Origin of the sequence: Campylobacter sp. CNRCH_2015_0814 (genome assembly GCF_025772765.1) — a bacterium.
Classification (GTDB): Bacteria; Campylobacterota; Campylobacteria; order Campylobacterales; family Campylobacteraceae; genus Campylobacter_D.
In genome coordinates this window covers 57,672-115,342 of sequence record NZ_JAKMSR010000002.1, presented here as the reverse complement: position 1 = coordinate 115,342, position 57,671 = coordinate 57,672, and the positions used below count along the sequence as shown (strand labels likewise).

At 29.5% G+C, this 57,671-nt stretch carries 60 protein-coding genes and 1 other RNA gene (2 of these 61 cut by a window edge); 22 read left to right on the top strand and 39 right to left on the bottom strand.

What is annotated here, in order from left to right:
* Positions 1–390 carry the final stretch of an undecaprenyldiphospho-muramoylpentapeptide beta-N-acetylglucosaminyltransferase gene (gene murG / locus L8X24_RS01690; RefSeq protein WP_263663323.1) on the top strand. It extends 642 nt beyond the left edge of the window, so the window shows 390 of its 1,032 coding nt (coding positions 643–1,032); the start codon falls outside the window, past its left edge; its stop codon occupies positions 388–390.
* Here murG and L8X24_RS01685 read toward each other — a convergent pair.
* The 5 genes from L8X24_RS01685 to L8X24_RS01665 are packed head-to-tail and all read right to left on the bottom strand — an operon-like array spanning position 383 to position 3,624.
* The gene (locus L8X24_RS01685) at positions 383–1,000 is read right to left on the bottom strand and encodes a YggS family pyridoxal phosphate-dependent enzyme (RefSeq protein ID WP_263663322.1); all 618 of its coding nucleotides are present in this window, start codon (positions 998–1,000) and stop codon (positions 383–385) included. The two genes, murG and L8X24_RS01685, sit on opposite strands and share 8 nt — an antisense overlap.
* A gap of 6 nt (positions 1,001–1,006) precedes the next feature.
* Entirely contained in the window at positions 1,007–2,254 is a 1,248-nt protein-coding gene (locus L8X24_RS01680) for an RNA polymerase factor sigma-54 (RefSeq protein WP_039641436.1), read from the bottom strand.
* Positions 2,254–2,979, bottom strand: coding sequence for an LPS export ABC transporter ATP-binding protein (lptB, locus tag L8X24_RS01675; RefSeq protein ID WP_039618272.1), 726 nt, complete (start codon positions 2,977–2,979; stop codon positions 2,254–2,256). Before lptB ends, L8X24_RS01680 begins: the two co-directional genes overlap by 1 nt.
* Entirely contained in the window at positions 2,972–3,379 is a 408-nt protein-coding gene (gene tsaE / locus L8X24_RS01670; RefSeq protein WP_263663321.1) for a tRNA (adenosine(37)-N6)-threonylcarbamoyltransferase complex ATPase subunit type 1 TsaE, read from the bottom strand. Before tsaE ends, lptB begins: the two co-directional genes overlap by 8 nt.
* Positions 3,376–3,624: an RNA-binding S4 domain-containing protein gene (locus tag L8X24_RS01665; RefSeq protein WP_263663320.1), complete on the bottom strand. Its 249-nt coding sequence runs from the start codon at positions 3,622–3,624 to the stop codon at positions 3,376–3,378. The genes tsaE and L8X24_RS01665 overlap by 4 nt, the downstream gene beginning before the upstream one ends.
* A 113-nt stretch (positions 3,625–3,737) precedes the next feature.
* Here L8X24_RS01665 and L8X24_RS01660 point away from each other — a divergent pair, with 113 nt between their 5' ends.
* The 8 genes from L8X24_RS01660 to rnpB all read left to right on the top strand — a co-directional run bounded on the left by L8X24_RS01660 (position 3,738) and on the right by rnpB (position 9,994).
* Positions 3,738–4,958: an argininosuccinate synthase gene (locus L8X24_RS01660; protein WP_263663319.1), complete on the top strand. Its 1,221-nt coding sequence runs from the start codon at positions 3,738–3,740 to the stop codon at positions 4,956–4,958.
* 12 nt (positions 4,959–4,970) lie between these two features.
* Positions 4,971–5,414, top strand: coding sequence for a 50S ribosomal protein L9 (rplI, locus tag L8X24_RS01655; protein WP_114640308.1), 444 nt, complete (start codon positions 4,971–4,973; stop codon positions 5,412–5,414).
* Positions 5,414–5,956, top strand: a complete 543-nt coding sequence (gene hslV / locus L8X24_RS01650; protein ID WP_263663318.1) for an ATP-dependent protease subunit HslV — start codon at positions 5,414–5,416, stop codon at positions 5,954–5,956. The genes rplI and hslV overlap by 1 nt, the downstream gene beginning before the upstream one ends.
* On the top strand, positions 5,953–7,272 hold the full coding sequence (gene hslU / locus L8X24_RS01645) for an ATP-dependent protease ATPase subunit HslU (RefSeq protein ID WP_263663317.1): 1,320 nt from the start codon (positions 5,953–5,955) through the stop codon (positions 7,270–7,272). The genes hslV and hslU overlap by 4 nt, the downstream gene beginning before the upstream one ends.
* The gene (gene era, locus L8X24_RS01640) at positions 7,269–8,141 is read left to right on the top strand and encodes a GTPase Era (RefSeq protein ID WP_263663316.1); all 873 of its coding nucleotides are present in this window, start codon (positions 7,269–7,271) and stop codon (positions 8,139–8,141) included. Before hslU ends, era begins: the two co-directional genes overlap by 4 nt.
* Positions 8,131–9,141 (top strand): hypothetical protein, encoded by a 1,011-nt coding sequence (locus L8X24_RS01635; protein ID WP_263663315.1) that lies wholly within the window; start codon positions 8,131–8,133, stop codon positions 9,139–9,141. The genes era and L8X24_RS01635 overlap by 11 nt, the downstream gene beginning before the upstream one ends.
* Complete coding sequence (locus L8X24_RS01630; protein WP_263663314.1) at positions 9,104–9,643, top strand: hypothetical protein; 540 nt, start codon at positions 9,104–9,106, stop codon at positions 9,641–9,643. Before L8X24_RS01635 ends, L8X24_RS01630 begins: the two co-directional genes overlap by 38 nt.
* A 26-nt stretch (positions 9,644–9,669) precedes the next feature.
* Positions 9,670–9,994: RNase P RNA component class A (rnpB, locus tag L8X24_RS01625), an RNA gene on the top strand.
* Here the strand turns inward: rnpB and L8X24_RS01620 are convergent.
* The 17 genes from L8X24_RS01620 to L8X24_RS01540 all read right to left on the bottom strand — a co-directional run bounded on the left by L8X24_RS01620 (position 9,989) and on the right by L8X24_RS01540 (position 24,960).
* Positions 9,989–10,204, bottom strand: a complete 216-nt coding sequence (locus L8X24_RS01620) for a hypothetical protein (protein ID WP_257941661.1) — start codon at positions 10,202–10,204, stop codon at positions 9,989–9,991. The two genes, rnpB and L8X24_RS01620, sit on opposite strands and share 6 nt — an antisense overlap.
* The gene (gene fliS / locus L8X24_RS01615) at positions 10,201–10,572 is read right to left on the bottom strand and encodes a flagellar export chaperone FliS (protein ID WP_263663313.1); all 372 of its coding nucleotides are present in this window, start codon (positions 10,570–10,572) and stop codon (positions 10,201–10,203) included. Before fliS ends, L8X24_RS01620 begins: the two co-directional genes overlap by 4 nt.
* A gap of 18 nt (positions 10,573–10,590) precedes the next feature.
* Positions 10,591–12,891 (bottom strand): flagellar filament capping protein FliD, encoded by a 2,301-nt coding sequence (fliD, locus tag L8X24_RS01610; RefSeq protein WP_263663312.1) that lies wholly within the window; start codon positions 12,889–12,891, stop codon positions 10,591–10,593.
* 2 nt (positions 12,892–12,893) lie between these two features.
* Entirely contained in the window at positions 12,894–13,235 is a 342-nt protein-coding gene (locus tag L8X24_RS01605; protein ID WP_263663311.1) for a FlaG family protein, read from the bottom strand.
* Between the two features lie 121 nt (positions 13,236–13,356).
* Positions 13,357–15,150, bottom strand: coding sequence for a menaquinone biosynthesis decarboxylase (locus L8X24_RS01600; RefSeq protein WP_263663310.1), 1,794 nt, complete (start codon positions 15,148–15,150; stop codon positions 13,357–13,359).
* Positions 15,151–16,077 (bottom strand): hydroxymethylbilane synthase, encoded by a 927-nt coding sequence (gene hemC, locus L8X24_RS01595; RefSeq protein ID WP_263663309.1) that lies wholly within the window; start codon positions 16,075–16,077, stop codon positions 15,151–15,153.
* Positions 16,068–16,463: an FxsA family protein gene (locus L8X24_RS01590; RefSeq protein WP_263663308.1), complete on the bottom strand. Its 396-nt coding sequence runs from the start codon at positions 16,461–16,463 to the stop codon at positions 16,068–16,070. Before L8X24_RS01590 ends, hemC begins: the two co-directional genes overlap by 10 nt.
* Positions 16,460–18,160 (bottom strand): proline--tRNA ligase, encoded by a 1,701-nt coding sequence (locus tag L8X24_RS01585; protein ID WP_263663372.1) that lies wholly within the window; start codon positions 18,158–18,160, stop codon positions 16,460–16,462. The genes L8X24_RS01590 and L8X24_RS01585 overlap by 4 nt, the downstream gene beginning before the upstream one ends.
* Positions 18,147–19,454, bottom strand: a complete 1,308-nt coding sequence (gene hemA, locus L8X24_RS01580) for a glutamyl-tRNA reductase (protein ID WP_263663307.1) — start codon at positions 19,452–19,454, stop codon at positions 18,147–18,149. Before hemA ends, L8X24_RS01585 begins: the two co-directional genes overlap by 14 nt.
* A complete protein-coding gene (locus L8X24_RS01575; protein WP_263663306.1) occupies positions 19,454–20,347 on the bottom strand; it encodes a polyprenyl synthetase family protein in 894 nt (297 codons plus the stop codon). The genes hemA and L8X24_RS01575 overlap by 1 nt, the downstream gene beginning before the upstream one ends.
* A 47-nt stretch (positions 20,348–20,394) precedes the next feature.
* Positions 20,395–20,802, bottom strand: coding sequence for an exporting protein (locus L8X24_RS01570; protein WP_263663371.1), 408 nt, complete (start codon positions 20,800–20,802; stop codon positions 20,395–20,397).
* 29 nt (positions 20,803–20,831) lie between these two features.
* Positions 20,832–21,095, bottom strand: coding sequence for a DUF2018 family protein (locus L8X24_RS01565; protein WP_039618310.1), 264 nt, complete (start codon positions 21,093–21,095; stop codon positions 20,832–20,834).
* A gap of 3 nt (positions 21,096–21,098) precedes the next feature.
* A complete protein-coding gene (locus L8X24_RS01560) occupies positions 21,099–21,725 on the bottom strand; it encodes an HAD family hydrolase (RefSeq protein WP_263663305.1) in 627 nt (208 codons plus the stop codon).
* Positions 21,722–22,054: a hypothetical protein gene (locus tag L8X24_RS01555; RefSeq protein WP_263663304.1), complete on the bottom strand. Its 333-nt coding sequence runs from the start codon at positions 22,052–22,054 to the stop codon at positions 21,722–21,724. The genes L8X24_RS01560 and L8X24_RS01555 overlap by 4 nt, the downstream gene beginning before the upstream one ends.
* On the bottom strand, positions 22,051–23,676 hold the full coding sequence (locus L8X24_RS01550; RefSeq protein WP_263663303.1) for a cation:proton antiporter: 1,626 nt from the start codon (positions 23,674–23,676) through the stop codon (positions 22,051–22,053). The genes L8X24_RS01555 and L8X24_RS01550 overlap by 4 nt, the downstream gene beginning before the upstream one ends.
* Positions 23,677–23,700: 24 nt before the next feature.
* A complete protein-coding gene (locus L8X24_RS01545; RefSeq protein WP_039668403.1) occupies positions 23,701–24,075 on the bottom strand; it encodes a heat shock protein transcriptional repressor HspR in 375 nt (124 codons plus the stop codon).
* A 12-nt stretch (positions 24,076–24,087) separates the two neighbouring features.
* Positions 24,088–24,960: a co-chaperone-curved DNA binding protein A gene (locus L8X24_RS01540; RefSeq protein WP_039628332.1), complete on the bottom strand. Its 873-nt coding sequence runs from the start codon at positions 24,958–24,960 to the stop codon at positions 24,088–24,090.
* Positions 24,961–25,108: 148 nt separating this feature from the next.
* On the opposite strand from L8X24_RS01540, the gene L8X24_RS01535 reads away from it, so the two are divergent.
* Genes L8X24_RS01535 through L8X24_RS01505 form a run of 7 tightly spaced genes read left to right on the top strand, consistent with a single transcriptional unit; the run spans position 25,109 to position 31,969 of the window.
* Positions 25,109–26,527: a DegQ family serine endoprotease gene (locus L8X24_RS01535; protein WP_263663302.1), complete on the top strand. Its 1,419-nt coding sequence runs from the start codon at positions 25,109–25,111 to the stop codon at positions 26,525–26,527.
* Positions 26,528–26,539: 12 nt separating this feature from the next.
* Positions 26,540–27,214, top strand: a complete 675-nt coding sequence (locus L8X24_RS01530; protein ID WP_039626094.1) for a response regulator transcription factor — start codon at positions 26,540–26,542, stop codon at positions 27,212–27,214.
* A complete protein-coding gene (locus L8X24_RS01525) occupies positions 27,211–28,452 on the top strand; it encodes an ArsS family sensor histidine kinase (protein ID WP_087700579.1) in 1,242 nt (413 codons plus the stop codon). Before L8X24_RS01530 ends, L8X24_RS01525 begins: the two co-directional genes overlap by 4 nt.
* 7 nt (positions 28,453–28,459) lie before the next feature.
* Positions 28,460–30,487, top strand: a complete 2,028-nt coding sequence (locus tag L8X24_RS01520) for an ATP-dependent helicase (RefSeq protein WP_263663301.1) — start codon at positions 28,460–28,462, stop codon at positions 30,485–30,487.
* A 54-nt stretch (positions 30,488–30,541) separates the two neighbouring features.
* On the top strand, positions 30,542–31,066 hold the full coding sequence (gene tpx, locus L8X24_RS01515; protein ID WP_012661493.1) for a thiol peroxidase: 525 nt from the start codon (positions 30,542–30,544) through the stop codon (positions 31,064–31,066).
* Between the two features lie 39 nt (positions 31,067–31,105).
* Positions 31,106–31,711: a Crp/Fnr family transcriptional regulator gene (locus tag L8X24_RS01510; protein ID WP_263663300.1), complete on the top strand. Its 606-nt coding sequence runs from the start codon at positions 31,106–31,108 to the stop codon at positions 31,709–31,711.
* 57 nt (positions 31,712–31,768) lie between these two features.
* Positions 31,769–31,969: a DUF2892 domain-containing protein gene (locus L8X24_RS01505; RefSeq protein ID WP_012661495.1), complete on the top strand. Its 201-nt coding sequence runs from the start codon at positions 31,769–31,771 to the stop codon at positions 31,967–31,969.
* Here the strand turns inward: L8X24_RS01505 and msrA are convergent.
* The 15 genes from msrA to L8X24_RS01430 all read right to left on the bottom strand — a co-directional run bounded on the left by msrA (position 31,966) and on the right by L8X24_RS01430 (position 46,510).
* Entirely contained in the window at positions 31,966–32,472 is a 507-nt protein-coding gene (msrA, locus tag L8X24_RS01500; RefSeq protein ID WP_263663299.1) for a peptide-methionine (S)-S-oxide reductase MsrA, read from the bottom strand. The two genes, L8X24_RS01505 and msrA, sit on opposite strands and share 4 nt — an antisense overlap.
* Positions 32,462–32,827 carry a hydrogenase maturation nickel metallochaperone HypA gene (locus L8X24_RS01495; RefSeq protein WP_039641489.1) on the bottom strand — a complete coding sequence of 122 codons (366 nt, stop codon included), beginning with the start codon at positions 32,825–32,827 and terminating at the stop codon, positions 32,462–32,464. The genes msrA and L8X24_RS01495 overlap by 11 nt, the downstream gene beginning before the upstream one ends.
* Positions 32,827–33,798, bottom strand: coding sequence for a hydrogenase expression/formation protein HypE (gene hypE, locus L8X24_RS01490; RefSeq protein ID WP_263663298.1), 972 nt, complete (start codon positions 33,796–33,798; stop codon positions 32,827–32,829). The genes L8X24_RS01495 and hypE overlap by 1 nt, the downstream gene beginning before the upstream one ends.
* A gap of 1 nt (position 33,799) precedes the next feature.
* Entirely contained in the window at positions 33,800–34,891 is a 1,092-nt protein-coding gene (gene hypD / locus L8X24_RS01485) for a hydrogenase formation protein HypD (protein WP_263663297.1), read from the bottom strand.
* Positions 34,878–35,159 (bottom strand): HypC/HybG/HupF family hydrogenase formation chaperone, encoded by a 282-nt coding sequence (locus L8X24_RS01480; protein ID WP_257935574.1) that lies wholly within the window; start codon positions 35,157–35,159, stop codon positions 34,878–34,880. The genes hypD and L8X24_RS01480 overlap by 14 nt, the downstream gene beginning before the upstream one ends.
* On the bottom strand, positions 35,159–35,893 hold the full coding sequence (gene hypB, locus L8X24_RS01475) for a hydrogenase nickel incorporation protein HypB (protein ID WP_039628341.1): 735 nt from the start codon (positions 35,891–35,893) through the stop codon (positions 35,159–35,161). Before hypB ends, L8X24_RS01480 begins: the two co-directional genes overlap by 1 nt.
* 63 nt (positions 35,894–35,956) lie before the next feature.
* Positions 35,957–38,155, bottom strand: a complete 2,199-nt coding sequence (hypF, locus tag L8X24_RS01470) for a carbamoyltransferase HypF (RefSeq protein ID WP_263663296.1) — start codon at positions 38,153–38,155, stop codon at positions 35,957–35,959.
* Positions 38,136–39,650, bottom strand: a complete 1,515-nt coding sequence (locus L8X24_RS01465; RefSeq protein ID WP_263663295.1) for a hypothetical protein — start codon at positions 39,648–39,650, stop codon at positions 38,136–38,138. The genes hypF and L8X24_RS01465 overlap by 20 nt, the downstream gene beginning before the upstream one ends.
* Before the next feature lie 100 nt (positions 39,651–39,750).
* Positions 39,751–40,578, bottom strand: a complete 828-nt coding sequence (gene pepE, locus L8X24_RS01460) for a dipeptidase PepE (RefSeq protein WP_263663294.1) — start codon at positions 40,576–40,578, stop codon at positions 39,751–39,753.
* 73 nt (positions 40,579–40,651) lie between these two features.
* Positions 40,652–41,317, bottom strand: coding sequence for a M48 family metallopeptidase (locus L8X24_RS01455; protein ID WP_263663293.1), 666 nt, complete (start codon positions 41,315–41,317; stop codon positions 40,652–40,654).
* The gene (locus tag L8X24_RS01450) at positions 41,293–42,609 is read right to left on the bottom strand and encodes an MATE family efflux transporter (protein ID WP_263663292.1); all 1,317 of its coding nucleotides are present in this window, start codon (positions 42,607–42,609) and stop codon (positions 41,293–41,295) included. The genes L8X24_RS01455 and L8X24_RS01450 overlap by 25 nt, the downstream gene beginning before the upstream one ends.
* A 166-nt stretch (positions 42,610–42,775) precedes the next feature.
* Positions 42,776–43,516: a phosphate ABC transporter ATP-binding protein PstB gene (gene pstB / locus L8X24_RS01445; RefSeq protein ID WP_263663291.1), complete on the bottom strand. Its 741-nt coding sequence runs from the start codon at positions 43,514–43,516 to the stop codon at positions 42,776–42,778.
* Positions 43,513–44,601: a phosphate ABC transporter permease PstA gene (gene pstA, locus L8X24_RS01440; RefSeq protein WP_263663290.1), complete on the bottom strand. Its 1,089-nt coding sequence runs from the start codon at positions 44,599–44,601 to the stop codon at positions 43,513–43,515. Before pstA ends, pstB begins: the two co-directional genes overlap by 4 nt.
* The gene (gene pstC / locus L8X24_RS01435) at positions 44,598–45,512 is read right to left on the bottom strand and encodes a phosphate ABC transporter permease subunit PstC (RefSeq protein ID WP_263663289.1); all 915 of its coding nucleotides are present in this window, start codon (positions 45,510–45,512) and stop codon (positions 44,598–44,600) included. The genes pstA and pstC overlap by 4 nt, the downstream gene beginning before the upstream one ends.
* 14 nt (positions 45,513–45,526) lie before the next feature.
* Complete coding sequence (locus L8X24_RS01430) at positions 45,527–46,510, bottom strand: substrate-binding domain-containing protein (protein ID WP_263663288.1); 984 nt, start codon at positions 46,508–46,510, stop codon at positions 45,527–45,529.
* Between the two features lie 84 nt (positions 46,511–46,594).
* On the opposite strand from L8X24_RS01430, the gene L8X24_RS01425 reads away from it, so the two are divergent.
* Together L8X24_RS01425 and L8X24_RS01420 are read left to right on the top strand one after the other, a co-directional pair.
* Positions 46,595–47,254, top strand: a complete 660-nt coding sequence (locus L8X24_RS01425) for a response regulator transcription factor (RefSeq protein ID WP_263663287.1) — start codon at positions 46,595–46,597, stop codon at positions 47,252–47,254.
* Entirely contained in the window at positions 47,248–48,546 is a 1,299-nt protein-coding gene (locus L8X24_RS01420) for a sensor histidine kinase (protein WP_263663286.1), read from the top strand. Before L8X24_RS01425 ends, L8X24_RS01420 begins: the two co-directional genes overlap by 7 nt.
* Here the strand turns inward: L8X24_RS01420 and L8X24_RS01415 are convergent.
* Together L8X24_RS01415 and L8X24_RS01410 are read right to left on the bottom strand one after the other, a co-directional pair.
* A complete protein-coding gene (locus L8X24_RS01415; protein ID WP_263663285.1) occupies positions 48,535–50,970 on the bottom strand; it encodes a hypothetical protein in 2,436 nt (811 codons plus the stop codon). The genes L8X24_RS01420 and L8X24_RS01415 overlap by 12 nt on opposite strands.
* Positions 50,971–51,029: 59 nt before the next feature.
* Positions 51,030–53,102, bottom strand: a complete 2,073-nt coding sequence (locus tag L8X24_RS01410; protein WP_263663284.1) for a KAP family NTPase — start codon at positions 53,100–53,102, stop codon at positions 51,030–51,032.
* Positions 53,103–53,208: 106 nt separating this feature from the next.
* Here L8X24_RS01410 and ftnA point away from each other — a divergent pair, with 106 nt between their 5' ends.
* The 4 genes from ftnA to L8X24_RS01390 form a co-directional block, all read left to right on the top strand.
* Entirely contained in the window at positions 53,209–53,703 is a 495-nt protein-coding gene (ftnA, locus tag L8X24_RS01405; protein WP_012661514.1) for a non-heme ferritin, read from the top strand.
* A gap of 106 nt (positions 53,704–53,809) precedes the next feature.
* Positions 53,810–54,445 (top strand): helix-turn-helix transcriptional regulator, encoded by a 636-nt coding sequence (locus L8X24_RS01400; protein ID WP_039668429.1) that lies wholly within the window; start codon positions 53,810–53,812, stop codon positions 54,443–54,445.
* A gap of 184 nt (positions 54,446–54,629) precedes the next feature.
* The gene (locus tag L8X24_RS01395) at positions 54,630–56,567 is read left to right on the top strand and encodes a cytochrome c family protein (RefSeq protein ID WP_263663283.1); all 1,938 of its coding nucleotides are present in this window, start codon (positions 54,630–54,632) and stop codon (positions 56,565–56,567) included.
* Between the two features lie 95 nt (positions 56,568–56,662).
* Positions 56,663–57,671 carry the 5' portion of a rhodanese-like domain-containing protein gene (locus L8X24_RS01390; RefSeq protein ID WP_412175321.1) on the top strand. The gene runs 1,010 nt beyond the window's last position, so 1,009 of the gene's 2,019 nt are visible here — the first part of the coding sequence; it begins with the start codon at positions 56,663–56,665; the stop codon falls past the right edge of the window.

The window sequence follows — 57,671 nt, the reverse complement described above, 5'->3', positions numbered from 1 at the left end:
GATTATGAAAGATGTAAAAAAGCTTATGAGGATTTAAATGTTAATGTAGAGCTTTTTGACTTTGATAAAAACATTATAGATAAAATTTCTAAAGCAGATTTAGCCATATCAAGATCAGGTGCAAGTAGTCTTTTTGAGCTTAGTGCAAATTTACTTCCTTGTATTTTTATTCCTTATCCATATGCGGCTAAAAATCATCAGTATTTTAATGCATTGTATTTAAAAGAGCGTAATTTATGTGAAATTTTAACCCAAGAAGAAAAACATCAATTTTTAAATTTGGTAGAAAATTTCTCACTAGAAGAAAAATCTTTAGCCTTGCAAGAGTTAAAAAGTGAAAATGGTGCAGATTTTATGATAGAAAAAGCAAAACAAATGGGGTTTATTTAAATAAAATACTCCCCAAACGCACCATATTTGAACCACATTTTATAGCTAGTTCAAAATCCCCACTCATACCCATAGAGCAAATTTTTGCCCCGTGTTTTTGTAAATTTTCATAGATTTTAAAAGTTTGCTCAAAACTTTCTTGAACTTTTTCCTCATCCATAGAACCTATACACATAATACCTATAAGGTTTAAATTTTTACACTCTTCTTGTATTTGCAAATACTCTTCTATGGCCTTATTTTGCTCTATGCCACTTTTAGAACTTTCATTGGCAGTATTTATTTCTAATAAAGTATCTAATTTATAATCAAGTCTTTTATCTACAGCTTTAGCGCTTTTTAAGCCATTACAAGATTGCCAAAGTAATGGGTTTTGTTTGATTAAAAGGTTGATTTTATTACTTTGAAGATTGCCTATAAAATGCCACTTGATTTCTAAATCTTGAAGTTTTTCTTTTTTTAAAGCTAAAGCTTGGACTTGATTTTCTCCAAACTCTACAACACCTTGCTTAAAAAGCTCTCGAATTTGCTCATCTTGAACATACTTGCTAGCTGCTATTAAACGCACATTTTGTTTTATGGTTTTTTCAAAAATACTTTCTAAATTCATCTTTTCCTACATTAATTCATATAATTTTTTACGCTCACTTGAGCTTCCTATACCAAGTTGCATACGATATTTAGTGATAGTTCTGCGCCCTAGTTGCACACTTGGGAATTCTTTTTGAGTGAGTTCAAGAATTTTCAAATCACTCAAAGGTTTTTTAGGATTTTCTTTTTTAATTAAATTACTAAGAAAATCTTTAATAGTTGCATTAGAAGTTTCACCATCATCAACTGCGGTGGTAAAGAAAGATTTTAAAGGTATTAAACCTCTATCACAACTTAAGTATTTATTTGCAATTGCTCTTGAGATGGTAGAAGCATTTCTTTCAAGATCTTGTGCTAAGTCTTTAAGCTGCATAGGTTTAATATCCCCGCCCATGAAAAAATCATATTGATATTCTATAATCATAAGCCCTAGTTTATAAAGGGTAGCTTTACGCATAGCTAATGCGTCGATTAAATTTTTAGCATCTTTTAAATAAGCACTTAAAAACTCATGATCTAAACCATCTGCTTCAAAAGCAATTTCAGGGTAATAATCATCATTAATTTTAATTTTAATTTCACCATTTTCTTGATAAATAAATATATCAGGAATAATTTCCATACTCTCTTCAAAATACTCTAAAAAAGGCGGAATAGAGATTTTTTTAATTATCGCTATAGCCTTTTTATATAAAGGATCTTTAATAAAATCTTTTGCATTTTCTAAATTTAAAATTAGCATTTTGCAAAACTCATAAAGCTCATCATCTAAGTCAAAATGCTCTAATGCAAAAATAAAAGCTTCTTGATTGTCTTTTGCCCCTACTCCAACGGGATCAAGGTATTTAAATCTTTGCCTGATTTTTTCTACTTCTAAAGGATCAAATTCACCTAAAATTTCCTCATCATACTCAAAATAACCTTCATGATTTAAACATTCTATGATTTTTTCAGCAATGGTTTGGGATTTTTTAGTAGGAAAAAATGGTGGTATGATTTGCTCGCTTAAAAGTTCATACACATTTTTTACTTCCAAGCTTTTTGCATCAATCATTTGCGTGGTGGTATTTTTACTAAAATATTCTTGATAATACTTGTTTTGATTGTTTGTAATACTTGAGTTTTCTTTGATCTCTATAAAAGGATTTTCTTTAGCAAATTCATCTAAGCTTTCTTTTAGATCTTCAATGTTAGCTTGCAATATAGGAAGCCAAGATCTTAAGGTTTGTGATAGTTTTGCTTTTTGTGTTATAGAGGTTTTTTGTTTAAGCATTATTCAAGTCTAAACTCACTTCCAAGATAGTATTTTTTAACATCTTCATTATGCGCAATTTCATTAGCATTGCCACTAGCTAGTAACCTTCCACTTCTAATCACATAAGCTCTATCGCAAATTGCTAGAGTTTCTCTTACATTATGATCGGTGATTAAAACACCTATATTCATAGCTTTTAAGTCATTAATCAAGCTTTGAATTTCACTCACTGCGATAGGATCAACCCCAGCAAATGGTTCATCAAGAAGTAAAAATTTAGGATCACACATAAGTGATCTTGCGATTTCACAACGCCTTCTTTCACCCCCACTTAAACTCATACCTTTTCTATGCCTAATAGGCTCTATGCTAAGTAATTCTAGCATTTGCTCTATCTTTTGTTCTAATAAATTTTTATCCTTATATATTACTTGGGCGGCTAAAAGTAAATTTTCTTCTACGCTTAAGTCTTTGAAAACACTACTTTCTTGAGGTAAATACCCAATGCCAAGCTTTGCTCTTTTATTAAGCGGTTCTTTTGTGATATCTTGTGAGTCTAAAAACACCTGCCCACTTGTTGGTAAAATAAGCCCACATATCATATAAAAACTTGTAGTTTTTCCTGCTCCATTAGGCCCTAAAAGCCCTACAACTTCCCCACTTTGTACTTCTAGTGAAACATCGTGTATGATTTTAGTTTTTTTAATGATTTTTTCTAAATTTCTAGCTTCTAGCTTACTCATGTATTATATACTTTCTTTTATTTTCATAAGGAATGATTTGTAAAATTATATTCAAAATTTGATATTTGTCTAAGTATTTTTTTAATTTTTCATCACCCCACTCTACCAAATGTAAACCCTCTTCAAAAAAATTTTCAATCAAACCATTTTTTAAAAGTCCATCAAAACCTTCTTGATAAATATCATAATGATATATTTTACCTTGTTGAAAATCATACTCTTGCATGATAGAAAATGTAGGAGAATTAAGCGTTTTTTCTACTCCAAGAAATTGAGCATAATTTTGCACCAAAGTAGTTTTACCGCTTGCTAAATCCCCTTGAAGTAAAATAACTCCATTTTTAGGTAAAATTTCACAAAGCTTATAAAGCTCATTTTGACTTAAAATCATTTCTTTCATTGAATTTTTACCACATATTTTTCTTGCATAGCTTTTGGTATGCTTTTGGTTGTTGGTATGTCTAAAACTTTATAGATATTAGTATATTCTATAAATTTAATGCTTATTTCATCGCCAATTTTTACTTCTTTACTAGCTTTAACCACTTGATTGTTTATACTTACTACGCCACTTTTGCACATATCCTCTGAAACAGCACGACGCTTAGTAATATTAACTACATTTAAAAACTTATCTATTCTCATAAAAATATTTTATCAAAAAATACAAGAAAATGTTATAAAATGTCTAAATATTTTACATTATATTAAGCTAAATTCGTTAAATTTTAAAATTATTTTTACAAAGAGGAAAGACAATGAAAAAAGATATCAAAAAAGTGGTTTTAGCATATTCTGGTGGACTTGATACAAGTATAATTTTAAAATGGTTACAAGATGAGTATAAATGTGAAGTGGTAACTTTTACAGCAGATATTGGACAAGGTGAAGAGCTTGAGCCTGCTAGAAAAAAAGCACTTTCTTTGGGTGTAAAAGAAGAAAATATTTTTATTCAAGATTTAAAAGATGAATTTGTAAAAGATTATGTATTTCCTATGTTTAGAGCAAATGCTATTTATGAGGGAGAATATTTACTAGGTACAAGTATAGCAAGACCTTTGATAGCAAAAGCTTTAGTAGAAATAGCAAATAAAACAAAAGCAGATGCTATTAGCCATGGGGCAACAGGTAAAGGAAATGATCAAGTGCGTTTTGAATTAGGTGCTTTGGCGCTAAATCCAAATTTAGCCATCATTGCTCCTTGGAGAGAATGGGATTTAAATAGCCGTGAAAAACTCTTAGCTTATGCACAAAAACATGGTATTGATATAGCTAAAAAGCCAGGTAAGTCACCTTATTCTATGGATGCAAATTTATTGCATATTTCTTATGAGGGTTTAGTGCTTGAAGATCCTGCGGCTAAACCTGAAGCAGATATGTGGCGCTGGGTGAAAGATTTAAAAGAAACTCCAAATGAAAGTGAAGTGATAGAGCTTGAGTTTAGTAAAGGTGATTTGTGTGCTATTAATGGAGAAAAAATGACTCCTGCGCAGCTTTTAGCAAAACTTAACGAGCTTGGTGCAAAACATGGTATAGGTCGTCTTGATATTGTCGAAAATCGCTATGTGGGTATGAAAAGTAGAGGTTGCTATGAAACTCCAGGTGGAAGCATACTTTTAAAAGCACACCGAGCTATTGAAAGTATCACTCTTGATAGAGAAGCAGCGCATTTAAAAGATGAATTGATGCCAAAATATGCAAGTTTGATTTATAATGGTTATTGGTTCTCGCCTGAAAGATTAATGCTTCAAGCCTTAATTGATGAGTCACAAAAATACGTTAATGGTAAAGTTAAACTTGAATTATACAAAGGTAATGTAATGGTAATAGGCAGAGAAAGTGCGAATGATAGCTTATTTAGTGAGGCTTATTGTACTTTTGAAGAAGATGCTGTGTATGATCAAAAAGATGCAGCAGGTTTTATAAGATTAAATGCTTTAAGATTTATCATCGCAGGTAAAAATGGAAGAAAATTTTAAAAAAGGAAAACAATGAAAGTATTATTGATTAAAGATGTAAAAAGCTTAGGAAAAGCAGGAGAAGTTAAAGAAGTAAAAGATGGATATGGACAAAATTTTTTAATTGCCAAAGGTTTTGCTAAGGCTGCTACACATGAAGTTTTAAAACAATATGAAGCAGAGCAAAAGAAAAAGGCAGAAAATTTAAGATTTGAGCTTGCAAATTTGGAAAAATTAAAAGAAGAATTATCTAAAATCACTATTTGCATAGCTAAGCCTGTAGGAGCTAATGGAAGCTTGTTTGGTGGGGTTACTAAAGATGAAATCGCTCATGCACTAAAAGAGCAAAAAGGCATAGAGCTTGATAAAAAAAGCTTAGAATGTGATACTATAAAAGAACTTGGCGTGCATGAAATTTCAGCAAAATTAGGCCATGCGATTCATGCTGTATTTAAGCTGGAAGTTAAAGGAGAATAATGTTTCACGCAACTACAATTTTAGCTTATAAAGGTAAAAATAAGTCTGTAATTGGCGGAGATGGACAAGTAAGTTTTGGAAATACTGTTTTAAAAAACAATGCAGTTAAAATTAGAAAATTAAACAATGGAAAAGTATTAGCAGGATTTGCAGGAAGCACTGCTGATGCTTTTAATCTTTTTGATATGTTTGAGAAGTTACTTTCTAGTTCTAAGGGTGATTTATTAAAAGCTGCAATAGATTTTTCAAAAGAATGGCGTAAGGATAAATACCTAAGAAAACTTGAAGCAATGATGCTAGTATTAGATAGAAATCATATATTTTTACTTTCAGGAACTGGAGATGTAGTAGAGCCTGAAGATGGCGCTATAGCAGCTATTGGTAGTGGGGGTAATTATGCACTTTCTGCTGCAAAAGCTTTAGCTAAACACTCAAGTTTAGATGAAGAAGAATTAGTCAAAGAAAGCTTGCAAATAGCTGGTGAAATTTGCATTTATACTAATACAAATATTAAAACTTATGTAATTGAGGATGATAAATGAATTTAACTCCAAAAGAGATTGTGAAATTTTTAGATGATTATGTAATTGGACAAAAAAATGCTAAAAAAATCATAGCAATTGCTTTAAGAAATCGTTATAGAAGAATGCAGCTTAGTCCTGAACTTCAAGATGATATCATGCCAAAAAATATTTTAATGATAGGATCAACTGGAGTTGGTAAAACAGAGATTGCAAGACGCCTTGCTAAGATGATGGGACTTCCTTTTGTAAAAGTTGAAGCAAGTAAATATACTGAAGTTGGTTTTGTTGGGCGTGATGTAGAAAGCATGGTTAGAGATTTAGCTAATGCTGCTTTAAATTTGGTAAAAAATGAAGAAAAAGAAAAAAATAAAGAAAAGATTAATGAATTTATAGAAAATAAGATTTTAGAAAAACTTTTACCGCCTTTACCAAAGGGTGTTAGCGAAGAAAAACAAGAAGAGTATCAAAATTCTTTAGAAAAAATGCGCGTGAAATTAAAAGCTGGTGATTTAGATGATAGTACAATAGAAGTTGAAATTTCACAAAGCGTGTTTGATGCTAATCCAAATTTACCACCTGAAATGGGTGCTATGCAAGATATAGTAAAAGTTATTGGTGTGGGTAATAAAAAAGTTAAAAAAGAAATGAAAGTAAAAGATGCAAGAATAGCTCTAGCTCAAGAAGCAAGTGAGAAAATTCTTGATATGGAAAGTATTAAAGGTGAGGCTTTAAGAAGAGCAGAAAATGAAGGGATTATTTTTATCGATGAGATAGATAAAGTAGCAGTTTCAAGCTCAAATTCAAACCGCCAAGATCCAAGCAAAGAAGGGGTGCAAAGAGATTTGCTTCCTATAGTTGAAGGTAGTACTATACAAACTAAATTTGGACCTTTAAAAACTGATCATATTTTATTTATCGCTGCAGGTGCTTTTCATTTAAGTAAGCCAAGTGATTTAATCCCTGAACTTCAAGGGCGTTTTCCTTTAAGAGTTGAGCTTGATTCGCTAGATGAGGATGCTTTATATGCTATTTTAACAAGACCTAAAAATTCATTACTAACACAATATATTGAGCTTTTAAAAACTGAAAATGTAGAGCTTGTTTTTGAAGATGAGGCTATTAGAGAAATAGCAAAAATAGCAAGCAAGGCTAATGAAGAAATGCAAGATATTGGCGCAAGACGCTTGCACACGGTGGTGGAAAAACTTTTGGAAGATATTAGTTTTGAAGCAGATGAATATGCAGGTAAAGTATATAAAATAGATGATTTTAAAGTGCAAGTTAAGCTTGGAGATATCATAGAAAATAAAGATTTAGCTAGGTATATCTTGTGAAAAGTGGCTTTATAAGCATAGTGGGTAGAACTAATGCAGGAAAAAGTTCTATCCTAAATTCTTTATTAGAAGAAAAAGTTGCTATGGTTTCTCATAAGCAAAACGCTACAAGAAGAAAGATTAATGCGATTATAATGCATGAAAATCATCAGCTTATTTTTATAGATACGCCAGGTTTGCATGCAAGCTCTAAGGCTATGAATCAGCTTATGATTGATTTGGCGATTAAAAGCATTGCTGATTGTGATGTGATTTTATTTGTAGCTAGTATTTATGATGATATTAAAGATTATGAAAATTTTTTAAGTTTAAACCCTAAAGTGCCACATATTGTATTAATCAATAAGGTTGATTTAGTAAAAAAAGAGGTTTTGCTTAAAAAATTAAGTGAGTATTCTCAGTTTAGCTCACATTTTAGTGCTATTATCCCCTATTCTGCAAAGCAAAAATTTTATAAAAAAATTTTTTTAGATGAGATGGTTAAGTATTTGCCTGAACATCCGTATTATTTTGATCCTGAGTTTATTACTACAACAAACGAAAAGGATATTTATAGAGATTTTATCTTAGAAGCTATATATGAAAATTTAAGTGATGAAATTCCTTATAGCACTGAAATAAAAATAGAAAAAATCAAAGAATTAGAGCAAATTTATTATATCAATGCCACTATCATTACAGATAGTAATTCTCACAAAGGAATGATATTAGGTAAAGATGGTGCTACAATTAAGCGTATAGGTAAAGAAGCTAGGGTTAAAATAGAAAAATTGGCACAAAAAAAGGTAATGTTAAAATTATTCGTTCAACTTGAGAAAAATTGGCACAAAAACGAGCAAAACCTTAAGAAAATACTTTATGATGAGTAAGAAAACTATTCTAAAAGATTTTCTTGCTTATGAAAAGCTTTTATATATTAAATTTGCAAATCCTATTAGCGAGGATGAAATTTTAAAAAAGAGCTTTGAAGAGCTTGGTCTTAAAGATGATTTTTCTTATAAGTTAAAGTATTTTCAAGATAAATCTTTTACTCATGTATTCTTGTGCAAGTACGAAGATATTTTAGATATTGATTATATAATACCAGAACCCCTGCTTTTTGAAGTGTATTTTAAGAACGATGTAAATAGTGAAAATCTTGCATTATTGTTTAAGAAAAAATACATAGTTTTAGTGGAGTATTTGGGGTGTGATTTTCAAAATTGTAAAGTTATACCATTAAATGTTTATGATAAAATATATAATGAAAAATTAAAGAATACTTATAAGCACATTATAAGCATAGATGATACTCAAAATCTTAGTAGTTTTGATAAATTTAATAGTAATATTTTTTATCAAAAATTGTTAAAAAATTGCGATCAAGTCAAGATTAATTTTACCAACAAAGAAAAAATAAATCATTTAAAATCTTTTAGTTTTAAGATTTTATTGGCTTTTGTTTGTGGAGTTTTACTAGCTTTAGCTTATCCTTTGTATTTGTATACACAAAAATCATTTTATGAAAATGAGAAAACAAAATATGAAAATTTAATAAAAAAGCAAGATGATATTTTAGAACAGGTAAAAATTAATCAAAAGCAAAATCAAGAGTTTAAAAAACTACAAGAAGAAAATGAGTTAAAGGTTGATTTGTTACAAAAATTTTATGCAAATGCACTTTGTTATAAAGATTTTTATGATTTTTTAAAAGTTTTAAATTCTCATCAAGCTTATATAGAGGCTTTGTATGTTAAAAATAATGATTTTATTATAGAGCTTAAAAATGACTATGAATTTTATGAAGATTTTAAAAAGCATCATTTTGTATTAAAAAATAAAGAAGTTAATAATGGAAAAATCACTCTTGTTTTTGAAAAATCTTTATAAAAATTTAGAAAATATCTTTGCTAAGTTATCTGAGCGTGAATTTATATTGTCTTTGATAGTTGTTTTTGTTTTTGGTTTTTTCATCGTTTATATGGGTGTTTTTGATTATTTTGAAAAACAAATGAAGTTGTCAAAAGATGAACTATATAATTTACAAACAAAATACGAGCAAAAACAAGAAGTGATTTCTGATTTAAAAGAAGATGAAAATATATCTTATAATGATCACTCATTTTTAAGCATAAATAAAGATTATCAAGGTATTTTAAAGGATATAGAAAAGAATCTTAATGGAGTTCAATATTTGCAAATTCAAAGTTACAAAAGTCAAGATGAATATTTTGCTTATTATGAATTAAGATTAAGTTTTGTTGGCGATTTTATTTTTTTAACGCAGTTTTTGCAAAAATTAGATCCTTATATAAAAGTTAAAAATTTAGAACTTGTAAAATATGAAAATAAATTAAAAATTACATTAAATCTTGTTTTTGCTCTGGTATAAAAATAATTTTTTTGGTAGAATTTGTCTAAACATGGCAAGCGATCGCTTCTTTTTGAAGAGGAAAGTCCGAGCTGCAATAAGACAAAGATTCCATCTAATGGATGGCTAGGGCAACCTAAGGGAAAGTGCAACAGAAAGAAAACTACCATATTTTATATGGAAAAGGTGAAACGGTAGAGTAAGAGCCTACCAGTAGCTTTGGTAACAAAGCTAGCTATGTAAACCCAATCTGCAGCAAGAAGGGGTGGTTTTTGTCTTATAATATAACCCTTCGCTTGAACTTGTTTGTAAAAACAAGTCTAGATAAATGATCGTTCTTGACAGAACTCGGCTTATAGCCATGTTTTACTTTATATAAGCAGAAGCTTTTTTGAGTTTTTGTAAATTAACAGCTATTTCATCTTGCTTTTTTTTCATAAAAGCTATCGCTTCATTAGTTAGCGCTAAAGCCTCATTGGGACAATCTTTATAATCCGGTTTTTCCATAAGTTTAACTATTTTTTCTACATCTTCAGTATAAACAGCTAGTTTAAACTCATCAATCCATTTTTTTTCACTCATTTTTGGTGTACTTCTCTCCAAGCTTCTAATAAGCCTTTTACTACATTTATTACTTCATCTACTCTTGCTTCACTGTTTTCTATGTTTGCTAAAGAAAGAAGTTGTAATTCTCTAGTGTATAAGCCACTTAAATAATGTGCTACTTCACCGCCCTTGTCATAATCAAGACAATTTAACAATTCAATAAAAATAGCACTAGCTCTTTTTACATAATACACTCTTTCTTCTATATTTTCATTTTGTATAGCTATTTTTATCCTACTTGAAAAGCGTAAAATTCCACTATATAGCATTTCTATAAGTTTTTCTTGGGATTCTACACCAGTTTGATTTTGTGAATATGCACTATAAACTGCACTATTTAGCATTTAAACCCTTTCTTTATTTTAAGAATTTTGATTATTTGCTGCATTGATCATATTTGCAATAACACTTGCTTGGTTATTTAGTTTTGCAATGATACCATCATATGCTGCCCATCTTGACCACATTGTATCATATCTACTTTCTATGGAAGCTTTGGTGCTTTCTATGGTTTCATTTAGATTTTTTGATTCTTTTGTTAAAGATGCTTTATAACCTCCAAATGAACCTTCAGAACTCATTATTTCACCCATGGTATTTTTTAGCATACCAAAAGTTCCAGTTTCTTCTTTATAAACTGAATATAAGGTTCTAGAACTTAAACCAAATTTTTTCAAAAATTCATTATCACCTTGAATTTCTAAGTTACTACCTGAAGTTCCTTTGATTTTAAATTGAATTTGTTGATTTTGATTGCCTTGGTTAATGATTTCAAAGCTAGCCTCTAAACCTTCTAAGCCAAAACTATTTATATGATCAACCAAATTTTTAGCTTTTTCAATATCATCTTTACCTGTTAATACAAAAGGATCTCCATTTGGAGTTTTGCTTAAATCTATGGTTGTATCATTATAAGTGATAGTAAAACTACCTTCTTTAAATGTTATATCATCTTTGCCAAGATTACTTACTCTATCACCAGCTAAATCAATATCTTCAAAACCATTACTTCCTACGAAAAATTTTTCAGCTAATTCAGGATCTTCGTTAAATTTAGAGTTAAATTTTCCTGAATCAAAAGATAAAACACCATCGTTTAACGTTAAGCCATAATCTGCCAAAGATAAACTTACTTTAGAGGAAACTTCAATCCCTTCTGAACTTTCACTATCACCAACCGTAACAGTTCCATCTACTGTTATAGTTTGAAGTAAAATATTGTTTATCTCAGATTTTATATTATAAATTTCGCTAACACCTACAAAATTCCCTTGTACTCCTGCTTCTGGATCATATTTTGTTGCTGCGTTAAGATTTATCATTAAATCATTATAAGCAGTAACTAAACTTTCTAAAGATTGCGCAAGTGCTTCAGTGTCTTGAGAAACGTTAAAAGTTATTTCTCCTTTTTGTTTTAATTCTAAGGTAACATCTGGAGCTATATCAGTGATAGTATTAGTTGGTCTTGTCATTTTAACACCATCTACACTAAAGATAGCATCCATACCTTTTTGGATATGATTTTCATTGTTTGAAGCTACATTGTAGCCTTGTGGAGTGCTAGTATCTAGAGTAATGCCAAATTTACTACTTAATAATGAAGTAGCTTTTTCATCTCTAGCATAATTTGCTTGGTCAATATTTCCTTCAGCATCAGTTGCATAACCACCATCAAAAAGACTTAATTGTCCACCATTGGTAGCTCTAAAAGTAAACGATTTTCCAGTTTCATCAAGGTTTAATTCAACTTTTCCATTGGTTTGTTTTTTTAAATCTTCTGCTAAACTTTTATAAGTAGTGTTCTCGTCTATGTCTATGGTAAATCTATCATATCTTTCACCATTTTTAATAACAAAAGTAAAAGAGGTTTTTTCACCAGGACCAAGTAGTTTCTCGTTAAGATTTCCACTAAAATTTCCACTTATTTTATCTTTATCAGTATCTCCAGCACCTATTGGTCTAAAACCATACAAACCACCAGCGCTAATGCTATTTTTATCAAGTCCCCAACCCATAGCATTTAATAACTTTTCATCACCTGAAAAAGAAATATTATTTTTAGTTCCTGTTTCAGTACTTTGTACTACTAAGCGGTATGGATTATCTCTATCTCCTGTATTGACTATTTTAGCTTCTACTTTTCCACCTGTTGCAGCATTTATTTTTTCTGCAAGCTGAGATACAGTAGTACTTTCATCAATATCGATTTTATAATCTTTTCCATCTTGGGTAATAGTAAAAGAAGTTTTGCCATCTACACCTTCTATACCCAAACTACCCATTACAGTGGCAGTTTTATCTTTAAATCCATTACTTTGATATACGTCTTTTTGTGCAAGTTGATCAACAATAACTTTCATGTTTGTAAGGTTAGATAAAGATCCTACTACTAAGCTTGCAGCAGCACTATCTCCACTTACACTAGGTGATACTTTTTTCTTGTTAAATTGTGAAGCATCACCTAAGCTATTTACGGCTGTTTGAAACGCAAGTAGCTTAGCTTCAAGTTCTGCTAGGTCTTTTTGTCTTGAAGTATTGGTTTCAAGCTGTGAGTTATAAAGACCTAAATGCGCATTCATTTCTGCTTCTTTTAGCTTGTTTAATGTATCGCTTGTTAAAACTCCTGAACCTATTCCTAAACTTCCTAAACTACCTACTGCCATAATTAACTCTCCTTATCAAAAATAGTGCCAATAACACCTTGAAAATGTTCTATTAGCTTCATAACTTCCTCGCTAGGAATTTTGCGTATTAATCTACCAGTATCTTTTTCGGTTACACTAACATACATTTCATTGATTTTATCATTATATGCAAAACGTACGTTTGTTTCTAGTGTTTCCATTTGATTATTAAGTTTTTCTGTTGCATTTTTCAATTTTTCATTTAAATTCTCATCTTGATTATTTAAATCAGTTTGCTGTTGATTTTCTTGAGATACTTTTCCAGTACTTTTTGTATTAAATTGTGCTGTGTTTGCATCCCTTTGAATATTACCAATGTCCATTTTAAACTCCTTTTTAAAAGACTTTAAAATACTCTATCGACATAATTTTAAAAAACTTAATATTTAGATTAAAAATCTCTATATTATTAATAAGCAAAAAGTGTTCTCAAAAAGCTTAAAATTAAAAAATTTCAAACTTTTTGAATAATTTTTCATCATTTGGAAGTAAATTTCTTGTAATAAGTCTATCTATAACTTCTTTAGAACAATTTGTCATTAAAGGCCATTCTTTATGATAATATTCTAATGATCCTTTATTTGTTGCATCAATCGCAACGCAATCTTTTTTGATAAATATATCTCTTTTTGCATCTATATTATTTACCACACGCCAAATTAGCATATAAGGATTTTCTAAAATAGCATCTGAATCTAAGAAAACTAAAATTCTAAAATGTTTTTTATAAGTTTGTAATTTTTCAAAAACTTGAGTTATTTTTTCTTTTTTATCTATCAAAATCACGCAAACTGGAGCAAAGGTTTGAGTGTAAAATTGCTTTAATTTTAAAATACTTTGATCTTTTTCTTTAAAAAGTGAAAGTAAAGCCTCATCGCTTAGAATTTCAAGTTCAACTTTTTTCTCATCACCACATGCATCAAGCCCTGCTTTGCCACCATAACAATAAGCGCTTGAAGCATGGTCGAGTTGATCGCAAATTCCTTCACTAATAAGTAATTTTTCTTCATCAAAGCGATTGAGTATATAAGGTATGAGTTTGTCATAATCTTTCAAACAAGGCGCATTTTCATCAACAAAAATAGCATGTTTTACAAAACTCATTTGCCCTACTCCCCAAAAAGTATGCATGACTTGTTTTGCATGAGCTGGGTATTTTGCTTCTATTTTAGCCAAGATTAGATTATGAAAAACCCCATTTTCAGGCATGTTATAATCTATCAAATCAGGAGCATTTGTCTGAAGTAAAGGCAAAAAAACTCTTTCTGTTCCAAGTCCCATGTATTTATCTTCTAAGGGTGGTTTTCCTACAACAGTAGCTTGATAAATCGCATTTTTTTTAGCAAAGATTTTTTCTACTTTTAAAATAGGACAAAGCTCAACCGGAGTGTAAAAACCTGTATGGTCTCCAAAAGGTCCCTCAGGTGCGAATTCATTTGGATCTACAAAGCCCTCAATTACAAAGTCACTATCATAAGGTACATAAAGATGGTTACTTTTGCATTTTGCCAAAATGGCAGGTTTTTTCTTGATAAAACCATAAAGTAAAAGTTCAAAAATTCCTTTTGGCAAAGGCGCTTGAGCACACCAAATATATAAAGGATCTCCACCTATGGCTATGCTTACTGGCATTTTTTGATTTGCTTTTTTATACTCATGGAAAAAATGGCTCGCATCTTTGTGAATTTGCCAATGCATAAGCAAGGTTTTTTCATCAACTACTTGCAAACGATACATTCCAAGATTATTTTGCTTTCCATCTATACTTTGAGTATAAACTTGTCCCATAGTGATAAAAGGCGCAGCGTCTTTTTCCCAAGTTTTTAAAATAGGCATATCATATAATGAATTTAAGCTTTTATAGTTGAATTCTCCATCTTTTTTAATGCGTTTTGGTGGGATATTTTTTAAATCAAGTAAGGTTTTGAAAAAATTTAATTTTGCACCAAAGCTTTGTGGTATATGCATTTTAAGTAAAGAGCTAATTTCTTTAGCTATATCTTCATAGTCTTTCCCAAATGCTAATTTTAAAGCTTTTTCATTACAAAAAGTATTTAAAAGAACAGGATAATCGTATTTTTTACCATTTTTTACTGCATTAGTAAAAAGTAAGGCTTTTGAGTCTTCTTTTTTAACTTCTATATAAGCTAAATGTGCCATTTCAAGATCAACATCAATGGGCTCATGAATGGTTTTTAATAAATTATTTTTTTCTAAAAGCTCTACGAATTTTTGCATTTATATCATACTCTCTGCTTCTTTTAAAATTTCTTTTGCACCTTTTGCTATCATTTCTTTAGCTAAAAGCTCGCCTGCTTTTGCGTAATCTTGTTTATCAATCATTCTTTTTTCTTTGAGAATTTTACTTGCATCAGGTAAGCCTACTATGGCGCGAATTTCTATTTTTTCATCAATGATTTTTGCATTAATACCTATAGGTACTTGGCAGCCACCTTCTAGAGTTTTTATAAAATCTCTTTCTATATTGGTTTCTATAAAGGCATTTTCATCATTTAAACATTCAAGGTATTTTAAAATTTGTTTATCATTAATGCTTTCTATACCTAAAGCTCCTTGGGAAGCTGCGGGTATCATCTCATCAAGCTCAAAAGCTCTAATGTATTTTATTTCTTTATCTAAACCTAAGCGTTTAATACCAGCTAAAGCCAAAATAATAGCGTCAAATTCTTTAGCTTTAAGTTTTTCTAAGCGCGAGTTGATATTACCTCTTAGAGAAATGATGTTTAAATCAGGCCTTAACGCTAAAAGTTGCATTCTTCTTCTAAGGCTTGTAGTGCCTACTTTTGCACCTTTTGGAAGAGCATTTAAGCTCTCATAATACTCACTTAAAAAAGCATCATTTACCACTTCTCTTTTTGAAATAGCAGCTAAAACTAAGCCATCAGGAAAGAAGCTCGGCACATCTTTTAAGCTATGCACAGCTAAATGCGAATCGCCTCTTAACATACTTTCTTCAAGTTCTTTTGTAAAAAGTCCTTTTCCGCCTATTTTAGCCAAAGGTGAATCAAGTAAAACATCACCTTTAGTTTTAAAACCCTCTAAAGAAATTTCTAATTCAGGATGTGTTTGGGATAATTTGTTTTTTATATATTCGCTTTGCCATAATGCAAGTTGGCTTTTTCTTGTTGCGATGATTAATTGCATTTTTTATGCTCCTGTATGATTTCTACATCTATGATTTCTTCTTCGTTGTTCGTTTGATGATATTTTCTTTTTTGTTTTGTAAATAATTTTAATATCATCATGAAAAATAAGAGTAAAATTCCTAAAAATGTACTTAAAATTCCTGGTATTAAAAGCAAAATTCCTACTATAGTTAAAGAAAATAATTTAATCATACCAAATAAATTCGTGTTGGTATTTTGCATAGTGATGAGATTTGTCCAAGTCTTTGCTAAAAACATTGCTCCTAAAAACATACTTGCAAAAACTATCATAAAAAAATTTAAAAAACCAAAAAAAGTTATAAATAAAATACTAGCGATTAATTCTAAAATCAAAAATGCACTTAAATTTGTTTTTACCATCATAGAATTTTCTCTAAGTGTGAAATTGCTTCTTGAGTTTTCAAAACTTGTTTTTCTAAGGTATTTCTATGGATTAATTCTACTTCATCATTTTCTAAGCCCTTACCTATAACTAAAGCATAAGGAAAGCCCATTAATTCAAAATCATTAATCTTTACACCAAAACGCTCATTTCTATCATCAAATAAAATCTCTTTATCACTAAAATGAGTGTAAATTTGTTCAGCAAATTCCATAGCTTTTGTGTCTTTTATATTAGAAACGATGATATCTAAAACAAAAGGAGCTAGAGTTTTATTCCAAATACAACCTTTTTCATCATGGCTTGCTTCTATAGCAACAGCTACTAAACGGCTCACTCCCATACCATAACAACCCATAGTGAAAAATTGAGCTTTACCATTTTCATCTAAATAGCTTGCATTCATTGCTTTTGAGTATTTATTTCCAAGTTTAAAAATATGGCCTACTTCAATACCCTTGCTTTGCTTAAGCTTGTGCTGACATCTTGGACAAAGATCATGTTCTTTAACTGCCGCAAGATCTTTAAAGCGTTCTTTATTTAAATTTACAACATTGATTCCGACTAAATGATAATCTTTTTTATTTGCTCCAATAATCATATTTGTTTCATTTTCAAGCTCATGATCAATATAAAAATCAACGCCATTTAATCCTACAAAGCCGATAAATCCTGGTACCAAACCTGCTTTTTCTAATTCTTCTTCACTTACATCGGCCAATTCTAGTGCATTTGCTGCATTTAGTGCTTTAACTTCTTGTAATTCATCATCACCGCGTATAAAAAATACTACAATTTTTTCTTCATTTTCATAAATAGCTTTTTTAGCAATAGCTTTAATAGTATAGTAAGGGTTAATTTTAAAAAATTCCGCTAATTCTTCTATAGTTTTTACATTTGGAGTGTGAAATTGTGTAGCAAAGTCAGCTTCTGGCCTTTCATCTTCACAACTTTTTTTAGCTCTTTTTGCTGCTTCAATATTTGCAGCATAATCACAATGCTCACATAATAATATATCATCCTCGCCATTTTTAGCCAAAACCATAAATTCTTTTGAACCACTGCCACCAATAGCCCCACTATCAGCTTCAACAGCTCTAAATTCAAGTCCTAATCTTGTAAGAATTTTACTATAAGTTTCATGCATAAGATTAAATTCTTTATCTAAATCAGCTTCGCTAGCATGAAAGCTATAGCCATCTTTCATTAAAAATTCCCTACATCTTAAAAGTCCAAATCTAGGTCTAGCTTCATCTCTAAATTTAAGTCCTATTTGATACAAATGCAAAGGAAGTTGTTTGTAAGAATTTATTTTATTTCTTACTAAAGCTACCATAGCTTCTTCATGGGTTGGCCCTAAAACAAAATCATTTTCTTTTCTATCTTTAAAGCGTAAAAGCTCTTTACCAAAAACATTAAATCTCCCACTTTCTTTCCAAAGTTCAGCTGGGGTATTAAAACTTAAATTTACTTCTAAAGCCCCTGCTTTATCCATTTCTTCTTTGATGATATTTTTAATCTTATCTAAAACTCTTTTTCCTAAAGGTAAAAAATTATACAAACCACTTCCAATTTGTTCTACAAAGGCACCTTTAACTAAAAATATATGACTTGGTAAAGTAGCATCTTTTGGATTTTCTTTTGTGCTTATGGCATAAAATTTACTAAATTTCATGATTATTCTCCAAATTAAATTCACATTTATAAAGGTTTAAACCTTCCATATTTTCATTTTTTAAATCAAACACATAACGCATAGCATTAATTACTGAATCATTTTGCATAGTTCCGCTTAGTTTTTTTAAATTTACGCTAGGATGATGTAAAAATGCATTCATTACTTGTCTTATAAGCTTTCTTGCTTCTTCATGGTTTGAGTGCTTTAAATATCCTTTATCTATAGCCTTTTGTAATTGTTCTTTAGCGATTTCATCAGCTTGTAAGCGTAATTGCTTAACTAAAGGCAAGGTTGCTAGTTTGCTTAGATGTTGAAAAAACTCATTTGTCATAGTACCTACTATGGAATAAGCAATTTGGGCTTGGTGTTCTCTTAGAGTTAAATTTTTTCTTACAACTTCTTCTAAATCATCAACAGCATAAACTATATTTTTTTCATTTGCTTTTACATCAATATCCCTAGGCACTGCTATATCAAAAAAATATCTTTTATAATCTTTTTCTTCTAATAAATCATTGGTTATGATAGCATGCGGAGCGTTTGTGGCGCTAAAAAATATCTCATATTGATTTAGTACTTCTTTTAAATTTGCAATACTTTCATAGCTTGCATTTTCACCTAAATCCTCGCAAAGCTTTTGGGCATTTTGTATATCTCTATTTAATATCAATACTTTAGCCTTGGCATTTAATAAATGCTTACAGGCTAGTTCGCTCATTTCCCCTGCACCTACTACAACAGCAGTTTTATTTTCTAAATTTACAAGTTCTTTAGCTTTTGCCACCGCCACTGAAGCAACTGAAATAGGATTTTTAGAAATTTCAGTTTGATTTCTAACATTTGCCGCACATTTAAAAGCATAATGAACTGCTCTAGTTATATGCACACCACATCTTTGCTCTTGCAGGGCAAATTTATAAGCATCTTTTAATTGTCCAGCAATTTGTGTTTCACCAATAACCAAGCTATCAAGCGAACTTGCCACAGAAAATAAATGATGGATGGCTCCGCTATCTTCGTAAAAATCAGCCTTGGTGCTTAAATTTTCTCTATCAACCCCACAAAGCAAACTAAGTGTTTTTAAAATATGCTCATTAATGCTTTCAACATCCCCAACAAAAAGAAAAATTTCAACCCTATTGCAAGTACTAAGCACTAAGCTTTCTAAAATTTTATTATTAGTATGGATTAGCTTTAGTAATTCTCTTTTTTTGTCTTCATTAGAAAAGGAAAGTTTTTCTCTAGTAGCAATATCTGTATTTTTATGTGTAAAACTGATGCAGTAATAATGCATTAAAATTCCCTTTCTATCATGCTTTTAATAATATCTTCTAAATCTTTTATATTGTATTTTTTTATAGCTTTTAGTGCATTATTTGCATAAGTGTTTAGTTCTTGGCCAACTTGATTAAAAATTTCATGCTCTTGCATTTTATTTTTAATCCAAGCAAGCTCATTTACACTTAAATCTTTCTTGTAATAAGACTTAAGTATTTCTTGATCTTGTGGATTTAATTTTTCGTGTAAATACATATAAGCAAGAGTGGTTTTACCTTCTTTAAAATCATTCATAGCAGGTTTACCTAAAATTTGCTCATCACCTTTGATATCTAAAATATCATCTACAATTTGAAAAGCTAAACCTAAATTTTTACCATATTCTGCAAAATCATCTTCATTTAAATTAGCAAGTATTGCCCCACACCTTGCGCTAGCTTCGATTAAAATGGCTGTTTTGTTATATATCATTTGTAAATAAGCATTTTTATCAGTATTGAAAGTTTCGCTTAAATTTACATCCATTAATTCCCCAACAGAAAGCATAACAACAGCATTAGAAATGATTTTTGCTAATTTTAAATCAATCAAAGAAAGTTCATAGAAGGCTTTTGAGTATAAAATATCTCCAAGCATGATAGCATTTTTAGCTCCAAATTGTGCATTGATAGACTTTACACCTCTTCTTAATTTTGCTTCATCAATCACATCATCGTGCAATAAGCTTGCAGCATGAATTAACTCTATAATAGCACAGATTTTATAGCTAATATCACTTTCCCCAGCTATTTTTAAAAGTAGTTTTGAGCGTAATTTTTTACCACCTTGAAGTTTTGAACTCATGGTTAAAATAGGCTCATAATTTAATTCAGATAAAAATTCATGCATATACTGATCGATCTTTTGCACTATGCTTTCCTTAGTTTTCTTATAATTATATTTTATTAAATTTTACTTTAGTTTTGATTAAGAGTGGCTTTTCTAGGGTCTAAAAATTCTACTTCTAATTTCTTATCTCTATCTTCTATATACACAGTAAAAATAGCCTTACCTTTTTTAAAATCACTAAATTCAAGTATCAATCTTGCTCTATCTATATAAGGATTTTTATAATCAGGCACTAAGGTTTGATCAACCCAGTTTAAATTTCTTCTTAAAGACATCACAAATTGTCTAGGGTATCTTTTATACTTTGAATGAACGATGATATTAGTTTGATCAAATAAAGTCCATGAGAAGTCAAAATAATAAATCTCATCAGGATAGTCAATTTCTTTTATTTTTACACTTGCTTTTTCATCTTTACTCAGGGTAAATTTATAAGTATAATCAAAAAATACTTCAGCCTTTAAAAAATTAAACATCAAAAATAAAGATAAAAGTAAACGCAAAATCAACCCTCATGCCCTAAAATTTCAGCACTTAAGCCTATGTAAAAATCATTTTTTCTCTCATCTATTAAGAGTGAATTTTCCATTTGAAATTGCGCTACATCGCTTTCATTTAAATTATTTTTTTCTAAAAGCTCTATCATAGCGATATGATCGGCTAATAATTTTTCTAAAACATTTTCCAATGCACCTAAATTTGCATATTTTATTGTTTCAATAAATTTTTCTTTAGGGCTTTTTGCAAACATTTCATCAAAAATATCCATTTTTTAACCTTTCATGTGAGTTTGAATTTTTTCTATTAAAGTAGTTTTATCGTTAACTTCATCTAAGTCTTTAGTTTCTTTTTGCCAAGAAATATGTATATAATCCATCTTAGCATTTTTAGCACAAAGTCTGTCTTTTAAACTATCGCCTATAAAAATACTTTTTTCATATTTTGCTTCATCTGCGATTAATCTTAGCATCATAGGATCAGGCTTAGCTTCTATACCATAACTAACACCTAGTATTTTATCAAAATATGAAAGAATGTTTTGTTTTTTTAAAATAGGCACCAAGCTTTCTTGAGGTGCATTAGTAGCTATAGCCAGATAACAATCGTTTTTTTTACAAAATTCCAAAACCTCAAGCACACCATCAAAAAGCACCACACTTTGATCATAATGCTTAATAAAATATTTTTCATAACCTTCTTTAAAACTAGTATGTGAGTAAGTATCAACCCCATAAAAAATCTTAGCATAATTTTGCCCAGGAGTATTGATAGTATCTAAAATAAACTCTCTTTTTAAAGGTTCTAAATTTAAATCCGATCTTATTTCATTTACCGCACATACTATGGCATTAGCACTATCTATAAGCGTGCCATCCATATCAAAAATTACATTTATCAATATTCATCCTTAAATTTAATTTTATGTTTGTCTTTTTTATAACTTTGATTATTTTTTAGCTTATACAAAGCATTAGCTTTTGAAGCTAAGGTTTTTTGGTCTAAACTTTCATCTAAACACTCATTTACAAAAAGCTCTAAAGCTTTAGTATAAGTAGAATCCAAAAACACCGCTTGAACTTTTTCAAAGATTTTAGCATTTTTTTGCATTCTTTCTCTAAAAAGTGTTAAATCAAAATCTTCCCTTTTTAAAGCATTCACAGCAGAGTTGGTAAATTTTTCCAAAGCTCTTACATATTTAACTCTTAAAGCTTTTTCATCATTTTTCATTCTGCTGCACTTGTATTGATTCTACATTGTAATGCTTCTTGTACTAAATTTCTAGCTATTGAAGCTTCAGCATCTACAATGTGTAAATGTTTATCAGTGTGTGGGAAAATGATCTTAGCACCTGTACCACTTGTTTTTAAAACCGTTTGTATGGGTTTATTGAAATTAGAAAGCACTTGATAGAGCATATCAAGTTTAGCTTCATTGCTTATAGTTATAATAGCAACTGAACATTCTTCTATATTAGCTACCTTTAGTGTTTCTACTTGCGCTACACTAGCAAAAAAAACATTCTCATTTCTGCTACGCCCAAGTTCAACTAAATTTAAATCACTTTCTAAAACTAGATATGGAATACCTGTTTTTTTGATCTTTTGCACCACTTCTTGACCTAATCTTGTATAACCAAAAATGATAAAATGATCTTTCATTTTTTGATCACATAGATAAAATTTAGCCATATCATTTTGCTCACCTTCGGCTGCGTTGGCTATTTTTCTAAGATTATTTAAAATAAAAGGTGTTGCAACCATAGTGATGATAGAAACTATAATAAAAATTTGTGCTGTTTTTTCATCTATAAGCGAATTTACTTGCATTAGTGAAAACACCGCTAGAGCAAATTCTCCAATTTGAGAAATACTCAAAGCAGTTTTTAAAGCTACTCTTTTTCTCGTATAAAGGATTAAAAGACCATAAATTACTACAAATTTTATCAATAACACCAAGCTTACAAAAACAAAAATCAAAAACCAATTTTCAAAAACTATATGAAAATCAATTTGCAAGCCAACACTGATAAAGAAAAACCCTAAAAGTAAATCCCTAAAAGGAACCAAATCTGCTTCTATTTTATGTTTATATTTAGTTTCAGCTATCAAAGCTCCAGCTATGAATGCTCCAAGCGAGTAAGAAAAACCAAAAGAATGCGCTAAAAAGCTTGCTCCTATTACGGTAAAAAGTATAGTAGCGATGAAAATTTCATTTGCATTGGTCTTAATGATAAATTTTAAAACATAAGTAAAAAGGTATTTGCCTATAAAATAAAGCAAAACAAGTAAAATCACAGCACTGACTAAGGTTGTAAATAAAAGCTTTGAAATATCAGCATTTTGAGAGCTAAATATATCAATCATTAACAGCAGTGGTATCACAGCAATATCTTGAAAAAGCAAAATTCCCAAAGCTTTTCGGCCATATTCTTCATTGATATCGCCACTATCATTAAGTATTTTTAAAACTATAGCTGTAGAAGATAAAGCTAGAGCAAAACCTGCTATCATTGCTATATGGTTTGCTATACCTAAAATATAAGTTACAAGCAAAGTACAAACCAAGCCACAAGTTAGCATTTGCAAACTTCCATTTAAAAACACTTCTTTTTTCATTGCTAAAAGGTGTTTAAATGAAAATTCAAGCCCTATGGTAAACATTAAAAAAACTATACCAAACTCAGCCACATGGATAATGATTTCATTGGTGCTAAAACCATAAAATTCACGCACAAATAAACCTGTAGCTATATAGCCTATAATGGTTGGAATTCCAAATTTTTTAAGTATAACATTAAGTACGACAGCAACTGCTACTGCAGTTAAAAATAAAGTTATAAAAGCATCCACTCACCAACCTTTTGTAATGTTTTATTATTTTATTTTTTCTAAAAAAATTAAGTCAAAATTGCTTCTGTGTTTTACTACTGCTCTTGATTTTGAAGGATTATCTCTTCTATCAAGTTCTAATCTTAATTCTTCAATGGTATTTTCAAACTCATCAATTTTTGTTTTTAGTTTTAAAATCACATCAACACCAGCTAAATTAACTCCAAGATCTCTTGTTAAGCGTAAAATCATTTTGATTCTATCTATATCTTTTTGAGAATAAAGTCTCATTTTGCCATCGGTTCTACTTGGTTCAACCAAACCTTCTTTTTCATATTGTCTTAGAGTTTGTGGGTGTATGCTTAAAACCTTTGCAACAACACTTATAAGATACACCGGTTCATCATAACTATGCTCCATTGCATACTCCTTTTAAGGTAATTTTTCTTCTAAAATTTTTACAAATTCAGGATCAAGGCTATTAATATCAGGTATTTTTACATTTAAAATTAAATACATATCTCCATAAAGATCTGTTTTTCTATTTTGCACCCCATAGCCTTTAAGTCTGATTTTTTGATTGTTTTTTGAATTTGGTGGTATGGTGATTTTAACTTCTTTTCTTGGAGTATGTACGCTGATTTTATCTCCAAAAAGTGCTGTTTTTAAACTAATTTCAACTTTTTTGTATAAATCATCATCTTCTCTTTCATATTCATCGCTTTTTTCAAGCTCTACCTTTAAAATCAAATCTCCTTTTTGTCCTTGAAAGCTTTTTCCTTTACCTCGTATGCGTAGCTTTTCGCCATCTTTTATACCATGTGGAATTTTGATTTTAACTTGTTCGTTGTTAATATTTATAGTATGTTCACCACCTAAAATTCCTTTTTCAAAAGGAATTTTAACACTTGCTTGTAAGTCTAAATCCTCTTCAAAACCCCCAAAACCTCCAAAACCACTTCTAAAATTATTACTAGAGCTAAAGCCTCTGCCAAAACCCCCAAAACCTCCGCCAAAAATATTATTTAAAATATCATTAATATCAGCTCCGCCTGCATTTCTTGAAAAATCATGAAAACTTTGCCCACCAAACATAGAATCACCATATCTATCATATTGAGCTCTTTTTTTCTCATCACTTAAAATTTCATAAGCGGCGTTAATTTCTTTAAATTTTTCCTCAGCACCTGCTTCTTTATTGATATCTGGGTGGTATTGTCTTGCTAATTTTCTATAAGCTTTTTTTATTTCATCTGCGCTAGCATTTTGCGAAACACCTAGTGTCTCATATAAACTATTACTCATTTTTATTCCTTATTTTTTATAAGATTATACCATAAACTTTAGTCTTAGTCAATCAACTTTTATAAGTTTTAAAACTAAAGGTTTTATTTACAATTGCGTAAAAATAAAATTTTATACTTGTGTAAATTGATTTTACAAAGGATAATACATGAAAAAAACTATGGTTCTTTCTTTGGCATTAGCAACTAGTCTTTTTAGTGCTAGTATTGATTTTAAACAAGCAGATGATAATGTAAAAAGATCTTTACCAACTGATAATCAAAATACTATACTCTCTTATCATGATTCTATACAAAAAGCTAAAAATTCAGTTGTGAATATCTCAACTTCTAAAACCGTTCAAAGTAATTCCTTTGGGATTGATGATTTTTTCAATGATCCTTATTTTAAACAATTTTTTGGTTTTGATTTTCCACAAGCTCCAAAAAGTAAAAAAAATAAAAAAGAAGTAGTAAGTTCGCTTGGATCTGGTGTAATTATTTCAAGCGATGGTTATATTATAACAAATAATCATGTTATAGAAGATGCTGAAAAAATTACTGTAAATTTACCTGATTCTAGCACTGAATATAAAGCTAAATTAATCGGAGCTGATCCTAAAACAGATTTAGCAGTGATAAAAATAGAAGCAAAAAACTTACCCGCAGTAGTTTTTGCTGATTCAGATAAATTATTAGAAGGTGATGTAGTATTTGCTCTAGGTAATCCCTTTGGTGTTGGAAGTAGTGTTACAAGTGGAATTATCTCAGCTTTAAATAAAAATAATATAGGTTTAAATCAATACGAAAATTTCATTCAAACGGATGCTTCAATTAATCCTGGAAATTCAGGTGGGGCTTTAGTAGATAGTAGAGGGGCTTTAGTCGGGATAAACTCAGCCATACTTTCAAGAAGTGGAGGAAATAATGGTATAGGCTTTGCAATCCCTTCTAATATGGCAAAATCTATTGCACAAAAACTTATCGAGCATGGAAAAATAGAAAGAGGATATTTAGGTGTAGTTATAGGAGCTTTAACTCAAGATATTAAAAAAGCTTATACTAATCAAGAAGGAGCTTTAATAACAGAAGTTCAAAAAGACTCAGCAGCTTATAATGCAGGGCTAAAAAGAGGTGATTTGATTATAAAAGTAGATAAAACTGTGATTAAAAGCCCTATGGATTTAAAAAATTATATAGGAAGTATTGATCCAAAACAAGCTATAGAGGTAACTTATGAAAGAGATAATAAAGTTAAAATAGTTAAATTTATGCTAAAAACAGATGAAAAATCGCTACAATATGAAAAAGGTTATATTGATGGTTTAAAATTAGTAGAGCTTGATTCTAAAAATAAACAGCAATACCGCATACCTGAAAATATTAGTGGTATTTTAATCACTGAAGTTACTCCAAAATCAAAAGCAGAAAAAATAGGCTTTGAGCAAGGTGATATTATTATAGGTATTGATCAATATGAAGTTTCAAATTTTAAAGAATTATCTAAGGCTTTAGAATTAAATAAAGGCAAAGAATATGTTAAAATTTGGATTAATAGAGGCGGTATGGTTAGAGCTTTACTTTTTTAAGAAAGGAAAAAAATGACAAATATTTTAATGATAGAAGATGATTTAGAATTAGCAGAGATTATAGCTGAATATTTAGAGCAATTTGATATGAAAGTAGATATTGCTCATGAACCTTATATAGGTCTTTCAAGACTTGCTTTAAATCCTTATGATTTAATCATTTTAGATTTAAGCTTACCTGGACTTGATGGACTTGAAGTATGCGAGGAAATTCGTAAAAAATATGATACACCCATTATCATTTCAAGTGCAAGACATGATATTAGCGATAAGGTTGCAGCTCTTGATTTGGGTGCAGATGATTATTTACCAAAACCATATAATCCTCAAGAGCTTCAAGCAAGGATTAAAAGTCATTTAAGAAGAATTTCAAATACAAAAACTGCTCAAGCTCAAGTTAAAAAAGATCTTGTATATGATAAATATAAACATACTATCACTATGAAAGATCAAGAAATTAGCTTTACCAATGCTGAATTTGATATTTTGAGTTATTTAATTAAAAAAGAAGGTGGAGTGGTGAGTCGTGAAGAACTTGTGTATAATTGTAGCTCTATTAGTGAAGATTCTAGTAATAAAAGTATAGATGTAATCATTAGCAGAATCAGACAAAAAATCGGAGATGATCCTAAAACTCCAAAATACATTCATTCAATCAGAGGTATAGGGTATAAATTAACTCAATGAATAAATCATCAATTTTTTATACCATAACCTTTGTTTTTTTGCTTGCTAGCGTTAGTGTGATTTTGGCATTTTTATGGCTTATAAAATATGATCAGCAAAATTACACTAATGAGCTTAATGCGAAATATTCTTTTATAGCTAATGCAAGATTATTGTATTTTAACCATGTAATTAGCGAAAAAGAATTTTATGAGCAAACAAAAAATTACAAAATGATAGAACTAACAACCCCATCTTCTATAAGAAAAATCATCTACAAAGCTGAAACCATAGCACGCGCTCAAACTAGCACAGGTGTAGTTGAAATCATTACTTTAGAAGATAATGTATATTTAAAAATCATTTTTGATGGTAAGCTTTATTTGTACAAAGATTTAGAATATCAAGGTTATCGTTATTTTGTGATTAAGCTTATTGCTAGTATAGTGGTAATGGTTTTATTGATTTTATATATTTTTATCATTAGAAAATTAAAACCACTTAGAGCTTTAAAAAGACAAATAGATAAATTTGGCGAAAATAAACTCAATGAAATTCAAAATGTCAGTAAAGGCAATGATGAAATTTCTCAAGTAGCAACAGCCTTTTATGAGTCTATTTTGAGAATTCAAAAACTAAACACTTCAAGGCAATTTTTCTTAAGAAATATTATGCATGAGTTAAAAACACCTATTACTAAAGGTTTAATTACTTTAGAAATGCTTGAAGATAGCAAATATAAAGAAAGATTAGTGGGTGCTTTTAATCGTTTGGAAATTTTGATTAATGAATTTGCAGCCATTGAACAAATTACTTCAGGTGCTGGTTTGATTAATTTAAAAAAATACAATATCTTAGATCTTTTAGATGAAGCTAAAGATATAGCTATGAGTGATGATGAAAAGGTAAAAATTAGTATCAAAGAAAGTTTTAGCGTCAATGTGGATTTTAAACTTTTTACTACTGCGATGAAAAATATGATAGATAATGCAACAAAATACTCTGATGAAAATTGCGTTACTATAGAAATAACTAAAGATTATCTTTGCTTTAAAAACAAAGGAAAAGCCTTAGATAAAGACTTGAAATACTACACTCAAGCCTTTACGCAAGGAAAGAAAAACAAAGATAGTTTTGGACTTGGATTATATATTGTTAAGACTATTTTAGATTCTCATAAACTTACGCTTTATTATGAATATAAAGATGGTATCAATCATTTTTATTTTAATGATATACAAAATATAATTTTAAACTAGGAAGCTCATGCCCTTATCGCGTTTAAATGAAGAACAATACAAAGCTGCTAGTGCTCCTTTTGGACACAATCTTATCATAGCAAGCGCAGGCACAGGTAAAACTTCAACTATAGTTGCAAGAATAGCCTTTTTACTTCAAAATAATATAAAGCCTGAAAAAATTATGCTTTTAACCTTTACAAACAAAGCTAGTAAAGAAATGATAGAAAGACTTGGCAGGTATTTTGATAAAAGTATTACTTCAAAAATCACAGCAGGAACTTTTCATAGCACTGCTTATTCCCTACTTAAAGAGTTAAATCATGATATTATTTTAAAACCTGCTAGTGAGCTTAAAATTCTTTTACGTTCCATTTTTGAAAAACGCACTTTTCATCATTTAAGCGACACTAAACCTTATATGCCAAGTTATTTGTATGATGTGTATTCTTTATTTCAAAATACTAATGCAAATTTAGATGAATTTTATAATTGGTTTTGTCAAAATTATGATGAACAAGCTGTTTATGCTGAAATTTATGAAGATATTTTAAAAGAATACGAAGAAGAAAAAGCACGTTTTAATTATGTGGATTTTAATGATTTATTGATCAAATTAAAACATGTTTTAGCTTCACATCATTTTGAATTTGATGAGATTTTAGTAGATGAGTACCAAGATACTAATACTTTACAAGGTTCATTAATTGATGCTTTTAAAAGTAAAAGTTTATTTTGTGTGGGGGATTATGACCAAAGTATTTATGCTTTTAATGGAGCTGATATTTCTATTATAGGAAGTTTTAAAGATAGATTTATCGATGCAAATATTTTTACTTTAAATAAAAACTATCGTTCTAGTAAAAATATACTTGCACTAGCTAATAAAGTGATTTTAAACAATGAAAGATTATATCCTAAAGAATTGATTGTAACTAGAGAAGGAGATTTTAAAGCACCAAGTTTGCTAACTTTCAATGAATTATTTGATCAATACTCTACCATAGCAAAAATAATCTTACAAAGTGGAGTTAATCTTGATGAAATCGCTGTTATTTTTAGAAACAATTCTAGCGCAGATGGAGTAGAAGTTGCCTTAAGAGAACTTGGTATAGCAAGCAAAAGAAAAGGTGGGGGAAGTTTTTTTGAAAGCTTGGAAGTTAAAAACTTTTGCTCTATGCTTGCAATCGTGCTTAATCCAAAAGATATCATGGCTTTTATACACTTACTTGAATATACCAAAGGAGTTGGTGGGGTTTTAGCAAAAGATATTTTTGATGCTTTATTAAAGCTGGGACATTCTAGTTTGATTAAAGGTTTTTTAAATCCTGATAGTAATGTGAGTTTAAAAAAATACAAAAAACAAAGTTACCAACTAGGACTTTTTGATGATATTGAGGAGCTAGCCTCACCTTCAAGGTTTAACTTAGAAAGTGAATTTAACACCCACCCTATTTTAAGTCTACCTAAAATCAACGAGTTTTGTGCGAAAAATCTTGAAAAAATTTATCTTTTTATTAAAAAAGCAAGTGAATGTAAGGTTTCAACCCAGCTTGTAAATTTGATCTTAGAAAATGATTATTTTAAAGAAATTTGTGATATTTTAGCAACCAAAAGAGCGACTAATAAAAACTCCAATGTTGATTTAAATAAAAAAAATGAAATTTTAGAAAAAATCAATGCGAAAATATTTGTATTAAAAGAACTTGCTAAAAATTATAGTGATAATTATAAATATTATAATTTTCTTACTCTTGGTGCTAGTGAAATGAGTAGCGGTAGTGGTGTTAATCTTTTAAGCATACATGCTAGTAAGGGGCTTGAGTTTGAGCTTGTATTTGTAATTGATCTTGCACAAGGAAGATTTCCTAATCAAAAACTCATGAGCATGGGTGGAAGTTTGGAAGAAGAAAGAAGGCTTTTTTATGTAGCAGTAACTAGAGCTAAGGATACTTTATACTTAAGCTATGCAAAATATGACAAGATTAAAAAAAGCAATTATCAACCTTCATGTTTTCTAATCGAAGCAGGTATGTGCAAAGAAGAACAAAAATAAGACTTTATTAATCTTTTTATATTATGATTAATAAAAATCATTCAAGGAGAAAAAATGAATAGTGTATTATTCAAAGGAAATAAAGTAAATCTAAAAGGAAACAACATCCAAGTTGGCGATATGGCTCCAAATATCACCTTAAAAGCTAAAGATCTTTCAGGTGTTGAAATTGCTCCAAAAGGCAAAACTCAAATTATTATCAGCGTGCCAAGCCTTGATACTCCAGTATGTGCAACTGAAGCTAGAGAATTTAATAAAAAAGCAGCAGCAAGTGGTGTAGAAGTAATCGTAGTTAGCATGGACTTACCATTTGCTATGGGTCGTTTTTGCTCAACTGAAGGTATAGATAATTTAACTGTTGCAAGTGATTTTGTTTCTAAAGAATTTGGTGAAAAATATGGTGTTTTAATGGCTGATGGTCCACTTGAGGGAATTTTAGCTAGAGCAGTGTTTGTAGTTAAAGATGGTGTGGTTGCTTATAAAGAATTAGTAAATGAAGTAACAGAACTTCCAAATATGCAAGCTTTAGAAAGCTTCTTTGGTCAAAGTTGTGGATGTGGTGGTTGTGGTTGCCACTAAAATTTAAAAGCCTTTTATAGGCTTTTAAAATTTAAAAACATGGAAAATTTTCTTTCTCGTTTTGAAATAGAAAAACAAGATCTCAAACTTATACAAGAGCACTTACAAATAATAAACATCGAAAAAGACTTTAAGGTCAATGATAAATGTTTAGGATTTATAAAAATTTTAAAAGGTGAGCTTAGAGCTTTTATTTTAACCCCAAATGCAAAAGAAATAACACTTTTTCACCTTAAAGAAAATGACGAATGTGTTATTTGCTCTGAGTGTAATATGGATGGCATATCTTATGATGTTTTTATACAAAGTACTCAAAATACAAGTATAGCCATCATCCCCTCATCAATTTTTCAAATTTTAAAAGAAAAATATCCAAAAATTAATAATTATGTTTTAAGTTTAATCACCAAGCGTTTTAATACCTTAATCAAAGTTTTAGAACAAGCTTTATTTATGCCTTTATCTTCTAGAATTTGTGATTTTTTGAAAGAAAATGCTAGCAACAATACTTTAAAAATTACCCATGAAGCTTTAGCTAATCACTTAGGAAGCGCCAGAGAAGCCGTTTCAAGAATTTTAAAAGAATTAGAAAAAGAAGGTAAAATCAAACTTGAAAGATCTAAAATAATACTAATTTCTTTGTAACTTTATCACAGAAATACTTTTAAAATTTATTTATAATATCAACAAAAAGGAGAAATTATGAGTAAATTAGAAAGAGTGCTAAGAATAGCTTTAGCCATAGTGGCGTTTTCTTTGGGAGTTTATTTTTCAACTTGGTGGGGATTATTGGGTTTAATTCCTTTATTAACAGGTATTTTTGCTGTTTGTCCCATAAGAGTGCTTAGTGGAAAACAAGCTTGTCCACTTGGGGTTTGCCCTATTTCTAAAAAGAAAAATTAGGAATAATTTGCTAGTTTTTCTAGCTTTGGTGTAATGACAAATCTACAATAAGCTTGGCTGGGATTATTTTTAAAATATTTTTGATGATAATCCTCAGCCTTATAAAATTTTTCTAATTTTAAAACTTGTGTAACTATAGCTTTAGCATAATATTTTTGTGCTTTTTGTAAAAAATCACTAATGATTTTTAACTCCTCATTAGTTTGATAAAAAATAACTGATCTATATTGTATCCCCTCATCAGCACTTTGTTTATCTAAGCTTGTTGGATCATGCATTTTGAGAAAAATTTCTAAGATTTTTTCTAATGAAATTTGTTTTTCATCATAAATTATCTTAGCTACTTCTATATTTCCATCGCCATTTATCACGCTTTCATAATTTGGATTTGGCTTACCACCGCTATAACCTACTTCTGTATAAACTACACCTTTAATTTCATCAAACACAGCTTGAGTACACCAAAAACAACCCGCACCTAAAATGATTTCTTTATTTGTCATTGTTTTCTAAATCCTCGTTTTCTTTTAAAACAAGTTGCATAAGATAAAGTTCTTCTCCATCTATGATTTTTAAATCTTTATCTTCGCATTTTGGGCACCAAAAGATATTATTTTCAAGCACTCCACTAAAATGGCATTTTTGACACTCAACTACTACTTCTTGAATATGCATAATAAATTTAGCATTTTTACATAAGGGACTATTTTCTTTAAAAGTTTCAAAGCTTCTTTGTAAAAGTGGAGGCTCAACCCCACTTAAGCGCCCTATTTTAACATGCACTTCTTCAATAATTTTTCCTTGAGCATATTCTTCGCAAAGCTCTAGTAATGATTCTGTAATACTTAACTCATGCATTAGCAAATTCTTGGCAAAAGTTCGCCTTTTGGAGCCTCTAAAATGCGTTTTGCTCCATAAGCATTTTCTAAAACCACTCTTGCTTTTTCATTAGCTGTGATTTCACCTATAATGGCTGCATTAGCATTAAATTGTTTTAAAATTTCTAATGCTTTTTGCTCATCTTTTTTATCTACACAAATAATAAAAGTTCCTTCATTTGCAAGCTCATAAGGCTCATATCCAAAAAGCTCACAAACCCCTAAAACTTCATCACAAACTGGAATTTTTTCTTCATATATTAAAAGCTCTAAATTGCTTAATTTAGCCCATTCATTTAAAACCGCACTAAGTCCACCACGCGTAGCATCACGCATTGCTTTTATAGAAATATCTGTATTTAAAAGTGCTAAAACTTCATCTTTTAAGCTTTTACAATCACTTTGGATATTTGCCTCTAAATTATTTCTTTCAATCAAAACCGCACAACCATGAGCTCCAATATCCCTTGAAACTAAGATACTACAACCACTTTTTAAGTCTTTGGTATTGATTTTTTGTATATTTTTACCTATGCATGAAGTATTAATATATATTTCATCACCTTTATTTTTAGGAACAACTTTAGTATCCCCGCAAACTAGTTTTACTCCTGCTTTATCACATTCTTCTTTTATAGATTTTAGTATAATTTTTAATTTTTCTAGCTCAAAACCCTCTTCTAAAATCAAAGCTAGTGATAAATATAGCGGTTTTGCTCCCACCATTAATACATCATTTACGCTACCGCAAACTGCTAATTTTCCTATATTTATATCTTTTAAAAAGATAGGATTTAGTACAAAAGAATCGGTGCTAAAAGCCAGATCATCTAAAATAGCAGCATCATTTGCTTCTTTTAAAACATCATTTTCAAAAATAGAAAAAATTTCATTTATCAAAGCATTCATTTCTTCGCCACCACCACCGTGGGCTAGAGTAATTTGTTTCATTTTATGCCTTATCTTGATAGTATTTATAATAAGCCGCACAAGCTCCTTCACTAGAAACCATACAACTACCTATAGGATTTTTTGGAGTGCAAGCTTTTGCAAACACCTTACAATCATAAGGCTTAGCTAAACCTCTTAAAATTTGACCACAAATACAAGCTTTACTCTCATCTTTACTTTGCACTTTACAATCAAACACTTTACTAGCATCTAAGTGCGCAAATTCATCTTTTAAACAAAGCCCACCATTTACAATCACTCCAAGACCTCTAAATTCAAAATCACAAGGTTTAAAGTATTTTTCTACTAAAGCCTTAGCTTTTAAATTTCCTTCTTTACTAACTACTCTGTGATATTCATTATAAACTTCAAAAGTATTTGCATTCATTTGCTCTACTATATTTAACACACTAAGCATTATATCAACCGGTTCAAATCCACTTACTGCTATAGGTGTTTGGTATTTTTTAGCAATAGGTTCATAAATGTTTGATCCTGTGATGACACTTACATGAGAAGGTCCTAAAAAGGCATCAATTTTTACATTTTTATCTTGCATGATAGCTTCTACTGCGGGTGGAACCAAAACATGATTGATATGAAAAAATAAATTTTTTAAATTTAAGGCTATACTTTTTTCTATAATCACCCCACTCATAGGTGTAGTTGTCTCAAAACCTATGGTAAAAAAGATTATGTTTTTCTCAGGGTTTTTTAAAGCTATATCTATCACATCCAAAGGTGTATAAAGCGCTCTAACATCAGCTCCTTTAGCTCTAAGATCAATTAAGCTTTCATAGCTTCCTGGCACTTTAAGCATATCGCCTAATACACAAAAGATAGTATTTGGCATACTTGCAAGCTTTAAAGCCACATCAATACGCTCTCTTGGCATAACACACACAGGACAACCTGGGCCGTGAACAAAATTAATTTCTTTGGGTAATAAATCAGGCAAACCAAATTTCATAATACTATGCGTATGTCCACCACAAATTTCCATGATATTAATAGGCTTAGTAATTTTAGAAGCAATAAGTTCTTTTAGGGTTAAAATTCTTTCTTTATCTCTAAAATCATTAATTAAATCCATTTTTTAGCCCCATATCGCCTTCATTTTCATCAATTTGTCCATTTTGCATTTTCTCTGCTATATCAGTATAAATTTTTAAACTCTCTTGTGCAGCTTGAGTGTCGATTTTTTCCATAGCAAAACCCACATGTATAAGCACATAATCGCCTACTTTTAAAGGTTCGCTTATCAAGTCTAAACTCACTCTTCTTTTAACCCCTAAAGTTTCTACTATGGCTGAATTTAGCTCATTAATTTCTAAAATTTTAGAAGGTATAGAAAGACACATTAGTTAAGCTCCTTTTTCATTTTTAGATAATTTATCCAAAGATCAAACCCTGTTTTTGTTTTGCTATCTAAAATCATAATATCTATTTTAGGATTTAGTCTTTTAGCAGCCATAGAAGCTGCTTTGAAATCAAAGTCAAAATGCTGAGCTAAATCGGCTTTAGTAATGACTAATAAATCAGCCTTTCTAAACATCACTGGATATTTTTCTACCTTATCGCTACCTTCTGTTACTGAAAGTAAAACCACATTTAAATGCTCGCCCAAATCATAACTTGCAGGACATACTAAATTTCCTACATTTTCAACAAATACTATATCAAGTTCGCTAAGTTTAAAATGATGTAAAGCTTCATGCACCATAAAAGCATCTAAATGACAAGTTTGTCCTGTGGTGATTTGATGAGCTAAGCCTCCTGCTTTGATAATGCGATTTGCATCATTATTAGTTTCTAAATCCCCTTCAACCACGGCTATTTTTAAATCATCTTTTAAAGTTTTTATAGTTTCTTCTAAAAGTGTTGTTTTACCGCTTCCTGGAGAACTCATTAGATTAATACAAAGAGTATTATACTCATTAAAATGCTCTCTATTATGAGCTGCTTGATGATCATTTTTTGATAAAATTTTACTAATAACATTAATAGTTTTTTCATCTTTTAAAGCTGGATTTTCATGATGGTGATCATGATGATGTTCATGTCCATTAATAGAACAGCCACAATCTTTACACATAATCTTTCCTTTATATTTTTATTTTATTGTATATAAAAAAGTATTAAAAAAATATGAGTTTTATTAAGTTTTTAAAGATAAATAATGCACAAGCTGCCCAAGCGCAATAGAGCTATCATTGCAAGGAAATTGTAAAGAAGTTTTATAAGTGAATTTTTTTCGATCTAAAATTTCAAGTAAGGTTTTATTTTGAAATACCCCACCACACAAAAGCACTTCTTCTTTAAAATCTTTTGAATATTCTATAATTAAATTTGCAATGCCATTAAGCAAACCTGTGCTAATTTTAACCTTATCTTTATCTTCTAAAGCTTGTAAAAAAGCATTTTTAAAGCAAATTTCTTTTTCTTGGATATCAAATTTGTAACTATAATCAAGATTTTTATCATAATATTTTTCCATCAAAAGTCCAATTTGTGCTTCATAATCAAGCTTTTGTATATCAAAAGCAAAAGCACCAAAAGCATCGATGATCCTACCAAGAGAACTCGTATATAAAGAGCTTTGAGTGTAAATTTTTTTAAGATTATTTAATTTTACTTGAGAAAATTTAGCTAAAAACTCGCTAGCTTTGTTTTCTAAATTAAAATCAAAAATCAAAGCTAAAGCTAAATTTGCAATGTTTTTAATATCTGCATTAATGAGTTTGAAATTTTTAAAATGATTTAACCTTTCATAGTTTTTTAAATTCGCTCTAAAAATCTCACCACCCCAAATTTTTCCATCATCTCCATAACCTGTTCCATCAAAAACAAAGGCTAAAACATCATTTTTGTAAATTTTGTGTTCAAATAAACAAGCACACAAATGTGCATAGTGATGTTGCACGCGAAAATTTTTATAATCTTTAAATTCTTTTACATAGTTAAATTGTGGGTGTTTATCGCTTAAAATATGGTCAAAATTTAGTTTATAAGAGTTTTGAAAGAAAGTTAAAATTTTAAAAAATCTCTCTTGTATGTCTAAACTTTTCATATCGCCTATATAAGGAGAAATAAAAATTTGATTTTTAAAAAAACAAGCAAATTCGTTTTTTAACTCACTTCCTAGAGCTAGAATATTTTCTTTTGTATTAAAAATATCTGCTGTATTGATATAAAGTGGATTAAGGCCTCTTGAAGTCCTTAAAAACATAATTTTTTCGCTAATAACTTGAGCAATACTATCATCGCTTGAGTTGTGTATTGTTCTATCATAATCAAGATAAAAATCAAATACATCACTAAGTTGCTCTAAAAGTTTTGTTTCTTCATAAATAATGCTTTGTGAACTTAAATTAGCACTTGTTGCAATGATAGGTTTTTTAAAATGTTCAAAAAGCATTAAATGTGTTCCCATATAAGCTAACATAATACCTATTTTATTGGTATCTGATGCTAAGCTTTTATGGATATTTTTGCTATTTAAAATAACTATGGGTTTTAAATTTGAAGTTAAAAGTTTTGCTTCAGCTTCATTAATAAAAGCTAATTCTTGAGCCATTTTAAGATCTTTTACCATAATAGCAAAAGGCTTTTTAGGGCGATTTTTGCGTATTCTAAGTTCATTTATAGCATTTTCATTTGTACTATCACAAATTAAATGAAACCCACCCATACCTTTAAAAGCTATGATTTTACCTTCTTCTAAAAGCTTTGCAAGCAAGATAAAAGCTTTTTCATCTTTGGCTAAAATATTTTGATTTTTATCTTTTAAAAAAATAGTAATTTTACATTTTGGACATGAGAGTGGTTGGGCATGAAAGCGACGATTAACAGGATCTTCATACTCGCTTTGACAAAAAGAACACATTTTAAACTCATCCATAGTCGTATTAACTCTATCATATGGAAGTTTTTTTATAATAGAAAATCTTGGCCCACAATTTGTACAAGTGATGAAAGGATATTTAAAACGCGGATTTTTCTCATCATAAAATTCATTATAACAATCCTCACAAAGAGCAAAATCACTTAAAATCGGGCTAAATTTTTCACTATCTTGTGAAGTACTTATACTAAATTCACTATAAGTTTTTTGAAGTTTTTTATAAGAAAAATTAAAATCATCTATCCTAGCTAAAGGCGGTAAATTAGCAAAAAGTTTTTCTTTAAAAATTTCTAATTCATCATTACTACACTCAAGGATTATAACAACACCTAAGCTATTATTATAAACTTCACCTTTTAAATTAAGCTCTTTGGCTATATTAAAAACAAAAGGACGAAAGCCAACGCCTTGCACTAGCCCTTTAATATGAATTTCATATCCAAAGTGGGACATCACTTAACTTAAAAAATGGTATGTGTTTAAATACATTTTTACTAAGGCTTTTATGTTCAAACAAGCTCCCACTAAGCACGGCACAATCAACTTGTTCTTTAGCTTTTAAATCATCAAATAAATCTCTTAAAAAATACGCCAAACTCTCAACAACACCTAAGGCTATGATTTGATTTTCTACTCCAGCAAGCTTAAAACTCATCACGCTTCTTAAGGTCTTAGTGTAATCAAATTCTTTTTGCTCATTATGCTTAAAATCTATCCTAACACCTTTTGCCATTTTACTCTCATCTGCTAAAGCTAAAAGCGCTAATGCTGCTTTTTTCTCGTCTTCACCAAGCTCTAAAATCATCCCTACCATGCCAAAAAGATTAAAAAAATTATTAGCCATATTAAGTTCTTTTCGTACAAGAATAAATTCTTTTTCATAATTAGCTAGCAATCTCTTAGCAACATCATCTTGACTTATAGTTTCATAAAACTCATCAAAGCTTTTTGGCAAGCAAAGTTTTAAAAGATTGATTTCTTTATCGAGTAAAATAATATCATCATATTTTTTACTAAGTTCTAAAAGCAAAGGCTTTTTGTCTTTAAAATCAGACAATATACAAGAAATTCTTGCAAAATTTTTATCTTCTTTTTGAAAAATCAAATTTTTAAACTCAGGTAAAATATAATCATAACCCCTGCAAACTACTAGCTCATTTTCGATTAAAGCCACTTCAAAATCATCTTCAAAATGTTCTAACTTTTTAAAATTTAAAAACTTAATTCCCTCTTTTTCAAGCTCAAAACATAAGGCAAACAAGAAAAGATTATCATATATTTTTATTTTAAAATACTCATGATTTAATTGATGATTTTGCCTAAAAATAGCATTAAATTTAAGCTTTATTAGAGGCTTTTCAACCCCTGCTAAGATTTTAAACTGCTCGTTATTGCAGGAAAAAAATGCATTGATATGTTTTGGATCACTTGGCATTAAAAAATCATCTAATGCTTCATTAAAAATTTCAAAAGCATATACTCCTTTTGAGCTTTTAAAATATATTTTTTCTTTGTTTTTTAATTTTTCCAAGGCTTTTTTTAAATTATCGCAGAAATTTTCTTTAGTGATTTTTATAAAATCCTCTTCTATCTTAAACTCTTCTTCTACAAAAACATCCCATTCATTTTCTACAAGCTCGCCATTAGTATAAGCATTTGCATTGAGTCTTGTTAAAAAACTTCTTTTGGTGAAGGTTTTTTCTTTTTTTATAGGTGTAAAATCTTCTTCTATAACTTTTAAGTCAAATTTGTTTAAAAAAACACTATGGCTGATATTTTCTAAATTAGAACAAAAGGCTTGAATTTCATCTTTTTCACCTTTAACTTTAATGATGATTTTTTCATCTTTTTGCTCATAATTATACACATAATCTTTAGCATAATAAGCTAACAAATACTCAAAAATATCGTTTTTAGATTTATAATCAAAAGTAATTTCTAAAAGCAAGTTAAAAACCTTAAAATTAAATTTTTAAAGTATAAATATAACAATTTTAATTCTAAGGAAAGCTTAAACAAGCTATCTAAAATATAGATAGCTTGCTATTTTAGTAGTTAAATTCAGAACCAATAGCGATTTTTTGAATTTCTTTTTTGTTTTCAAGTTTTAAAAGTGGAGCATTTTTATCCATACCTAAAACTTTTGCTTTTTTGCCATCAAGTAATAATGCAACACCTTCAGGCAAAGCATAAACAACTACTTTAGGATTAACAATCAAAAACTCTTCAAGTCTTTCTTCGCGGCTTTCACCATTGTGTCCTACTGGTTTGCCTGAGATAAAATGTGGGTTGATTTGATGAGGGAAGATATTAAAAGTATTGAATGATTTTGGTTCAACTATAGGCATATCATTAGTTGTCATCATAGTTGCTCCTGCTACATTTGAGCCTGCTGACCAGCCAACATAAGGTATACCCTCGCTTACTCTTTTTGCAATGAGTTCTACTAGGTTATTATTGTAAAGTTGATTTACAAGTTCAAAAGTATTTCCACCCCCTACAAAAATCGCATCAGCACTTTTAACAATATCAACAGCATTACCTCTATGCACACTAATTATTTGAAGTCCTAAACTCTCTAAAGCTTTAGCAACTTGTGCTTCATATTGCTCATAAGTTTTTCTAACACCTGCATAAGGTATAAATGCTACTTTTTTGCCTTTTAAATTATTTTTTTCAACAAATTCTTTAAGCCAAGGTAAAGCATGGTTTAAATACCCAGTGTCTTTATAGCCTGAACTTGAGAGCAATAAAGCTTTTTGCTTATCTTTTGGAAAATTAACTAAATCGTTTGACTTTGCATTTAATGCAACCCCGCTAAAAAGCATAGCAGCTAAACCAAGAGCACCTACTTTTAACAAATTTCTTCTTTTCATTGTTTTTCCTTTAAAAGATATTTAAAAACAATTTATTTTAATAAATGATTTTTTAAATTAAAATAAATTTTTGTTAAAAAATAAGACTTTTTAGAAAAATTTCCCTTGCTTTATAATCAGGCATTAATTTATGTAAAAAATCATAAAATTCTTTTTGATGATGTGGGTAGATTAAATGTGTAAGTTCATGCAAAATCACATATTCTATAGCTTTTATAGGTTTTTGCATGAGTTTTAAATTTAAGTTTATATATGCTTTTTGATGATTGCAAGAACCCCATCTTGAAATCATTTCTTTAATACAAATTCTTTGTACCTTTCTCTTGTGGATAAATTGCCATTTTTTTATAAAATACTCAAAAATCACCCTAGCACTACGCCTTAAAAAAAGATCTAAGGCTTTTTGATTTTTTGCAAAGATTTTATCTTTTTTTATGAGAACTTTTTTATGATTTTCATTAAAAACTAGCTTGTATTTTTTACCTAAAAAACACAACTCATCACTTGCTAAAACTACTCTTTTTAAAGAAAGTTCTTTTTCTTTGGCTCTAATCCAACTTTCATTTTTTTCTAAAAATCTTAAAACATCTCTTTGCTCATAATATAGCGGTATGCTAAGTTTGAAATTTAAATCCCTATCTACCCTAAGTCTTAAGTATTTAAGTTTTTTCTTTTCAAAAGCAAAACGAAATTCTTTAAATTCTAAAATTCCTTTTATACTAGTGCTTTGCCTTGCCATTTTTTACTTTTCCATCTATATGAATTTACAATACCGCGCAAAAACTCATCTGCACAAAAACCTATCCAAACTCCTAAAATTCCAAGTCCAGCATAAAAACAAAGCACGTAGCCAACCGGTAAAGAAACCCCAAGCATAAATACCACTCCACTTAAAAACGGAAACCTCGCATCACCACTTGCTCTTAGTGAATTTACCATGACTATATTAAAAGTTCTTGAGATTTCTAAGAATATTGAAAGAGTAAAAAGTGGTATCATAAGCTCTTTTAAACTTTCTTCAAGCTTTACTACACCCATGGTAAAATCTTGCAAAACATAATTAAGTAAAGCTACAAAAGCACTTGCAACCACGCTAAAATACAAAGCTATCCAAGTATGTTTATAAGCTACATTTAAGTATTTTGCGCCAACTAATTTACCTATGATAATCTCATTTGCCACACTTATAGCTTGCCCTACTAACATAATAAGTAAAGAAATTTGAAAATAAATCGTTTGAACACTTAAGTTTTCTTTACCTAAACTTGCTACAAAAGCAAAAGCTATGGTGTATTGTATAAACCATATTAAATTTTCACCAGCAGCAAACCCACCGATATTTAAAATCTTTTTAAGTACAGCTTTTTCAAGGCTTATCATCTCTTTAATTTTAAGATGAATTTTGAGCTTAAAACTAAGTATTGCTATAAGCATACTAAAGGCTACCAAACGCCCAAGTATATTACTAAGCCCTACTCCAAAAAGCTCTAATTTGGTAAAGTGTAACACATAAAAATTTCCTATAAATATCACAATATTCATCAATAAGGTTGTAAACATAACCCAATAAGCCATATTATACACCCTAATAATAGCGGCCAAAACTATACCCATAGCATCAAAAAACAAACAAATTCCAAGCATATGCAAGTAAATTTCACTGTCTTTTAAAAGTTCATTTGGAATTTGTAAAAGGTAAAGTAAAAACTCTCCATGCCATAAAATCAAACTTCCACACACAAGTCCGATTAAGCCATTTAAAAATAAACTTTGATGGATTACTTTTCTAGCTAAAGTATAATTTTTAGCTCCTAAAGCTTGAGCAATCACCACACTACAACCCACACTTAAAAAACTAAAAATAATAATAAATAAATCTGCTACTTGATTACCCGCACCCATAGCCCCAACTAAAAAATTAGAATACTGCGAAACCATAACGGTATTAATAATCAATGAAAAATATCTTAAAAACATTTCAAGTAGTATAGGCATACTAAGATGCTTGAGTGAAAGTTGTTTGCTTGCCATGAATACTCTTTTTGATAATAATCTTTTGAAAGTAAAAAGTAATTTTACTTAAAAATTACTTTTTTAAAGATAAATATATTTTTAATTTTGCTGATTTCAAGAATAAACAAATGTATTTTAGAAATTTTGATTAATTATATCATCAAAATTTCTAAATAAATAAAAATTATCCAAAAGCTCCATTTAAATAAGCTTTTGTTTTTTCTTCTTTAGGATTTTCAAAAAATTCCTTACTCTCTCCAAATTCTACAAGTTCTCCTAAATGAAAAAACGCAGTATAATCAGCCACGCGCTTAGCTTGTTGCATGTTATGTGTTACCATGATCATAGAAAGATTATGACTTAATTCTTTAATAAGCTCTTCTATAATGCTTGAAGATATAGGATCAAGTGCAGAAGTTGGTTCATCTAAAAGTAATAATTTTGGCTTTATAGCCAAAGCTCTTGCAATACAAAGGCGTTGTTGCTGACCACCTGAAAGTGCTAGAGCATTTTGTTTTAGTTTATCCTTTACCTCCTCAAAAAGCCCTACTTTTTTAAGACAATCTTCCACCAAAGCATCTTCTTCATCTTTGTTTTTGATCATCCCATGGAATTTTGGAGCATAAGAAATATTATCATAAATGCTTTTTACAAAAACATTAGGTTGTTGAAATACCATTCCAACTTTTTTTCTAAGCACAACTAAATCTTGATTTTTAACATCTTTTCCATCAATCTCAATAAGACCATCGATTTTTGCTATTTTGTCATTCATCCTATTAAAACAACGCAAAAATGTGGATTTTCCACAGCCTGAAGCACCTATTAAAGCTGTGATTTTATTTTTTTGAATTTCGATATTAATATCAAACAAAGCCTGTTTTTTACCATAAAATAAATTTAAATTTGTCGTTTTTGCTATCATTTTAATTTTCCTTGAAAATATCTTCTTAAAAGTATTGCTGCTAAATTTAAAATCACCAAAAGAGATAAAAGTACTATAATCCCTGCTGCTGTTCTTTCTAAAAATGCACGCTCTGGCATAGCTGACCATGAAAAAATTTGAGCAGGTAAAACACTTGTTGGTGCAAAAACACTATTTGCCACATCAGGTATAAAAGCTATCATACCTATAATCATCAAAGGTGCGGTTTCGCCAATAGCCCCTGCTAGAGTTAAAATAGAACCTGTTAAAATCATAGGCATTGCCAAAGGTAGCATAATGCCTTTTATCATTTGAATTTTAGTCATGCCTAAAGCATATGCTGCATTTTTCATATTAATATCCACACTTTTTAAGGCAGCTTTAGTTGAAACAATAATAATAGGTAAGCTCATAATAGCCAAAGTTAATCCTCCAACTAAAGCACTAGAACGAGGCATCCCAAAAAGATTAATAAACACTCCAAGTCCTAAAAGTCCAAATAAAATACTAGGAATACTTGCAAGGTTATTAATACACACTTCTATAAAATGCGTAAATACATTTTGCGGAGCAAATTCTTCTAAATAAATAGCTGCTCCAACTCCTATTGGGATACTCACAGCCATACATATTAACATTACAAGCAAAGTTCCAACCACAGAAGCAAAGATTCCTGAATTTTCAGGTGATTTAGAATCTCCATTAAGGAAAAAATTTGTGTTAAAACTTAGTTTGATTTCTTGCTTTTGAACTAATTCATCAACTAATTTTTTTTGCTCATCGCTTAGTTTATTGTAATTTTTTTTCATATATTGATCAACTTCAGAATTTGCTAAAAGCCAAGATTTTTCTTTGATTTGACCCGTTCTTATTTTCCTTTGTTCAGCACGCGATAAAAGCTCATATGAAGGGCTATTTCTATCAGCCTGGGCATAAATGTAAGTTTGCTTAAAAGCTCCTATCCCAAGATACCCTACACTTGATAAAAAAATACAAAGAAAAATAAGGTTTATATAAAGCCCCATTTTACAGAATCTTTTGAAATTTTTTGAAGCTTTTTTTCTTTGTTTAAAAAGTTTTTTCATAAATTTTTCCTTTTATGGAAGCGATTTATCAAATAAACGCTAAAAATATTAATGATTAATGTAATAATAAAAAGCACAAGCCCTAAAGAAAATGCACTTAAAGCTAAAGAACTATCAAAAGCTTGATCACCGCTTAATGCTTCTACTATTTTTACAGTCACTGTTGTCATATCTTCTAAAAAATTCATTGTTAAATTTGGACGCAGTGAAGCAGCCATAACAACAATCATTGTTTCACCTAAAGCTCTTGAAAGTCCTAAAAGACAAGCTGCAACTATACCTGGCATTGCTTCTGGTAAAATTACTGCAAAAACGACTTCTTTTTTAGTCATACCTAAAGCATAAGCTCCGTTTATCCTTTTTGAACTTACAGCTTCAATGCAATCTTGCGAGAGTGAAGCCACTATAGGGACTATCATGATACCCATGATAAAACCTGCACCTAGGGCACTTTGAAAACTAGCTTTGACACCAAAAAGAGAGAAAAACCATACTATAAAAGGAGCTACAACTATGGCTGCGAAAAATCCAAAAACTACAGTAGGAATTCCTGCTATGATTTCTAAAATAGGTTTTAAATAGTTTTTAGATTTTTTACCTGCAAATACTCCAAGATAAATAGCACACATTATGCCTAAAGGTAGGGCTGTTAACATTGCTATTAGTGAAATATAAAAAGTTCCCCAAAATAAACTCAAAGCACCAAAAACACCATGCTTGCTACTTCCATCAGCACCTACAAATGCAGCATCTGCTGCCCACTGACTTGAGAATAAAAAAGTAAATACACTTTCTTTTTGAAAAAATTTTAAAGCCTCGATTAAAATCGTTAGCATAATAGCAAAGCTTACTACTACGCTAACAAAAGCACAAAGAAAAAGCGTTAATTTTATTATTTTTTCTTTTATCAATTTTTCATCCTAAATCAAAAAACTTTCCCTGCTTTAACAAGCTCATCAGTTAATAAACCTTTTTCTTCTATATGTTTTTGGGTTTGTTTTAAAGTTTTTTCATCCAAAGGAACTAATCCTATTTTTTCTAATTCTGCCCCACTCTTAGCTAAATCATCGCTCATATAAATTTTTGCAAATTCAAATACTTCTGGATTTTTCTTAGTATTCATATATATAAACAAAGAACGAGCTAGTTTATATTTTCCTTCAGATATATTTTTCTCATCAGCTTTTACACCATCAATATCAACTGCATTAACCTTATCATCATTGCTAGCTAAAAATCCGTATCCAAAAAGCCCAAAAGCTTCTTTATCAACAGAAAGTTTTGAAACAATTAAATTATCATTTTCACCGCTTGGTATAAATGCTCCATCTTGGCGTATAGTTTTATATGCACCTTTGTATTCAGGAATTTTTTTAGAAATATCTACCATTACAAGCTCTTCTATACTATCTCTTGTTCCTGAACTTGATGGAGGACCATAGATTGTAATTTTTCTATTTGGTAGATTTTTATTGATTTGTTGCCAATTTGTATAAGGATTTGGGACTAATTTTCCATCTTGTGGAATTTCTTTGGCCAAAGCCAAAAATAACTCATGCAAACTTATATTTAATGGAGCATTGATTTTATTTTGAGCTAAAACTATGCCATCATAGCCTATCATAACCCCGACTATATCACTCACACCTGATTTTTTACAAGTTTCAAATTCACTTGGCTTGATAGCTCTTGAAGCATTAGAAATATCAGTAATTCCTTCACAAAAAACTTTAAAACCACCGCCTGTGCCAAGACTTTCAACTATAGGTGTTTTTGTATTTTTTATAACAGCATATTCTTCAGCAACAAAAGAAGTAAAAGGATAGACAGTAGATGAACCTGCTATTTTTAATTCTGCTGCGTTTAGACTAACAAAAGTAGCTACACTTAAAGCCAAAAGTTTTTTCATTTTTTCTCCTTAGTTAAAAAGTAATGAAAATTTAAAAAAACTTGGAAACATTTTGGATACATGTATTTTTTGATATAATTTTATATGCTAAATGTTATTTTGATAGAAGATGATAAAGATTTAAATGAGTTAATTAGTTTAAGACTTAGTCAAGAAAATATAAAAATTTATAGTTATTTTGATTTTTTTGACTTAGAAGATTTTCTAGATACAAATGAAATAGACTTAATCATCATGGATAGAAATTTACCAAGTGGTGATAGTGTTGAGATGATAAAACAATTAAGAAAAAAAGGTTATATAGAGCCTGTGATTTTTCTTAGTGCAAAGACTTTACAAAAAGATATTTTAGAAGGTTTTGAGCAAGGCTGCGATGATTATATATGTAAACCTTTTGATTTTAATGAACTTTTATTTAGAATCAAAGCCGTAACTAAAAGAAATAAAACTCCAAAAGAACAAATTTCTTATCAAGATTTTACCTTATATATAGAAGACAGAAAACTAACCTATAAAACAAATACATTTGAAAATTTATCAACCCTAGATGTGGAATTACTCAAGTGTTTTTTTAATCACAAAAATCAACTTCTAAGTCGTCAATTTTTAAGTGAGCAAGTATGGAAAAATGACACGACAAGCGATAAGACAATCAATACAGCTATTTTAAGATTAAAACAAAAAATTCCACAAATTAAGGAAAATATCATTTCAGTGCGCTCGGTGGGCTATAAATTGTGTTAAAAATAAAAACATTTTTCCTTTTTACACTTGGATTTTTTTGTATTGCTTTTTTTATATTGTTTTATTTTTTCAATGAAAGCTATATCAATACTACGGTAAAAAATACTTATGAGCAAAAACTAAAAACACTCAATGATGTTTTACAATTTCAGTTATTAGATACACTAAATTCCAATAACATCAAGCAATTTGCTCAAAATACTAGAGCAGATTTTATCATTAAACAAAATGATGATATTTTTTCATCATTAAAAGATTATTCTTATTTTCTAAATCACTTTGAATCTAATTTTACTCATGATTTTTATAAGAAAAAAGAAATTTATTTTAAAGCTTATACTTATAAAAACTATCAATACATCATCATTGTATATCCTAAAATACACTCTTTGGTGCAAAATTTTTGGATTAAAAATATTATTATTTTTTCTTTCTTTTTACTTATACTTGTTGTGTTTTATTTTGTTGTATTTAATTTTTTCAAAAATTATTTTCAAGAATTATTATTGTTTGTTAAAAGTATCAAATCAAATACTAATTTCATTTTAAAATATAATTTCGTTTATGAATTAAAAAATTTAAATTTACGCTTATTGAAAATTAAAAAATTACTCATCAAGCAAGAATTAAAAAACAAAAAACAAGCAAAGAAAATTCAAACCAAAAACACCCAACTAAGCAATGTAATCAGCGCTATATCACATGAGCTTAAAAACCCTATAAGCGTTATAGATTTGAGCTTGCAATCTTTAAAAGAAGCTAATGATGAAAATATGAAATTATTTTTACTTGAAAAAATTCACAAACAAAGCGTAAAAATCAACCAACTAACACACAAACTCAATTTTGTTTTTAATCTTAATTTTGATTCTTTAAATTTAGAAAAATTCGACCTATATGCTTTAAGTAAAAATTTATTAGAAAGTTTTAGAGATGATAGGTTGAAAATTCAAGGCCGAACAAGCTTTATCAAAGCGGATAAATTTCTCATAGAACAAGTTATCATTAATCTAATAGATAATGCCCTAAAATACAGCAAAAAAGAGGTGCTAATCATCATAAAAAATCAAAATTTTACTATCATAGATCAAGGTATAGGCATAGAAGAAAAACATCTTAAATTTATAACAAAAAAATTCTACAAAGCAAACTCAACACAAAACAACTCCTTTGGACTAGGATTGTTTTTAGTTAAAAAAATACTCACTTTACACAAAAGTTCTTTAAAAATTCAATCTAACCCACAAAAAGGTAGCATATTTTCTTTTAGTATTAGCCAATCACTCTCTTAAAAAACCATATTCATAAATTTTTGGCTCGATTTTTTTAGCTAAAACATCTAAAGCTAAATTCAAATCACTAAGTAAAATTTTATAATGCTCATCTTTTGCTTTGCTAGGCATATTCATCTTTCCTTTTTCATCTCTACCTTGAAAAAATTCTTTTATATCATACAAAGAAGCATTTACTAAATATCCCGCCTTTTCTTTATGTGTGTGATAATACTTAAAAAGTTCTTTGCCTGCTTTTAAAAGCTCTTTTGCTTCATTAGAAAATTCCACCTTATCTAATGTATCATCAAATAAAACATCTTCATTTTTTATCTTGCCATTTATAAATTTATACATAAAATCACTCTTAAATGCTTCTTGAGTAATGCCTAATTCTTTCTCGCTAAAAGGTATGAAGTGATTTACACCTTCTTTTGTGCTTATATAATTTTGCCCATGAAAAAGCATAAAAGCAAGACAATCACTTTGAAATTCTTTGTCGTTTTGATATGCTTTGTTTGGGTATAAAAACTGATCTCTATTATTTAGCCAAGTAGCTTTTATAGCATGGCGTACTGAAAAATAAACTGCGGTATCAATAAGGTTTTTTTGATTTATATTTTGAAAAATTAAATGCGCTGTCCCTTTCTGATTTAAAATTGCAACATGGTTATTTTGTTGAAAATCAGGTGCATCGGACATCAATACACCTATTCCATTATCTTTAATATTAAATTTTCTAAGCCATTTATTTATACTTTCTTTTTTATCGTTATAAAAATTTTTCTTACCTAAAAAATTTCCATTTTCATTAAACACATCAAGCCTTACCTTTTTAAGCTCATCTTTTTGACTCATATCCCATATTAAAAATCCTATAGGAAATTTTCCATTTACATTATCAAAAGTATAAGAAGGTGTTATGAAGCCTTTTAAAAATTTAGCCTTAAAAGTTTCTCTAAAATCATCAAAATTAGAACTATTTACATATTTTAAAGTAGAAAAAGTAGCTAGCATAGCTCCATCGATCTCACAATATATTCTTATATAAAATTGTGTAAAAAGTTCGTTATTAGCTTTACCTAAGATATTTTTGTATTTTTCACAAATTCTATTTTCTCTTGCTACTTTTGCCTTGTGAATACCTGTTTTTGTAGCAGTTTTTGAATTTCCTGCTTCTGCATAAGGCGGGTTTATAAAAATGATAAGTTTTTTGCGTTTGTTTTCATCTTTTAAAATTTCTTGTAAATTTGAAGGTAGTTTTGATTTATAAATAACATTGCCTTTATCATCTACTTTATCAAAAAATTCATCATTTAAAAAGTCAAATTGAAAAACATGATTTTCAAATAAATTTGCACCATTTTTTATACGCTCATGTATCACATCAACATCTGCTTTATCTATGGTAGAGCAAAAAACATTTTTTGCATTTGTGAAATTTGCTAGTAAATTTCCTGTCCCACCAGCACAGTCCCATATATAGTATTTCTCTTCATAGTCTTTACCTAAAGCCTTTGATAAATACTCACAAGCCTTATCTACCCAAATTCTTGGAGTAAAAAACGCCCCCTTTCTTTCTCTAATGTCTTGATCTACAAGCAAATCCCTACGCTCTATCATATAATCCCAAAATTCCTCCAAAGGCGGACGCTCATAAATAGCCCAAAAATCTTTATGTGCTTTTTGATTATCTTTAAAGCCCGTTTTTTCTGTAGCGATAGAGCCTAGATCTGTCTTTTTGGCATTAAATTCATAATGATCTTTATTTAAAATAGCAAAAAGCTTTTCTACTATGGTTTGATTTTCGTTTGAGAGTAAATCAGCTAGGTAAAAGTCCGCATCGATAATGCCGTTTTTCTTTGCTAAATCCCAATCTATACTTATGCTTTCTTTTACGCTTTTGCTCCATTTGTGATATATGCTTACAAAGTTGTTTTTGTCGATTTTAAATTTGCTTATGTTTTCGTTTGTTAAATTTTCTTTTATGAAATTTTTTAATTCTTCATCATTTTTCTCATAGTAAAAAATCAAAGCTTCGTTTAAAATTTCATCTAATTCTTTTAAAAGTTTTAAAAACTGCTCACTTGTGTGTTTGCTAGCTGCTACACCCCAAACCCTATCATTTTGATAAAAAATTTCTTGAATTTTATAATAAGGTAAAAATGCGATTTTTTCAGCATCAAATGCGCCTATTAAAGCAGGTGTTTGCATGGTATGAAAACTTCCATTTTTTATAGTCATAATGAGTTGAACAAATGATTTTTTAATATCACTTATGCCTTGCTTAGCTTCAGCCCAAAATAAATTAATCTCGCCCAAGTCTTTATGCTTTTGCGTGACAATAAAATCAATACTAGAACCAACTACAGAAAATTTTGAAAAATACGCTTCACGCACTTTGTTTTTTAAAGTTTCTTCATCTACTTTTAACCATTCTTGCATTTTTAACCTTTGATAATAAATAAACTTACAATTTTAAGCAAAATAAAATTATTTTTCAATTATTTTTGAATTAATGATTTATAATGACTTAACTTGTCTTTATAAAAATCAACTATTTCTTTTTGCTCATCACTAGGATTTTTAAAAGTTTCTTCAATCATGGTTTTTAGCTCCTTATAATTAGCACAAAGCCATAAATTCTGATTTATATATTTTTGATTATTTTCATCTTTTTCTATAAAAATTTCTAAAATCAAGAAAAATATTTTTGAATTTTGTGCAAAAATTTTAAAAGTGTTTTTTAGGTAATGAAAGTTATTTATTTTAAGGGCGTAAATATGTGCTTTTATTTTCTCTTTTACTTTTTTATTGTCTTCTTGAAGTAACTTTTCTAATAATATTTTTAATTCTTTTTCACAAAAATACTCTTTTTGTTTCATAGAAAAATTGTAACTATATATAAATAGCATTCTTGCATCTAGTGGATATTTTTCATTAAGTAATTCTTTGCTATTTATATTTTCTTTACCTGCAAATTTTGAAAAAAACTCAAAGAAACTTTTGCATTTTTCAAAGTAAAAAAACTGAGCTTCTCCATAAATTTCATCAAAAATACTCCAAAGATAATAAATAAATTCACTACTTTTAAAGTCTTTAGCATAAACACTCATTTTAAAAGCTAATTGTTTAAATTTTTCAAGTTCTTTTAAATCATACTCATTAAAAATATCATCATACCCTTGGTGTGAATTTGCCTTTATAATTTTATCTATAGTTTCTTTTTTGATAACATTTTCTGCAAAATTTAACACAAAATAATCTTGAAAATATTCTAAAGAAGCTATCCTATGTTTATGCTTATATTTTCTTCTATCTTTTAAGTCAGAAAAATCTCTATTATGTAAATCATATATTTTAGGAAAAATAGAAATCAACAATTTTTTGATCACTTTTTTATTTAGTTTATTTAAACTTTCTATTTGCTCATCAATCATTTTAGTATATATTGATTCTTGCTCTTCTCTATCAATCTCATAACTAGCTAAAGCAGTTCCAGCAAAAATTTCAAAATGATTATAAATAAACTCATAAAATTTTGGTTCAAAAACTTTAAACAAAGTAATCACAGCAAAATCATACAAATATAACTCTTGTTTTATAGCACTCATTTCAAATTTTAAAACATTTAAGTATCTATTGATATCTCTTATATTTTCAAAAGCACCTGCAAAATGATTTGTATTTAAGTTCTCTATAAATTCATTCTTATCGATTTTTTCATAAGTAAAGTTAAATTGTTCGATTTTTTGCATAAAAATCGCTGTTAAATTAGCTTTATTTAATTTAGGTAGCACTATAGGAACTTGCACTATTTTTTCTATATATCTTTTGCCTTTATCTTTTTGGATTTTGTCTAAGGCTGTAGTGACTACTTCATTATCATAAGCAAGAATATACATGGTGTTTTTAAAATCTGCTATAGATCTAACAAGTTGAAAAATTTCTCGTATATCTGTATCGGCTAATCTATCAAGATCATCTATAACTATAATGATCTTTGTGTCTATATTTGATAAAGCAGTGTTGATTTTATTTTTAATTTCATCTAAACCTTTTTTCTCCGCACTTAATAATTTATTAAAATCACTGATAGCATTTGAAGTTTTAGACATTGCCACTGAAGTAACCGGATCTGCAATCACATAAGATGACATTTTAAACAATAATGCTAAGTCTTCTAATTTTTGAGGTACTTTAGAAAAAAATTTGTTTTTTGCATGAGAGCATATTTTTTTTAAATTTTTAATTTTAATTTTTGGAAATGGTGCTTTACGAATTTCTTTAGCGAGTTTTGTGAAAAAATCACCAATAAGTTGTTTTCTAGTAGAGATATTCCAAGGATTGAAATTTATTATAATGAAATTTTCATCATCTTTAAAATCTTCTAAAACCATATTTATAAAAGAAGTTTTTCCACTACCCCAATCCCCTATAATACCTATAGAAATACTATCCTCATCTTTATAATATTTTATAGTTCTTGCTAATGCCATGGCGATTTTTTTTCTATCAAACAAGTCTTCATTTTTGCTTGTTATAGCTTTATCAACTTTAAAAGTTTTATTTTTCATTTTTACTCTTTATTTTTTAGCGTAATTATACATAAAATATAAATTTAGTATAAATTAAACTTTAAAATATATCATTATAAAATCATTATTAAAAAAAGGAGAGAAAATGCTTTCAAAAGAAGTAGTAGCTTTATTAAACGAGCAAATCAATAAAGAAATGTATGCAGCAAATTTGTATTTGAGTATGAGTTCATGGTGCTATGAGCATAGTTTTGATGGTGCTGGGGCGTTTTTATTTGAGCATGCAAGAGAAGAAAGTGATCATGCTAGAAAACTCATCACTTATTTAAATGAAACTGATTCTAAAGTAGAGTTAAAAGAAGTTAAAAAGCCTGATAGTGATTTTAAATCATTGCTTGATGTATTTGAAAAAACTTTTGAGCATGAGCAAAGTATCACTGCTTCTATTAATAATCTTGTAGATTTTATGCTTTCAAGTAAAGATTATTCTACTTTTAATTTCTTGCAATGGTACGTAAGCGAACAGCACGAAGAAGAAGCGCTTTTTAGAGGTATAGTAGATAAAATCAAACTCATAAGCGATAATGGCAATGGCTTATACATGGTAGATCAATACATCAAAAGCTTAATCAATAAATAATTTTTTAGCTTCCATGAATTTGGAAGCTAAATATCTTTTAATTTAAAAGAATTCTTGCAAAATAAAAGTAAATTTGCTAAAATACTTTTTATTTAAAAGGATTTTTATGCAAATGAATGAAATTACTGATAAACTTAAATTTATACTCCAAAAAGAAGGCATAAAAAATGCCAAAGATTCTGATGTGGCTAAAATGCTAAATATTAATCCAGATACCTTTTATAGTATGAAATTTAGAAATTCCATACCTTATAAGCAAATACTTCATTTTTTAAATGAAAGAAATATCAACATCAATGCATTTTTTTATGAAGATTCCCTTGAGAGCAATACTCCAACACTTGATCTAAACTATAATGTCTTAAAATATTATGATGTTAATGCTTCTATGGGGGGTGGAGCTTTAAATGATAATGTGAGTTTTTCAGAAGTGATTATAGATGAAAAACTCAGTGATTTTTTTGGCTCAAAAGATTGCGATATCATCCCATGTATAGGCGATAGCATGGAGCCTGAAATCAAAGATGATTCTTTGTGCTTAGTAGATAAAAGCAAAAGCTTTAAAGAAGGCGGAGTTTTTGCGGTAAATACTCGAGATGGTTTATTCATCAAACAAATTTTTAAAAGCAATAAAGGCGGAGTTTATTTACACTCTTTTAATCTAAGTTATGCAGATGTGCATTATCAAAATGGCGATTTTTTAATCGTGGGTAAGGTAGTAGGGACTATAAGTAGAATTTAGTATTTAGCAAATAACTTCTTTTTTTCTATATGATAATTTTTATTATTTAAATTAACAAAAAATAAATATAAGTATATTTTTAAGTTAATTTTTATTAAAAAATAGTCACAATTATACTTTAATAGTTAATAGATAATAAATAAGAGTATTTTTATCTTTTAACAAACTACATGAAAGGGAAGTTATGAAACACAAATTAGCTAAGGTTGCTACCTATGCCTGTTTAGCTTTAGGTATAAGTTTGAGTTCGCAAGCTTTTGCTTCTTCAGAGCCTAGAACCCTTGATGGATATGTAACTCAAGAAGATGCATTTTTTGACTATCTTTACAAACATCACCCTATTTTTAAATATGAAAAAGAAGGGCGTTTGGTGGGTAAATTTACCCATAGTGATAGAACTGAAAACTGGGTTTTAAATCAAAATGGAGCTAAATTTGCTGCTGAGCATGATTTAAAACAAGCTTCTATTACTTATCGTTTGCCTTATGAGTCTTTTTTGGATTTTCCAAACAAATTTGTAGGTCCAAAAAAATGCGGTGAATGTCACCCTGCACAATATGCCTCTTGGGAGCGTTCTCGTCATGCAAAAACCGTGCGTTTCCCGCATGAAATGGAAGAAGTTGGCGGAGCTGAAGGTTTAAAAAAACCTATGTATAACTCTCAAGCTACTATTTTACCTGATGGAATTTATCCAAATGATGTTTATGCTCTCATTGGAACACCAAGAACAAAATATGGTTTTATAGATAGATGGCTTGTGCGTGGAACCTACCATGTTGAAGATGGAAATTTGAGTGATTTAAGTGGTAAATTAACCGCCGGAGGTAATCAATTCTCAAGACTTTGGAGTGAGTTTTTAACTCCTGAAATGGCACAAAAAATAGCTGCTTTTGCACCTGGTTTTCCTACTAAAATGGAAGATTTTGGAGGAAATGGCTCTCAAGTATGGGGAACAAACTCTTATGCTGCAACTTATAAAGAAAAAGCAGTTTTCCAACCTGCTACTGCATATTGTGAAACCTGTCATACTTTTAAATTTGATTTTAAGAGTAAGGAAGAATTTTACAAAGCACTAGGTAATCCAAAAGAACTTCAAAAACATACCATCTCAAAAGGTATTACTTGCGAAGAATGCCACGGGGCTGGAGCGCATCTTTATGGAGCAAGAGGTGCGGGTATGCCATCAAATTGTGAAAGATGTCATCAAAGATTTTCATATAATGAAACCGATGCTAAAATCAATCCTAGAAAACCTTTCAATGCGTATTTTAAATCAAGTTGTCCTGCGTGTGGAACAGAAGGTGCTCAAATGTATTCTTCAGCACACTATGATAAGGGTATGAGATGTAATACTTGTCATGATCCACATGAAGTAACTTTTAATGATTGGAAAAGTGGTTATACTAAGACAAAACTTAAAAAAACTTGCAAAGATTGTCATGAAACCCAAGCAAGCTTTTTCAAAAAAGGCGGAATTCACGCAAAAGATAGCTGTACAGCTTGTCACATGCCAAATATGATGAGTTGTGAAAACTTTGGAGCGGTTCAAAACCCTGATAAAGGTGGGTTTGATAATGTTAGAGCTTCACATATTTGGAATATCAAAGTAGATAAAACCGCAAAAACACTTAACCCACCAGAAGGTAAAGAAAGATCACCTAAAGTTGGTGGTTGGACTATAGCTAGAGATGATGAGGGTAGATTTTTCCTTGATTTAATGTGGAGTTGTGGTAGAACTAGTTTTAGTGATATTAATCTAATGGGTCCTGGTGCAAGTGGTTGTCATAGTCCTGTGCAATCAACCTTACCTGAAAAACTTCACTTTAGCAATCAAGAAATGATTTATGATAAAGTAATGCAGTGGCAAAACCCTGTTAAAGAAGGTTATGAGAAAATTAGAAAAGGCATAGCAAATATTGATAAAACTTTTGCTGAAAAAACCAAACTTTCAGTAGAGCAAAAATCAAAAATACTAAGCCTAACAAATCAAGCTCAAGCCATAGCTGATAGACTAGAAAAAGATGGTTCTTGGGGTGTTCATGGACCTGCTTATTCTAAGAAAATCATAGAAGAAGCTTTAATTTATATCCAAGAAGCACAAAATATCCTAAATGGTAAATAAAAACAAAGGAAGAATGAAAAATTCTTCCTTAAAATAAGGAGCTAGTCTTGAAAAATTTAATCACTCGACTTTTTATTGTCCTTTTTACTCTTTTTATGCCATCAGGATTTATTTTTGCTGAGGCTAATGGAGAAATAGGCTCAATAGAAGGTGTAAAAAGCATTAGCTTAGCGCAAGCTCAAGAAATGCTAGATCAAAACAATACTTATTTTTTTGATGTCAATTCAGAGCAAGATAGACAAGCTAATGGCTATATACCTAATTCCATATCAACCTATGTGGAAAATTGGCAAAATTTATTACCTAATGATAAAAATGCAAATTTAGTATTTTATGGTTTAAATCGTTTTAGATTTGAAGCTTCTCAAGCTGCCGCAGTTGCTATAGAACTTGGCTATAAAAACTCTGTTGTAATGCTTGATGGCATTGAATCATGGATAACTTCAGGTAGAAAAGTTGAAAAAATAGACACAGTTAAATGGGAAAAAGCTAAAGAAATTATCGAATTTAAAGATACTATCCACTCAAGATTTAAATTTAGCAATACCCCATCTTGTCGTGATTGTCATGCTCAAAAAGGTAAAGGCATTAGAGCTGATATTGCAGCAAGTAAAAACTTAATCAATCAAAAATGCGCAACTTGCCATGAAAAAGCAAGTAATGCTTTGGCAAAAAGCGCTCATGGAGTAGAAAAATTCTTACCTGCTCAAGATATGCAAAAGAAAAAAGAAAAACCATCTTGTGCGACTTGTCACTCTATTCATATTACCCCAAAACATTCAGGAATTTATTCACAAAAACAATTAGTCGATCAAAAATGCGCGCAATGCCATAAACAAAAAAGCACGACTTTTTATATGACTTTCCATGGTAAAGGTATGTTTTTAAGCACTCCAGGTGAAACTCCAAGTGTTGCTACTTGTTCTGATTGTCATGGTAAACACAATATTTTAAAATCAAGCGAAAGAAGCTCAACTCTCTCGCCAATTAACCGTGTTCAAACTTGCAAATCATGTCACCCAAATGCAAATGAAAATTTCGCAAATTGGATGGCACATGCTGATCATAGCGATGGCGAAAAATATCCTGGATTACATGGTGCTT

Bases quoted from the DNA above. Each gene is read 5' to 3' on its own strand.
- L8X24_RS01530 (WP_039626094.1), top strand. From the start codon at position 26,540: ATGACAAATATTTTAATGATAGAAGATGATTTAGAATTAGCAGAGATT.
- msrA (WP_263663299.1), bottom strand. From the start codon at position 32,472: ATGACAAATAAAGAAATCATTTTAGGTGCGGGTTGTTTTTGGTGTACT.
- L8X24_RS01635 (WP_263663315.1), top strand. From the start codon at position 8,131: ATGATGAGTAAGAAAACTATTCTAAAAGATTTTCTTGCTTATGAAAAG.
- L8X24_RS01600 (WP_263663310.1), bottom strand. From the start codon at position 15,150: ATGCAAAAATTCGTAGAGCTTTTAGAAAAAAATAATTTATTAAAAACC.
- L8X24_RS01455 (WP_263663293.1), bottom strand. From the start codon at position 41,317: ATGGCAAGGCAAAGCACTAGTATAAAAGGAATTTTAGAATTTAAAGAA.
- L8X24_RS01665 (WP_263663320.1), bottom strand. From the start codon at position 3,624: ATGAGAATAGATAAGTTTTTAAATGTAGTTAATATTACTAAGCGTCGT.
- tpx (WP_012661493.1), top strand. From the start codon at position 30,542: ATGAATAGTGTATTATTCAAAGGAAATAAAGTAAATCTAAAAGGAAAC.
- L8X24_RS01630 (WP_263663314.1), top strand. From the start codon at position 9,104: ATGGAAAAATCACTCTTGTTTTTGAAAAATCTTTATAAAAATTTAGAA.
- pstB (WP_263663291.1), bottom strand. From the start codon at position 43,516: ATGATAGCAAAAACGACAAATTTAAATTTATTTTATGGTAAAAAACAG.
- L8X24_RS01660 (WP_263663319.1), top strand. From the start codon at position 3,738: ATGAAAAAAGATATCAAAAAAGTGGTTTTAGCATATTCTGGTGGACTT.
- L8X24_RS01520 (WP_263663301.1), top strand. From the start codon at position 28,460: ATGCCCTTATCGCGTTTAAATGAAGAACAATACAAAGCTGCTAGTGCT.
- L8X24_RS01555 (WP_263663304.1), bottom strand. From the start codon at position 22,054: ATGAAAAATGATGAAAAAGCTTTAAGAGTTAAATATGTAAGAGCTTTG.
- tsaE (WP_263663321.1), bottom strand. From the start codon at position 3,379: ATGAAAGAAATGATTTTAAGTCAAAATGAGCTTTATAAGCTTTGTGAA.
- L8X24_RS01540 (WP_039628332.1), bottom strand. From the start codon at position 24,960: ATGAGTAATAGTTTATATGAGACACTAGGTGTTTCGCAAAATGCTAGC.
- L8X24_RS01505 (WP_012661495.1), top strand. From the start codon at position 31,769: ATGAGTAAATTAGAAAGAGTGCTAAGAATAGCTTTAGCCATAGTGGCG.
- lptB (WP_039618272.1), bottom strand. From the start codon at position 2,979: ATGAGTAAGCTAGAAGCTAGAAATTTAGAAAAAATCATTAAAAAAACT.
- hslU (WP_263663317.1), top strand. From the start codon at position 5,953: ATGAATTTAACTCCAAAAGAGATTGTGAAATTTTTAGATGATTATGTA.
- hypB (WP_039628341.1), bottom strand. From the start codon at position 35,893: ATGTGTAAAGATTGTGGCTGTTCTATTAATGGACATGAACATCATCAT.
- hemA (WP_263663307.1), bottom strand. From the start codon at position 19,454: ATGCATTATTACTGCATCAGTTTTACACATAAAAATACAGATATTGCT.
- hemC (WP_263663309.1), bottom strand. From the start codon at position 16,077: ATGCAATTAATCATCGCAACAAGAAAAAGCCAACTTGCATTATGGCAA.
- L8X24_RS01525 (WP_087700579.1), top strand. From the start codon at position 27,211: ATGAATAAATCATCAATTTTTTATACCATAACCTTTGTTTTTTTGCTT.
- L8X24_RS01590 (WP_263663308.1), bottom strand. From the start codon at position 16,463: ATGATGGTAAAAACAAATTTAAGTGCATTTTTGATTTTAGAATTAATC.
- ftnA (WP_012661514.1), top strand. From the start codon at position 53,209: ATGCTTTCAAAAGAAGTAGTAGCTTTATTAAACGAGCAAATCAATAAA.
- L8X24_RS01430 (WP_263663288.1), bottom strand. From the start codon at position 46,510: ATGAAAAAACTTTTGGCTTTAAGTGTAGCTACTTTTGTTAGTCTAAAC.
- L8X24_RS01605 (WP_263663311.1), bottom strand. From the start codon at position 13,235: ATGGACATTGGTAATATTCAAAGGGATGCAAACACAGCACAATTTAAT.
- hypD (WP_263663297.1), bottom strand. From the start codon at position 34,891: ATGGATTTAATTAATGATTTTAGAGATAAAGAAAGAATTTTAACCCTA.
- L8X24_RS01620 (WP_257941661.1), bottom strand. From the start codon at position 10,204: ATGAGTGAAAAAAAATGGATTGATGAGTTTAAACTAGCTGTTTATACT.
- L8X24_RS01495 (WP_039641489.1), bottom strand. From the start codon at position 32,827: ATGCATGAGTTAAGTATTACAGAATCATTACTAGAGCTTTGCGAAGAA.
- L8X24_RS01450 (WP_263663292.1), bottom strand. From the start codon at position 42,609: ATGGCAAGCAAACAACTTTCACTCAAGCATCTTAGTATGCCTATACTA.
- L8X24_RS01565 (WP_039618310.1), bottom strand. From the start codon at position 21,095: ATGGATATTTTTGATGAAATGTTTGCAAAAAGCCCTAAAGAAAAATTT.
- L8X24_RS01400 (WP_039668429.1), top strand. From the start codon at position 53,810: ATGCAAATGAATGAAATTACTGATAAACTTAAATTTATACTCCAAAAA.
- hypF (WP_263663296.1), bottom strand. From the start codon at position 38,155: ATGTCCCACTTTGGATATGAAATTCATATTAAAGGGCTAGTGCAAGGC.
- L8X24_RS01545 (WP_039668403.1), bottom strand. From the start codon at position 24,075: ATGGAGCATAGTTATGATGAACCGGTGTATCTTATAAGTGTTGTTGCA.
- L8X24_RS01480 (WP_257935574.1), bottom strand. From the start codon at position 35,159: ATGTGTCTTTCTATACCTTCTAAAATTTTAGAAATTAATGAGCTAAAT.
- rplI (WP_114640308.1), top strand. From the start codon at position 4,971: ATGAAAGTATTATTGATTAAAGATGTAAAAAGCTTAGGAAAAGCAGGA.
- L8X24_RS01425 (WP_263663287.1), top strand. From the start codon at position 46,595: ATGCTAAATGTTATTTTGATAGAAGATGATAAAGATTTAAATGAGTTA.
- L8X24_RS01570 (WP_263663371.1), bottom strand. From the start codon at position 20,802: ATGTTTAATTTTTTAAAGGCTGAAGTATTTTTTGATTATACTTATAAA.
- L8X24_RS01415 (WP_263663285.1), bottom strand. From the start codon at position 50,970: ATGCAAGAATGGTTAAAAGTAGATGAAGAAACTTTAAAAAACAAAGTG.
- pepE (WP_263663294.1), bottom strand. From the start codon at position 40,578: ATGAAAAGAAGAAATTTGTTAAAAGTAGGTGCTCTTGGTTTAGCTGCT.
- L8X24_RS01410 (WP_263663284.1), bottom strand. From the start codon at position 53,102: ATGAAAAATAAAACTTTTAAAGTTGATAAAGCTATAACAAGCAAAAAT.
- L8X24_RS01395 (WP_263663283.1), top strand. From the start codon at position 54,630: ATGAAACACAAATTAGCTAAGGTTGCTACCTATGCCTGTTTAGCTTTA.
- L8X24_RS01685 (WP_263663322.1), bottom strand. From the start codon at position 1,000: ATGAATTTAGAAAGTATTTTTGAAAAAACCATAAAACAAAATGTGCGT.
- fliD (WP_263663312.1), bottom strand. From the start codon at position 12,891: ATGGCAGTAGGTAGTTTAGGAAGTTTAGGAATAGGTTCAGGAGTTTTA.
- hypE (WP_263663298.1), bottom strand. From the start codon at position 33,798: ATGAAACAAATTACTCTAGCCCACGGTGGTGGTGGCGAAGAAATGAAT.
- pstA (WP_263663290.1), bottom strand. From the start codon at position 44,601: ATGAAAAAACTTTTTAAACAAAGAAAAAAAGCTTCAAAAAATTTCAAA.
- hslV (WP_263663318.1), top strand. From the start codon at position 5,414: ATGTTTCACGCAACTACAATTTTAGCTTATAAAGGTAAAAATAAGTCT.
- fliS (WP_263663313.1), bottom strand. From the start codon at position 10,572: ATGCTAAATAGTGCAGTTTATAGTGCATATTCACAAAATCAAACTGGT.
- L8X24_RS01535 (WP_263663302.1), top strand. From the start codon at position 25,109: ATGAAAAAAACTATGGTTCTTTCTTTGGCATTAGCAACTAGTCTTTTT.
- L8X24_RS01680 (WP_039641436.1), bottom strand. From the start codon at position 2,254: ATGCTTAAACAAAAAACCTCTATAACACAAAAAGCAAAACTATCACAA.
- L8X24_RS01510 (WP_263663300.1), top strand. From the start codon at position 31,106: ATGGAAAATTTTCTTTCTCGTTTTGAAATAGAAAAACAAGATCTCAAA.